44 protein-coding genes (1 of these 44 running past the window's edge) are annotated in these 57,092 nt (G+C 71.7%); 26 read left to right on the top strand and 18 right to left on the bottom strand.

The features are described 5' to 3' along the window. Together DOO78_RS15960 and DOO78_RS15950 are read right to left on the bottom strand one after the other, a co-directional pair. Positions 1-128, bottom strand: the beginning of a protein-coding gene (locus DOO78_RS15960; RefSeq protein WP_207802931.1) for an ABC transporter substrate-binding protein. Its footprint begins 1,138 nt before the window's first position; the window shows 128 of its 1,266 coding nt (coding positions 1-128); the start codon lies at positions 126-128; the stop codon falls past the left edge of the window. 756 nt (positions 129-884) lie between these two features. Further along, positions 885-1,790, bottom strand: coding sequence for a LysR substrate-binding domain-containing protein (locus DOO78_RS15950; protein ID WP_111470860.1), 906 nt, complete (start codon positions 1,788-1,790; stop codon positions 885-887). Positions 1,791-2,048: 258 nt separating this feature from the next. Between DOO78_RS15950 and katG the strand changes: the two genes are divergently transcribed. Together katG and DOO78_RS15940 are read left to right on the top strand one after the other, a co-directional pair. Then, positions 2,049-4,262: a catalase/peroxidase HPI gene (katG, locus tag DOO78_RS15945; protein ID WP_111470859.1), complete on the top strand. Its 2,214-nt coding sequence runs from the start codon at positions 2,049-2,051 to the stop codon at positions 4,260-4,262. Between the two features lie 107 nt (positions 4,263-4,369). Next, a complete protein-coding gene (locus DOO78_RS15940; protein ID WP_111470858.1) occupies positions 4,370-4,795 on the top strand; it encodes a Fur family transcriptional regulator in 426 nt (141 codons plus the stop codon). Between the two features lie 54 nt (positions 4,796-4,849). On the opposite strand, the gene DOO78_RS15935 is transcribed toward DOO78_RS15940, so the two are convergent. Both DOO78_RS15935 and DOO78_RS15930 read right to left on the bottom strand, forming a co-directional pair. Next, positions 4,850-5,995 carry a mandelate racemase/muconate lactonizing enzyme family protein gene (locus tag DOO78_RS15935; protein ID WP_111470857.1) on the bottom strand — a complete coding sequence of 382 codons (1,146 nt, stop codon included), beginning with the start codon at positions 5,993-5,995 and terminating at the stop codon, positions 4,850-4,852. 338 nt (positions 5,996-6,333) lie between these two features. Further along, positions 6,334-7,539, bottom strand: coding sequence for an MFS transporter (locus DOO78_RS15930; protein WP_111470856.1), 1,206 nt, complete (start codon positions 7,537-7,539; stop codon positions 6,334-6,336). A 144-nt stretch (positions 7,540-7,683) separates the two neighbouring features. On the opposite strand from DOO78_RS15930, the gene DOO78_RS15925 reads away from it, so the two are divergent. Then, the gene (locus tag DOO78_RS15925; protein WP_207802930.1) at positions 7,684-9,471 is read left to right on the top strand and encodes a flavin-containing monooxygenase; all 1,788 of its coding nucleotides are present in this window, start codon (positions 7,684-7,686) and stop codon (positions 9,469-9,471) included. An 88-nt stretch (positions 9,472-9,559) separates the two neighbouring features. Beyond that, complete coding sequence (locus DOO78_RS15920) at positions 9,560-10,351, top strand: CDP-diacylglycerol diphosphatase (protein WP_111470855.1); 792 nt, start codon at positions 9,560-9,562, stop codon at positions 10,349-10,351. A 35-nt stretch (positions 10,352-10,386) separates the two neighbouring features. Here DOO78_RS15920 and DOO78_RS15915 read toward each other — a convergent pair whose 3' ends face one another. Beyond that, complete coding sequence (locus DOO78_RS15915; RefSeq protein ID WP_111470854.1) at positions 10,387-11,175, bottom strand: glutathione S-transferase family protein; 789 nt, start codon at positions 11,173-11,175, stop codon at positions 10,387-10,389. 199 nt (positions 11,176-11,374) lie between these two features. Between DOO78_RS15915 and DOO78_RS15910 the strand changes: the two genes are divergently transcribed. Together DOO78_RS15910 and DOO78_RS15905 are read left to right on the top strand one after the other, a co-directional pair. Further along, positions 11,375-11,839, top strand: a complete 465-nt coding sequence (locus DOO78_RS15910; protein WP_111470853.1) for a cupin domain-containing protein — start codon at positions 11,375-11,377, stop codon at positions 11,837-11,839. Positions 11,840-12,107: 268 nt separating this feature from the next. After that, positions 12,108-12,611, top strand: coding sequence for a hypothetical protein (locus DOO78_RS15905; protein ID WP_128080070.1), 504 nt, complete (start codon positions 12,108-12,110; stop codon positions 12,609-12,611). Between the two features lie 154 nt (positions 12,612-12,765). Here DOO78_RS15905 and DOO78_RS15900 read toward each other — a convergent pair whose 3' ends face one another. The 3 genes from DOO78_RS15900 to DOO78_RS15890 all read right to left on the bottom strand — a co-directional run bounded on the left by DOO78_RS15900 (position 12,766) and on the right by DOO78_RS15890 (position 18,183). Beyond that, on the bottom strand, positions 12,766-15,063 hold the full coding sequence (locus DOO78_RS15900; RefSeq protein ID WP_128080069.1) for a TonB-dependent receptor: 2,298 nt from the start codon (positions 15,061-15,063) through the stop codon (positions 12,766-12,768). Positions 15,064-15,201: 138 nt separating this feature from the next. Then, positions 15,202-17,532: a glycosyltransferase family 2 protein gene (locus tag DOO78_RS15895; RefSeq protein ID WP_111470850.1), complete on the bottom strand. Its 2,331-nt coding sequence runs from the start codon at positions 17,530-17,532 to the stop codon at positions 15,202-15,204. A 6-nt stretch (positions 17,533-17,538) separates the two neighbouring features. After that, positions 17,539-18,183 carry a DapH/DapD/GlmU-related protein gene (locus DOO78_RS15890; RefSeq protein WP_111470849.1) on the bottom strand — a complete coding sequence of 215 codons (645 nt, stop codon included), beginning with the start codon at positions 18,181-18,183 and terminating at the stop codon, positions 17,539-17,541. A gap of 348 nt (positions 18,184-18,531) precedes the next feature. Here DOO78_RS15890 and DOO78_RS15885 point away from each other — a divergent pair, with 348 nt between their 5' ends. After that, a complete protein-coding gene (locus DOO78_RS15885) occupies positions 18,532-19,884 on the top strand; it encodes a histidine kinase (protein ID WP_111470848.1) in 1,353 nt (450 codons plus the stop codon). Beyond that, positions 19,881-20,498 (top strand): response regulator, encoded by a 618-nt coding sequence (locus tag DOO78_RS15880; protein WP_111470847.1) that lies wholly within the window; start codon positions 19,881-19,883, stop codon positions 20,496-20,498. Before DOO78_RS15885 ends, DOO78_RS15880 begins: the two co-directional genes overlap by 4 nt. A gap of 24 nt (positions 20,499-20,522) precedes the next feature. Here DOO78_RS15880 and DOO78_RS15875 read toward each other — a convergent pair whose 3' ends face one another. Next, positions 20,523-20,774 carry a hypothetical protein gene (locus DOO78_RS15875; RefSeq protein WP_128080068.1) on the bottom strand — a complete coding sequence of 84 codons (252 nt, stop codon included), beginning with the start codon at positions 20,772-20,774 and terminating at the stop codon, positions 20,523-20,525. A 232-nt stretch (positions 20,775-21,006) separates the two neighbouring features. Here DOO78_RS15875 and DOO78_RS15870 point away from each other — a divergent pair, with 232 nt between their 5' ends. The 10 genes from DOO78_RS15870 (at position 21,007) to rsmA (ending at position 33,796) form a co-directional block, all read left to right on the top strand. Continuing rightward, positions 21,007-21,768, top strand: coding sequence for an HpcH/HpaI aldolase family protein (locus DOO78_RS15870; RefSeq protein WP_111470845.1), 762 nt, complete (start codon positions 21,007-21,009; stop codon positions 21,766-21,768). 674 nt (positions 21,769-22,442) lie between these two features. Beyond that, complete coding sequence (locus DOO78_RS15865) at positions 22,443-23,375, top strand: family 14 glycosylhydrolase (protein WP_111470844.1); 933 nt, start codon at positions 22,443-22,445, stop codon at positions 23,373-23,375. 271 nt (positions 23,376-23,646) lie between these two features. Beyond that, the gene (locus DOO78_RS15860) at positions 23,647-24,234 is read left to right on the top strand and encodes a DUF3035 domain-containing protein (protein ID WP_111470843.1); all 588 of its coding nucleotides are present in this window, start codon (positions 23,647-23,649) and stop codon (positions 24,232-24,234) included. Between the two features lie 64 nt (positions 24,235-24,298). Continuing rightward, positions 24,299-25,726 (top strand): M16 family metallopeptidase, encoded by a 1,428-nt coding sequence (locus DOO78_RS15855; protein ID WP_111470842.1) that lies wholly within the window; start codon positions 24,299-24,301, stop codon positions 25,724-25,726. Further along, the gene (locus tag DOO78_RS15850; RefSeq protein ID WP_111470841.1) at positions 25,723-27,075 is read left to right on the top strand and encodes a M16 family metallopeptidase; all 1,353 of its coding nucleotides are present in this window, start codon (positions 25,723-25,725) and stop codon (positions 27,073-27,075) included. Before DOO78_RS15855 ends, DOO78_RS15850 begins: the two co-directional genes overlap by 4 nt. Before the next feature lie 293 nt (positions 27,076-27,368). After that, complete coding sequence (gene pgi / locus DOO78_RS15845) at positions 27,369-29,030, top strand: glucose-6-phosphate isomerase (RefSeq protein ID WP_111470840.1); 1,662 nt, start codon at positions 27,369-27,371, stop codon at positions 29,028-29,030. 179 nt (positions 29,031-29,209) lie between these two features. Beyond that, positions 29,210-31,006, top strand: coding sequence for a DNA mismatch repair endonuclease MutL (mutL, locus tag DOO78_RS15840; RefSeq protein WP_111470839.1), 1,797 nt, complete (start codon positions 29,210-29,212; stop codon positions 31,004-31,006). Further along, complete coding sequence (locus tag DOO78_RS15835; RefSeq protein WP_111470838.1) at positions 31,003-31,623, top strand: biliverdin-producing heme oxygenase; 621 nt, start codon at positions 31,003-31,005, stop codon at positions 31,621-31,623. The genes mutL and DOO78_RS15835 overlap by 4 nt, the downstream gene beginning before the upstream one ends. Positions 31,624-31,634: 11 nt before the next feature. After that, on the top strand, positions 31,635-32,945 hold the full coding sequence (locus DOO78_RS15830; protein ID WP_111470837.1) for a peptidylprolyl isomerase: 1,311 nt from the start codon (positions 31,635-31,637) through the stop codon (positions 32,943-32,945). Positions 32,946-32,947: 2 nt separating this feature from the next. Then, a complete protein-coding gene (rsmA, locus tag DOO78_RS15825) occupies positions 32,948-33,796 on the top strand; it encodes a 16S rRNA (adenine(1518)-N(6)/adenine(1519)-N(6))-dimethyltransferase RsmA (protein WP_207802938.1) in 849 nt (282 codons plus the stop codon). A gap of 116 nt (positions 33,797-33,912) precedes the next feature. Here rsmA and DOO78_RS15820 read toward each other — a convergent pair whose 3' ends face one another. The 4 genes from DOO78_RS15820 to DOO78_RS15805 all read right to left on the bottom strand — a co-directional run bounded on the left by DOO78_RS15820 (position 33,913) and on the right by DOO78_RS15805 (position 41,248). Next, positions 33,913-36,252, bottom strand: a complete 2,340-nt coding sequence (locus DOO78_RS15820) for a xanthine dehydrogenase family protein molybdopterin-binding subunit (RefSeq protein WP_111470835.1) — start codon at positions 36,250-36,252, stop codon at positions 33,913-33,915. A gap of 65 nt (positions 36,253-36,317) precedes the next feature. Beyond that, positions 36,318-36,806: a molybdopterin-dependent oxidoreductase gene (locus DOO78_RS15815; protein WP_111470834.1), complete on the bottom strand. Its 489-nt coding sequence runs from the start codon at positions 36,804-36,806 to the stop codon at positions 36,318-36,320. 2 nt (positions 36,807-36,808) lie between these two features. Beyond that, the gene (locus DOO78_RS15810; RefSeq protein WP_111470833.1) at positions 36,809-40,021 is read right to left on the bottom strand and encodes an efflux RND transporter permease subunit; all 3,213 of its coding nucleotides are present in this window, start codon (positions 40,019-40,021) and stop codon (positions 36,809-36,811) included. 6 nt (positions 40,022-40,027) lie between these two features. After that, positions 40,028-41,248 (bottom strand): efflux RND transporter periplasmic adaptor subunit, encoded by a 1,221-nt coding sequence (locus tag DOO78_RS15805; protein ID WP_243634570.1) that lies wholly within the window; start codon positions 41,246-41,248, stop codon positions 40,028-40,030. 134 nt (positions 41,249-41,382) lie between these two features. Between DOO78_RS15805 and DOO78_RS15800 the strand changes: the two genes are divergently transcribed. Next, positions 41,383-42,324 (top strand): SMP-30/gluconolactonase/LRE family protein, encoded by a 942-nt coding sequence (locus DOO78_RS15800; RefSeq protein WP_341538241.1) that lies wholly within the window; start codon positions 41,383-41,385, stop codon positions 42,322-42,324. Positions 42,325-42,444: 120 nt separating this feature from the next. Here the strand turns inward: DOO78_RS15800 and DOO78_RS15795 are convergent, their stop codons facing one another. Continuing rightward, entirely contained in the window at positions 42,445-44,313 is a 1,869-nt protein-coding gene (locus tag DOO78_RS15795; protein WP_111470831.1) for a TRAP transporter large permease, read from the bottom strand. Between the two features lie 4 nt (positions 44,314-44,317). Continuing rightward, entirely contained in the window at positions 44,318-45,328 is a 1,011-nt protein-coding gene (locus DOO78_RS15790) for a TRAP transporter substrate-binding protein (RefSeq protein ID WP_111470830.1), read from the bottom strand. A gap of 169 nt (positions 45,329-45,497) precedes the next feature. Here DOO78_RS15790 and DOO78_RS15785 point away from each other — a divergent pair, with 169 nt between their 5' ends. After that, complete coding sequence (locus DOO78_RS15785; protein WP_111470829.1) at positions 45,498-46,376, top strand: PCC domain-containing protein; 879 nt, start codon at positions 45,498-45,500, stop codon at positions 46,374-46,376. 99 nt (positions 46,377-46,475) lie between these two features. Further along, positions 46,476-47,747 (top strand): AmpG family muropeptide MFS transporter, encoded by a 1,272-nt coding sequence (locus DOO78_RS15780; RefSeq protein WP_111470828.1) that lies wholly within the window; start codon positions 46,476-46,478, stop codon positions 47,745-47,747. Between the two features lie 105 nt (positions 47,748-47,852). On the opposite strand, the gene DOO78_RS15775 is transcribed toward DOO78_RS15780, so the two are convergent. Next, positions 47,853-48,365: a MarR family winged helix-turn-helix transcriptional regulator gene (locus DOO78_RS15775; protein WP_111470827.1), complete on the bottom strand. Its 513-nt coding sequence runs from the start codon at positions 48,363-48,365 to the stop codon at positions 47,853-47,855. Between the two features lie 165 nt (positions 48,366-48,530). On the opposite strand from DOO78_RS15775, the gene DOO78_RS15770 reads away from it, so the two are divergent. The 4 genes from DOO78_RS15770 to ald all read left to right on the top strand — a co-directional run bounded on the left by DOO78_RS15770 (position 48,531) and on the right by ald (position 52,674). Continuing rightward, positions 48,531-49,685, top strand: coding sequence for an acyl-CoA dehydrogenase family protein (locus DOO78_RS15770; RefSeq protein WP_111470826.1), 1,155 nt, complete (start codon positions 48,531-48,533; stop codon positions 49,683-49,685). 24 nt (positions 49,686-49,709) lie between these two features. Further along, positions 49,710-50,900 carry a thiolase C-terminal domain-containing protein gene (locus DOO78_RS15765; RefSeq protein WP_111470825.1) on the top strand — a complete coding sequence of 397 codons (1,191 nt, stop codon included), beginning with the start codon at positions 49,710-49,712 and terminating at the stop codon, positions 50,898-50,900. After that, positions 50,897-51,346, top strand: a complete 450-nt coding sequence (locus DOO78_RS15760; RefSeq protein ID WP_207802929.1) for a Zn-ribbon domain-containing OB-fold protein — start codon at positions 50,897-50,899, stop codon at positions 51,344-51,346. The genes DOO78_RS15765 and DOO78_RS15760 overlap by 4 nt, the downstream gene beginning before the upstream one ends. A 191-nt stretch (positions 51,347-51,537) precedes the next feature. Next, positions 51,538-52,674, top strand: coding sequence for an alanine dehydrogenase (ald, locus tag DOO78_RS15755; RefSeq protein ID WP_111470824.1), 1,137 nt, complete (start codon positions 51,538-51,540; stop codon positions 52,672-52,674). 19 nt (positions 52,675-52,693) lie between these two features. Here ald and DOO78_RS15750 read toward each other — a convergent pair whose 3' ends face one another. Both DOO78_RS15750 and DOO78_RS15745 read right to left on the bottom strand, forming a co-directional pair. After that, positions 52,694-53,752: an alpha/beta fold hydrolase gene (locus DOO78_RS15750; protein WP_111470823.1), complete on the bottom strand. Its 1,059-nt coding sequence runs from the start codon at positions 53,750-53,752 to the stop codon at positions 52,694-52,696. A 17-nt stretch (positions 53,753-53,769) separates the two neighbouring features. Next, positions 53,770-55,386, bottom strand: a complete 1,617-nt coding sequence (locus tag DOO78_RS15745; RefSeq protein WP_111470822.1) for a flavin-containing monooxygenase — start codon at positions 55,384-55,386, stop codon at positions 53,770-53,772. 293 nt (positions 55,387-55,679) lie between these two features. Here DOO78_RS15745 and DOO78_RS15740 point away from each other — a divergent pair, with 293 nt between their 5' ends. Beyond that, positions 55,680-56,771 carry an alkene reductase gene (locus DOO78_RS15740; RefSeq protein WP_111470821.1) on the top strand — a complete coding sequence of 364 codons (1,092 nt, stop codon included), beginning with the start codon at positions 55,680-55,682 and terminating at the stop codon, positions 56,769-56,771. Positions 56,772-57,092: the final 321 nt, after the last annotated feature.

Genomic DNA, 57,092 nt, shown 5'->3' with positions numbered 1-57,092 from the left:
GGCCCGGCATGCTGCAGCGTGATGTCCTTGATGTTCTGCGCCCAGATGGTCGGGAAGCCGGTGAGGGCACCCGATCCGGCGGCGGCGCCGGCCGCGCCGAGCGCGGCCTTGACCAGGGATCGGCGCATGGCGCCGGGGGGAGACTCATGCGGCATCGACGGGCTGCCTCCATCACGGCGGCGCGGGCGGTGGCCCGGGATCGGGTTCCGCACCGTTTTGCGATGCACAAAAGTGAATACCCTCTAGGCAAATTCGCAAAGTAACGTGATAGTGGTAATTATATTGGGCGAAATGCCTCTAGAGATGCTCAATAAATTGACAATAATTTAAGATATGCGTGGGGTGCGCCAGGGCCCGCCTCGATGGGCGCCGCACCGGGCAGGCGGGGACAGGGCGGCTTCCGCGCATGGCGAGAGACGCCCCCTTCGAACAGGTTCGGCCGCCGCCCAGGCATGGGCCGGGAGCGGACATGATTAGGGCGGATGCCTTGCGACATCCGCCCTGGTCGTCACGCCGCCTCAAGGACGGCGCGTTCTTGTAAGGCACGCCAGCCGTCTGCAGCGCCGTGGCGCTGCCGGAGAACCCTATTTGTCGTGATGCTCCACCGCGGGGCCCGGCGGGGCGGGGCCGGGATCATGCGGCGTCGAGGCCGGCGTCTGCTTGGGCTCATGGACGGCCGGCCCCACCGGAGCCGGGCCGGGCTCCGGCAGGGGGCCATGATCCGGCCGCGTGTTCGGCGGCTGTGCCGCGGGCCCGCCCGCGGCGAGGTTCTTCTGGCCGGATGCCGATGCCATGGGACGATCTCCTCCGTGTCTGGCTCTTCCCTCAACGCAGCAGATGCGACTCCGTCGAGTGACTTCAAGCAGGTTTTGGCGCCGTCGGTGTCAGACCGTGCCGGCGGCAGCGCCCTCGGCAAAACCCCGCAGGCGCGAGGCGATCACCTCGCCCACCGCGTCCAGCGCGGCGCGGCGCGGGAAGCTGGCGCGGCAGGCGATGCGGACCGTCCGGCCCACTCGCGCCGCTAGCGGCCGCAGCACGATGCCGGCATCCTGCGCCGCCCCCGCCGCCAGGGCCGGGATCAGCGTGGTGCCATAGCCCGCCGCCACCATGTTGAGCAGCGTCGAGAGGCTCGCCGCCCGCAGCGTGCTGCCAAGCGCGCCGCCGCGTCCGCATGCCGCCAGGGCCTGGTCGCGCAGGCAATGCCCCTCGGCCAGGATCAGGATGTCGCGCGCCAGGTCCGCCTCCGCCACCACCTCGCGCTGCGCCAGCGGGTGCTCCGGCGGCAGGGCGGCGAGGAAGGGCTCGGCGAAGAGCGGCTGGCTGACGAGATCCGGCCCGTCCACCTCGGTCGCCAGCAGGGCGGCATCCAGCTCATGCGCCCGCAACCGGTCGAGCAGCGCGGTCGTCTGATCCTCCCAGGGCTCGATCTCGAGCGCCGGCAGGGCCTCGCGCAATGGCGCGAAGACCAGCGGCAGCAGATAGGGCGCCAGCGTCGGGATGATGCCGAGGCGGAAGCGGCCGGCCAGCGGGTCGCGCAGGTTGCGGGCCAGGGTGAGCATGGCGTCGGTCTCTGCCACCGCGGCGCGGACATGCCCGAGCAGCCGCTCGCAGGCGGCGGTCGGCACCACGCGCTTGCTCGTCCGCTCGAACAGCGCCACGCCGAACAACTCCTCCAGCTTGCGGACCTGCACGGAGAGCGTGGGCTGGCTGATGCCGCAGGCCTCGGCGGCGCGGCCGAAATGCGCGTGCTCGGCCACGGCGAGGAGGTAGCGCAGGTCGCGCAGGTTCATCGGGTCAGCCCTGCTGTCATGATAGTTTGCATCTATCGCACCCATTCGGGACTGGGACTTTCTTTTATCCTCTGATTGCCGCTAGCGTCCTGCAAGGCCAAGCACATTGCGGCGTGATGGCCGGCGCCCCTGCCGCACCACGCCGTTCGCCGCCGGCTGGCGGCGCACAGACCTCGCGCCTGATCGCTGCCGGAACCCGTCGGGCCCTGCCCGCGGACCGAATTGCGGCGGGCGCCGTTGTTACGAAGGGAGAGGACGATGGACGGAAGTGGTGGTCAGCCCTCTGGCAAGTGCCCGTTCACGCAGGGTGGCCTGCCGAACACGATCCTCGGGGGCCGTTCGAACCGCGATTGGTGGCCGAACCAGCTCAACCTGAGGATCCTTCACCAGCATTCCTCCCTGTCCAATCCCATGGGCGAGGCCTTCAACTATTCCGAGGAGTTCAAGACGCTCGACCTGGAGGCCCTGCGCAAGGACCTCTTCGCGCTCATGACCGACTCGCAGGAGTGGTGGCCGGCCGATTTCGGCCATTATGGCCCGCTCTTCATCCGCATGGCCTGGCACAGCGCCGGCACCTATCGCATCGCCGATGGCCGCGGCGGCGCCTCCACCGGCACGCAGCGCTTCGCGCCGCTCAACAGCTGGCCGGACAACGGCAATCTCGACAAGGCGCGCCGGCTGCTCTGGCCGATCAAGCAGAAATACGGCGACAAGATCTCCTGGGCGGACCTCATGGTCTTTGCCGGCAACTGCGCCCTCGAATCCATGGGCTTCAAGACCTTCGGCTTCGGCGGCGGCCGCGCCGATGTGTGGGAGCCGGAGGAGGACATCTACTGGGGCGCCGAGGATGTCTGGCTGGGCGACAAGCGCTACACCGGCGACCGCCAGCTCGAGAATCCCCTCGGGGCCGTGCAGATGGGCCTCATCTACGTCAACCCGGAAGGGCCGAACGGCACGCCGGATCCTGCGGCGGCGGCGCGCGACATCCGCGAGACCTTCGCGCGCATGGCGATGAATGACGAGGAGACCGTCGCCCTCATCGCCGGCGGCCACACCTTCGGCAAGACCCATGGCGCCGGCGATGCGGCGCTGGTCGGGCGCGAGCCGGAATCCGCGGCCATCGAGGAACAGGGCCTCGGCTGGAAGAATGGCCACGGCACCGGGAAGGGCGCCGACGCCATCACCAGCGGCCTCGAGGTGATCTGGACCACGACGCCGACGCAGTGGAGCAACAACTTCTTCGACAACCTGTTCGGCTTTGAATGGGAGCTGACGAAGAGCCCGGCCGGCGCGCATCAATGGACGCCGAAGGGCGGCGCCGGCGCCGGCACCGTGCCGGATGCCTTCGACCCCAGCAAGCGCCACGCGCCGTCGATGCTGACCACCGACCTCGCGCTGCGCACCGATCCCAGCTACCTCGAGATCTCGAAGCGCTTCCACCAGAACCCCGACCAGTTCGCGGATGCCTTCGCGCGCGCCTGGTTCAAGCTGACGCATCGCGACATGGGGCCGCGCGTGCGCTATCTCGGCCCGGAGGTTCCGGCCGAGGAGCTGATCTGGCAGGACCCGATCCCGCCGGGTACCCATCCGCTGGTCGATGAGGCGGATATCGCGGCGCTGAAGGCGAAGATCCTCGCCTCCGGTCTCACCGTCCCGCAGCTCGTCGGCACCGCCTGGGCCTCGGCCTCGACCTTCCGCGGCTCCGACAAGCGCGGCGGCGCGAATGGCGCGCGCATCCGCCTCGCCCCGCAGAAGGACTGGGAGGTCAACCAGCCGGCGCAGCTCTCGACGGTGCTCTCGACACTCGAGGCCATCCAGAAGGAGTTCAACGCCGCGCAGGGCGGCGGCAAGCAGGTCTCGCTCGCCGACCTCATCGTGCTCGGCGGCTGCGCCGCGGTCGAGCAGGCGGCGAAGGCGGCCGGGCATGCGGTGACGGTGCCCTTCACGCCCGGCCGCACGGATGCCGCGGCCGAGCAGACCGATGCCGAGTCCTTCGCGCCGCTGGAGCCGGCCGCGGACGGGTTCCGCAACTACGAGAAGACCCCGTCCCTGGCGCCGACCGAGGAGCGGCTCGTCGACCGGGCTCAGCTTCTCACCCTGACCGCGCCGGAGATGACCGTGCTGGTCGGCGGCATGCGCGCACTGGACGCGAATACCGGCCAGTCGCAGCACGGCGTCTTCACCCAGCGGCCCGGGACGCTCACCAACGACTTCTTCGTCAACCTGCTCGACATGGGCACCGTCTGGCAGCCGACCTCCGAGGCGGGCCTCGTCTTCGAGGGACGTGACCGCAAGACCGGCGCGGTGAAGTGGACCGGCACGCGCGCCGATCTGGTGTTCGGGTCGAACTCGCAGCTCCGCGCCATCGCCGAGATCTATGGCAGCGCCGGCTCGGAGACGCGGTTCGTGCGCGACTTCGTCGCGGCCTGGACCAAGGTGATGAACCTGGACCGCTTCGACCTCGCCGCCTGACGGCGCTGAATGCCAGCGGGCGCGGCCGGCTCCGGCCGCGCCCGGCTGGCCGCCACCGGGCCCGCGGGATCTGGCGGGCACCGGCGATGCAGGGCGGGAAGTCTCGCATGCCGCAAGCAAGGGACGCCGCGATCCGGGAGGAGTTGCGCCGCGCCGGCCTGCCGGGCCAGGGGCCGCTGGCGCGGCTGCTCGCCTTGCTGCGCGCCGCGCCCGATACCCATCTCGGCCTGGGCGAGGTCATCCGCATGGCGGCCGGCACCGGCCTTGCCGCCTCGCCCCAGGACCTCGTCCGGCAACTCGAGACGCTCGTGGCCTGCGGGCTGCTCGGCCGGCTGCCCAGCACCGCGAGCGAGCCGGTCTTCGACACCGTGCCGGAGCCGCATTCGCATCTGGTCTACGAGGCGACGGCGCAGACCATCGATCTCGACGTCTCGCCCGAGACGCTGCTTGCCATCCTCCGCCAGGTGCTCGCCGAGCGGCCGGGGGATGTCGAGATCCTCATCCGCTTCCGCCGCGGCTCGGCACCGCCCTGACGGACCGGAGCCGCCTCGAGCATCCCGGACCGGCCGGCGAACCGGCCCAGGGCATCAGGCGTCGCGGCGGGTCCGCAGCACCACATAGCGATCGAGCGCCGCCAGATCCGGCACGGTGCCGAGGCCCGGCCCCTCCGGCAGCGCGACCCGGCCCTCGGTCACCCGCAGCACCGGATCGACCACCAGGCTCCGCAGCGGATTGGGATTGGCGTCCATCTCCAGCACCCCGGCGCCACGGATGGCGGCCAGCAGGTGCAGGGAGGCGAGCTGTCCGATGCCGCCGCCGAGGAAATGCGGGCAATAGCGCCGGCCCGAGGCCAGGATCGCCCGGGCCACCGGCAGGATGGCCGAGGCACCACCCCATTTGCAGCAATCCGGCTGCACCACCTCAAGATGGCATTGTGCCAGGGCCTGATGGAATTCCCGCGTGCCGCGGAGGTTCTCGCCCGCGGCCAGCGGTGCCGCGCTGGCGGCGGCGACCTGCGCCCATTCCCAGGCGGGGCGATCGGCAGCCAGCGGCTCCTCGATCCAGGCGAGCGGGAATTCGTCCAGCACCCGCACCATGCGCGCCGCGGTGCGCAGCTCCCAGCCCTGGTTGATGTCCACCATCACCTGCTCGCCGGCGCGGAGGCTGGCGAAGACCGGGCGCAGCGTGGCGAGGTCGCGCTGCTCGCCGAAGCCGATCTTGATCTTGAAGGCGCGGTGCCCGGCGGCCCGGGCCTGCTCGATCTGCGCCAGGGCCTGGGCATCCGGGTTGAGGCCGCTCGCATAGACCGGCACCGGGCCGCCCTCGGTGCCGCCGAACCAGCGCCAGAGCGGCAGACCGGCGCGGCGGGCGCCGAGATCGTGCAGCGCCAGGTCGGCACCGGCGAGCGCCGCCGCGAAGGCGCCCGGCTCACCCGCCTGCAACCCCCAGAGATGCAGCGCCCGGTCGCTCTCCGCCCAGAAGCTGGCGGGATCGGCGATGCTGCGGCCGAGCAGCCGCGGCGCGATGAAGGCATCGAAGAGCCGGGCGCGGTGCTCGGCGCCGAGGGTCGGAAAATTCGACCAGATCTCGCCCCAGCCGCTATGGCCCGCCGCATCCGTCAGGCGCAGGAACACCGCGACCCGCTCCGCCATCGCGCCGAAGGCGTTGACGACCGGCACGGCGATGGGCGCACGGCAAACGAAGGCTTCGGCGCGGATGATGGGGTCCGTCATGGTTCCTGTCTCGGTGAAGGTGATGGCCGAAGGGCGCGGCCCGGCATTCGCGGGCCGCGGCGCGCCGGCGTCAAGGCCGCCGCCCTTCTCGCGGCGCCGGCCCGCAGCGGCCGTGGAAGCCCGACGGCAGGGTTTGTAGGGTGTCTACACAACCGTCGCTGCCCGTTTGTCCTGTCGCGGCTTTGTGGGAAGAGGTCTCATGCCAACGGCATGAATGCGTCATTCATGCCGAGCGCCCGAACGGGCGCCGCGCCCAGTGGCGCGTAGCCAAGGTTTGCGGAGCAAACCGCCCGGCGACTGAGGGGCCGTTGATGGGGCACCAGCAACGGCCGTTCGTATCAGGCCGGCCTGAGCCGCCTGGCGACCATGCCGGGCAATGGCGGGAAGGCGAGGGCGATCGCCACCGCCCCGAGGCCGACGACGAGAGAGCTGAGATGCATCCCCGCATAGCCGCCGAACCGGTCGAAGATCCAGCCGCCGAGGGCCGGCCCCATCGCCATGCCGAGGCAGGAAACCATGGTCGCGGCGCCGAACACCGTGCCCATGATGCGAGGACCGAAATAGTCGCGCGCCAGCGCCGCATAGAGCGGCATCACCCCACCATAGGCGAGGCCGAAGACCGCCGCGACCGCGTAGAACTCGCCGAGGCTCCGCGCCGGGAGGAAGGCGGCGATCGCCAGGGCCTGCAGCAGCAGCCCGCCGATCAGCACCGGCTTGGCGCCATGCCGGTCGGCGAGCAGGCCGAGCAGCAGCCTGCCGCCGAGCCCCGCCAGCCCCTGCAGGCTGTAGACGCTGACGGCCGCCATGGAGGAAAGGCCGCAGACCATAGCGTAGCTCACGACATGGAAGATCGGCCCCGAATGGGCGAGGCAACAGGCGAAGAAGGTGGCCGCCAGCACCATGAATTGCCGGGTGCCGAGGGCCTGCCGTGCCGTGAGGCCCTGGCCGGGCGCCTGGGCGGTCGCGGCGGCCAGGGTCATCGCCGGCGGGCGGCGCAGCAGCAGCGCCGCCGGCAGCAGGATCGCCCAGGCGACGAGCCCGATCACCATCTGCGCGCTGCGCCAGTCCTGGCGCGAGAGCAGCCATTGCGCGAAGGGCGCGACGACGACGGGGGCCATGCCGAGCCCGGCCGAGACGAGGGAGACGGCGAGGGCGCGATGCCGGTCGAACCAGGCGCTGGCCGTCGCCATCATCGGCGCGAAGAAGGCGCCGACGGCCAGGCCGAGGAAGATGCCGTAGGTGAGCTGGAAGCCCAGCAGGCTCGTCGCCCGGCTGGCCAGCACGAGCCCGGCGCCGAGCAGCAGACCGCCGGCGATGCCGACGATGCGCGGGCCATGGCGGTCGCTGACCCAGCCCCAGCCGAAGGCGCCCACCCCCATGGCCAGGAAGGCGATGGTCATCGAGGCGGAGACGCCGACGCGCGACCAGCCGGTCGCGGTGGCGATGGGGTCGAGGAAGACGGCGAGGGAGAACATCGATCCCATGCCGATGCAGCCCATCAACGCCCCGACGGCGACGACGACCCACCCATAGTGTCGTTGCATGCGCGTTTTCCTCCCGCGGCCTCCATCCTCTCAGATCGGGGCCGGGAGGCAAATGGCGCTCCTGCATGGACGTTCGTTGTCCTGCCTGGGTATCATCCTCGCCAAGAACGGCCTCGTGCAGAGGCTTCGGGGTGCGAGGAAGCGATGGACGATTGCGATCAGGTCATGCGCGAGTTCGAACTCGCCATGGTGGCGCGGCGCGCGGCCGTGGCCTGGCTCGACGCCTTCGAGGCGGCTCTGGCAAGCGGCGAGGCCGGGCGGATCGCCCCCTTGTTCCATGCGGATTCCCATTGGCGGGACATCCTCGCCTTCACCTGGCATATGACCGCCGTCGCCGGCCGCGAGGGCATCGCGGCGCGCCTGGCGGCGGAGCAGGCGCGGGTGGCGGCGCGGGGCTTCTATCTGCCGCGGGGGCGGAAGCCGCCACGGCAGGTCAAGCGCCTCGGCATCGAGAGCATCGAGGCGATCTTCGAATTCGGCACGGCCGAGGGGCGCGGGGCCGGCATCATCCGCCTCTCCCCCGGATCCGATGGCGTGATGCGGGCCTGGCTGCTCTCGACCACGCTGGAATCGCTCACCGGCCACGAGGAGAAGATCGGCGACAACCGGCCGACCGGCGCCGCCTATTCACGGAATTTCGGCGGCGACAACTGGGCCGACATGCGTCGCAAGGCCAGCGCCTATGAGGACCGGGACCCGACGGTGCTGGTGATCGGCGCCGCCCAGGCGGGGCTCTCGATCGCCGCGCGGCTCAACCAGCTCGGCGTCGACACGCTCGTCGTCGAAAAATGGCCTCGCATCGGCGACAGTTGGCGCCGGCGCTACCACTCCCTGGCGCTGCATAATTCGATCCACCTGAATCACCTGCCCTACATGGAATTTCCGCCGACCTGGCCGAAATACATCCCGAAGGACATGTTGGGGAACTGGTTCGAGTTCTACGCCGACGCCATGGAGATCAACTGCTGGACGGAGACCGAGTTCGTCCGTGGCGAGTGGGACGCGGCGGCGAAGCGCTGGACCGCCTGGCTGCGGCGGTCCGATGGCAGCGAGCGCAGCCTCCGGCCGCGGCATCTCGTCTTCGCCAATGGCGTCAGCAGCTATCCGATGCTGCCCGATCTGCCCGGCCTTGCGGAGTTCCAGGGCGAGATCATCCATTCCGAGGGCTTCGACAGCGGTGCGGCCTGGCAGGGGAAGCGTGCGCTCATCCTCGGCACCGGCAGCAGCGCCAACGACATCGCGCTCGACCTGCACAGCCATGGCGTGCGGACGACGCTGATCCAGCGCGGCTCGACCACCGTCGTCTCCATCGATCCCAGCGCCCGGCTGAACGAGGCGATCTGGGACGAAGGCGGGCCGCTCGAGGATTGCGACCTGATCGTCGCCTCGGCGACGCCGCCGTTGATCCTCAAGGCCTACAAATCCGTCACGCAGCGCATGCTCGAGCTGGACCGGGAGATGATCGCCGGCCTCAAGCGCATCGGCTTCAAGCACGACGTGGGCGAGGACGAAGCCGGCCACCAGATGAAATACTTCCGGCGCGGCGGCGGCTACAACCTCGATGCCGGCAGCTCGGCGCTCATGATCCGCGGCGAGCTGGGATTGCTGCAATACGACCAGATCGAGCGCTTCACCGCGGAGGGTGCGCTGCTGAAGGACGGGTCGGTGGTGCCCGCCGATCTCATCGTGCTGGCGACCGGCTACTTTCCGCAGCAGGAGCTGGTGCGGCGGGCGCTGGGCGAGGAGATGCTGGCGCGGATCGGGCCGGTCTGGGGCCTCGGCGAGGACGGCGAGCTCAACAACATGTACAAGCGCACGCCGCAGGAGGGGGTGTGGTTCATCGCCGGCGGCCTGTCGCAATGCCGCATCAACTCGAAATACCTGGCCTTGCAGATCAAGGCGACGGAGCTGGGGAAGCTCGGCCCGCTCTGAGGGGCGGGCCGCTCGCCACGGGGGCTCGCCCTCCCGGTGCCGCTTGCGCTATGCCTGCCACATGACGCGCGATGCAGGGGACGGGCGCATGCGAGAGCTTCCTGGCCGCGCCCGCCGGGGGTGGACCCTGCCGGGCGCCTTCGCCGGCGCCCTGCTGGCGCTCGCCGCCAGCGCCCGCACCGCCGACCGCGACGTGCTCTGGACCATCGTCCATGACCGCTGCGTGCCGAACCAGCAACGCCAGCAGGACCCGGCGCCCTGTGACCTGGTCGCGCTCGGCCAGGGCGTCGAGCGGGGCCATGCCGTGCTGAAGGACATCCGCGGCGCGACGCAATTCCTCCTCATCCCGACCCGGCGGATCAGCGGCATCGAGAGCCCGGAGCTCCTCGAGCCGGATGCGCCGAACTACTTCGCCGCCGCCTGGGACGCGCGACGCTTCGTCGAGGCGCGCGCGGGCCGTGCCCTGCCGCGCGAGAGCCTCAGCCTGGCGATCAATTCGAGCCTCGCCCGCAGCCAGGATGAGCTGCACATCCATGTCGATTGCGTGCGGGCCGATATCCGCGACCGCCTGCGCGAGCAGGCCGCGGCCCTGACCGAGCACTGGGCCCCCCTGGCGGTGCCGCTGGCGGGGCAGCATTACCTGGCGATGCGGCTGCGCGGCGAGAGCCTGGCGCCGCGTGATCCCTTCCGGCTCCTGGCGGATGGCGTGCCGGATGCCCGACAGGAGATGGGCCGCTACACGCTCGTCGTCATCGGCACGGGCCGATCCGACGCCGAGGCCGGCTTCGTCCTCCTCGCCGCGCGGGCCGAGCCCGGCACCGGCCATGACGGCTGGGGCGAGGCGCTGCAGGACCATGCCTGCGCGTTGGCCCGGGACTGAGCGACGGCGTCGGCGGCCCTGGCCGGAAGGCGCGGCTACGAAGCCTCCGGCCAGGGAAAGCGGATGTTGCGGTTGCGCAGCCCGGCCAGGACCACGTCGATCCCGCCCGACTTCACCAGCCATTCCAGGCGATGGTCGCGATATTCCCGCTGCCGCAGCCCCTTGGCGTAGAGCTCGGCGGCATCGCCGCGGCGCTCCACGGATGCATCGAACTCGGCGAAGGTCGCAGCGACGGAGGGTCGTTCGCGCAGGCGCACATGCCAACGCGCCAGCGGGCTGTCGGGCCTCGGTCCCAGCCCGTAATGCACTGATCGGTTGACCATCGGGGCGGCCGCCGCATCGGCCCAGCCGAACCGCTCGCCGCCGAACCACGGCGCCTCGCCCAGCCGCGCCTCGAGCCAGGCTTGCAGCAGGCCCGTCTGCCGCGCCGCTTCCGCTTTCAGCCGCTCGGCCAGGGCACCGTCCGCGCGGCGGAACCACAGCACCTCGCCATAGCCCCAGTTCACCGCCTCGTACTGCGTGTCGCAGACATCCTCGGTGATGCGGGCGAAGGCGCGCGCGGCCGGATCCCGCGGCAGCAGGGGCGGATCGGGCCAGCGCTCCTCGATGTATTCGAGGATGATGGTGGAGTCGAAGAGACGCGCTGCGCCGTCGATCAGCACCGGCACTTCGGCGCGTGGATTGGCGGCGACGAAAGGCCCGTCCTTGCGCCCCGAGCCGAGGCCCTCGGGCACCTCCACCTCGAAGGGGAGGCCCTTCTCCCGCAGCGCAATCTTGACCTTCTGCGCATAGGAGGAGACCGGATGCTCATAGAGCTTCAGCATGACCAGCCCTTCGATCGAACCGGCTGTCCGGCCGAGGCCGGCAGCGCATCCGGAGCATGCCCGCCGCTTGTCCAGCCACCCGCATTAAATCGGCTTCAGGCCGGCGCGTCGTCCGGGCAATCCTGTAGATTGCGCCGGCCTTGACGCAATGCGACAGGAACAGGGGGGATAATAAGCCATGCGATGCAGGATGACAGCAATGGGGCTGGCCATCATCGGCGCCACGGTCCTTGCCACGGATGGCCTCGCCGAGGAGCACGGGCAGATGGTCCTGCTGCCCGCGGGCTCGGCCGTCGCCTGGCAGGCCGGACCCGCCGATCTTCCCAAGGGCACGCAGATCGCGGTGCTGGCCGGTGATCCTGGCAAGCCGGGCCCCTTCGTGTTGCGCGTCAAATTCCCGCCCAACACCACCGTCGCGCCGCATCGCCATGCGACGGCGGAAAACCTGACCATCCTCACGGGCGATGTGTATCACGGCATGGGCGAGACGCTCGATCGCCAGCACGGCGAGCGCCTGGCGCCAGGCGGGTTCGTCTTCCTGCCGGGCATGATGCCGCATTCCGTCTGGACGACATCGGCGGAGGCGATCGTGCAGGTCACCGGCACGGGGCCGTTCGGCCTCCTCTACGTCAACCCGGCGGACGATCCCAGCAAGGCCCGCTGAGAGGCCGGCGCCGGCAGCGGGGCGCGGCCGTCTTCCACCCGGAGCGGCCCCCTGGCGGCTGGCCATCCGGGTGGCCGCGCCGGGGACCGTTCCGCTTGAAGCATTCGGAATGATTTTGTGAGGCAGGGCCGGGCGGACAATCTCTTACTTTAAGTAGACCTTCCAAGGGACTGATCGCCAAAGGAGGCAGTCTTGGTTCTGCTTCGAGGAGCCGGCGCCGCCGCCGGCACGCGATGCTTCCGCCACGGTTCGCCCGGGACCGCCCGGCATGCCTGATCCGCTCTGGACATTGGTGAGCCTCGCCGCGGCATCGGCGCCCTTCGCCGCGCATCTGGCTCTGCGCCGCCGCGCCCGCGGCCAGCCACCTCCCGGCCACGCCGCCACGGCGCCGGCGCAGGATTACCACCTGCCGCCGAGCATCGAATCGGCGGAGCGCGAGATGGCGATCCTGCTGCGCCGCATGCGGGCCTTCCTGCAGGATCCCTATGATTTCGCCGCCTCCCGCATCGCCGACGATGCGGCCTTCGAGGACTGCCTCGACCAGGCCGCGACCCTGGGGGCGCGGATTGCCGAGCTGGGCGGCGCCGCGCCGGCGAGCCCGACCGAGCGGGAGCGGATGCGCGGGCTCATCCTCGACAGCGTCATGCGCGGCCATCGCGGCGCGGTGCCCGATCGGCTGTCGGAGGCGCGCCGGAGCAGCGCCGGCCGTCTCCTGGCCCAGCCCCCTGTCGCCTATCCGATGGCCGGCCTCAAGGCCCGGTACTCGCACTGATCCCGATGGCAGGAACCGCATAGCCGGGCCGTGCGCCGGCCGGGGGCGCGCCTGGACCATGATCCGCTGATACAGGCTCGCGGATCATGGTCCAGGCCCTTGTTTGGCCGCGTGATGCAGGCTTTTCGGCGGAGCCGCCGCAAGCCATCACGCGCTAGAAGGTGAAGCGCAGGCCGCCATAGAAGGCGCGCGGCATGCCGGGCACCACGGTGCGCGCATCGGTCAGGTTCATGTTGAGCGCGCTCGCCGCGTCCAGCCCGTAGAGCGTGCCGAAATTCGAGTAGCGCTGGTCGAACAGGTTGCGGACGATGCCATAGAGCTCGATCCCCGGCATCAGCGTCACCGCGGTGCGGAGATTCACCACCGCATAGCCGGCGAGCGGCTTCAGCAGGTTCGCCTCGTCGCCGCGGAGATACTGGTCGGAGTTGAAGATCAGCGTGCCGCCCATCCGCCAGCGATCCGTCGCCCGCCATTCCGCATCGAGCCGCACGCGGTGCTGCGGGATGCCGGGGATGCGGTCGCCGCGCTCGACGGGGATGGCGCCGTCGGCCCCCGCATCCGGGTGGTTCGGGCTCGGGAGGCGCTGCGCCGTGCGGAAGGTGGCGTCGATGAAGGCGTAGTCGAGCCCGAGCGCCCAGCGGGCGTTGCGCCAGGCGAGACCGGCCTCGATCCCCTGCCGCCGCGTGTCGCCGGCATTCTGGAAATAGCCGCGCCCCTGGATCTCGCTCTGCACCAGCAGGATGTCGTCGGAGAGGTCGGTGCGGAAGACGCCGATGTTCCAGGTGGTGCGGCCGCCGATCCATGCGCTGGGCAGCGTGCCGCGCACGCCAGTTTCCCAGGTGCGGCTGACCACCTGCTTCAGGGCCGGGTCGGCGAGGAAGAAGGCGCCGAGCGTGCAGGGGATCAGCGGATCGGCGCAGGAGAGCTCGGCCGGGGTCGGGGCGCGGTTCGCCTCGGCATAGCTGACATAGGCGGTGACGGTGTCGAGGGCGCGCCAGGTCAGGCCGGCGGTCGGGTTGAAGCGCGAATAGGTATGGTCGCCGTTCAGCGCCGTGCCGAGCTGGTCGCGCAGGCGGATATCGGCGTTGTTGAAGCGCCCGCCGATCATGGCCGAGACGCGCGGCGCGAGATCGATGGTGCCGGTGCCGTAGACGCCCCAGTAATTGTTGGTGGAGTTGAGGCGGACATCGGCGATGCCGCCGTCGGGCGAGTTCACGAACACCCCGAGATTGCCGACCGTCCGCGTCGGCGACAGCACGCCGAGCTCGGTGTTGCCGTAGAAGTCGGTATCCGCATGGTCGTAGCTGACGCCGAAGACCACGCGGGAGGGCAGGCCGAAGATCGGCTCGGTTGAGACGATCTGCGCCGATCCGCCGGCGCCGGTCGTGTTGGTACCGGTGCGGTTGACCACGCCCGGCACGCCGCCGCCGAGGATGTCGGCGCTGACGGTGCCGCCGCCGCGCGCGGTGACCGGCGGTCCGTCCTCGAAGCAGAGCAGGCCGGCGAAGTCGTCGTCGTCGCAGCCCTCGAACTCACCGATATCGGCGTTCAGCGTCCGCTGCCGGAAGGTGCGGACATAGGCGTTCGCCTCGATGCTCCAATTCGCCGCCAGCTCGTAGGTGCCACGGAGCTGCAGCATCTGCATCCGGTTGTAGGTGCGGTCCGGATAGGTGAAGACGGCGTTGCGGTCGGTCGAGAGGATCTGCAGCGGCGTCGGGCCGTTGCCGGAGATGGCGGTGCTGCCGGCGCCGATCGAGAGGTTGAGGGTCGATCGCTCGCCGCGGAAGCCGATATCGCCGTAGAGACGCTTCGCGCGGGAGGGCGAGACGTTGCGCCAGCCATCCTCGTTCAGGCTCTCGATCGCCAGATAGGCCGCGAAATCGCCGACCTGCTTGCCGTACTCGGCCGCGACGCCGATGCGGCCGAAGGAGCCGCCGGAGATATCAACCCGGCCGCCCGGGCTGTCGAAGCCGGTCTTCATGCGGAGGTTGAGCGCGCCACCCACCGCATTGAGGCCGAAGAGCGGGCTGCTGCCGACCAGATCGACATTGCGGATGGCGATGGACGGGATCAGGTCCCAGTTCACCGTGTCGCCGAAGGCCTCGTTGATGCGGGTGCCGTTCTGGTACACGGCCAGGCCTTGCGGCGTGCCCATCAGCGGCGAGGCGGTGAAGCCGCGATAGCTCACATCCGGCGCGAGCGGGCTGCCCTGGGTGTCGTTGACGGCGATGCCGGCCGAGAGGCGCACCAGGTTGTCGACCAGGTTGGGCGGCCCGTCGCGCGAGAGGTCGGCGGCGGAGAGGCTGCGGGGGTTGCCGGGCACATGGTCGCGCGGCAGGCCGGTCGCCGTCAGGGGCGTCGTGCCCACCGCCTCGACGGTCGGCAGCTCGGTCACCGGTGTCGCGCTCTGCGCCAGCGCGGCGCCGCCCGGCATGGCCAGCAGTGCTGCCAACGCGGTGGCCCGGCCGGCCGCGATCCATTCGCCTGTCGGACCTCGTCTATGCACGTCGCATCCTCCCCCCGGTGCTTCCTGGCTCGCCCGCGCCGGCGCTGGGCCGGCCGTGGGCAGTGGCTGTGCCGCCGGCCGGCCTCATGGCCGGGCGGTATCGAGGCGACCCGTGCCGGCGGCCGGTGGCGAGACGCCCAGCCGCGGGATGCCCTGCCGCCGCATCGCGCCAAGCACGCGCCGCAAGGCCCGGCGGAGCGGCGGAGGCAGCGCGCGGCCCGCGACGCGCAGCGGCGCCGTCACCCGCCAGCAGGTGCTCTGCCGGATCTGCGACACGGCCTCCTGCGCGGCGGCGAGCGCCACCTCGGTCGCTGCCTGGCGATGCTCCTGCGCCGCGAGCGCCGCCTGCGCCGCCGCCAGGCCCTGGGTCCGTGCGGCGAGCCCCGCCGCCATCGCCCCCAGCTCCCGATCCCGTTCGGCGAGCCTTGCCGTCATCGCCGCCATCTCGGCCTCCCGCTCGTCCAGGCCGCGGCGCAAGGCCTCCGCGGTGCTGCGATAGGCCGCGGCGGCGGCGGCGATCTCGGCCTGCGCCTGCTCCAGCTCGGCGATGCAGCCCTGGGCGTTGCGCAACTCGCCGGCGATGCGGGCCAGATGCGAATCGCGCTCGCCGAGCGCGGCGCTGCCGAAGGCATCCAACTCGCCGGCCAGGACCCGCAGCCGCGCGATCTGCGCCGGGTCCCGCGCATGCTCGAAATAGGTCTCGACCGCGAAATGCTGGTACTCGATGGCCGGGTGCCGCCGCGCCAGCTCGGCGATGCGCAGCGGCACCGGCGCCTCCGGCTCCGCCTGCTCCACCGCCTCGCCGCCGAAGACCTCCTCGAAGACCGCGGGCGGCAGCGTGGTGAAATGCCGCAGGATGCGCGAGGTCTCGAAGCGGGTGCGCAACAGGCTGTCGGCGCGGGGCGCGCTGGCATTCGCCGCCTGGCCGCGGATGCGGAAGGCCGTCACCGCCTCCGCCAGCACATGGATCCGGTGGCCGGCGAGCAGCATCCGGATCCACATGTCGAGATCCTGGAGGTTGGTCAGCCGGACATCATAGGCGCCGGCCGCGTCATAGGCCTCCCGCCGGATCATGGCGGTCGGGGCGCAAAGGCAATTGCCCCGATAGAAGAAGCGCCGCAGCCAGGAGCGGCGCGAGAAGTCCGGCAGGGCGAAGGCGGCGTCGAAGTCGTTATAGGCCGCGGCGGGCCGGCCGGCATCGTCCACCGGCCGGGGCAGGCCGAAGACCAGCGAGACCTCGAGATGCGAGTCGAGGAAATCGACCTGCCGTTGCAGCCGCTCGGGCAGCGCCCAGTCATCCGAGTTCAGGATGGCAAGGTAGCGGCCGCGGGCGCGCGCGATGGTCGCGTTCATCGCCGCCGAGATGCCCTGGTTGGTCGGCAGCCTTGCCAGCCGGATGCGCGGATCGTCGAAACCCCGCACCACCTCGGCGGTGCCGTCGGTCGAGCCGTCATCGGTGACGACGATCTCGAAATCCTGGAAGGATTGCGCCAGCAGGCTCTTGATGGTCTGCCCGACATAGGGCGCGTGGTTGTAGCACTTGACCAGCACCGAGACGGTCGGCGCGGCGGCGGGAGCAGGGGCGGGAGCAGGGGCGGGAGCAGGGGCGAAGCCGGGGGCGCGCCACCACAGCGGCTGCGCCGCCGCCCGCGCCGGATCGAAATCCATCGCGGCCAGGTCGCGGCCCTCGCTCTCCATCACGTCCCAGAACTGCCGCAGCGCCGCCCGCCCCTGGAGATAGTGCTGGCCGTAGCCGCGTTGCCGGTCGAGCGTGCCGAGCCGCACCGCCTGGCTCGCCTCGCGATCCGCATTCCGCTCGAAGCCGAGATGCTTGTAGTGCCAGAGCATCACCTCGTCCCGCTCGGGCAGGCGCAGATGCCCGAGCGGCCTGGCGGCATGTCGCCCTGGGCCGAAGCCGGTTTCCCGGATGGCGTTCGGATCGAAGAGGCTGAGCTTGTTGAAGGCCGGGCGCGGCCGGCCCCGCGTGACCCGCTCGACCAGCAAGCCATGGTCGTCCGGCATGGCGGCGGCATGCATGTCGAAACCGAGCGCCGGGATCAGCGTGGTGCCGCGGCGCCCCTGCTCGGCCAGGTAGTCGGCCATCCCGCGTCCGCGCAGGTGCAGATGCTCGTCGATCGCGGTGATGACCACCCAGTCGGCCTGGCCGCGGCTCTCCTTCCAGGCCTCGTCCTGCATGGCCTGGTGCGAGAGCACGAAGGACTCCGCGACGCGGCGCTCGAAGCGGCGCAGCTCGACCCTGGGATGGGCGCGCAGGATCTCGAGCGAGCCATCGGCCGAGCCGTCGTCGTAGACGACGAAGCAGTCGACCCAGGGATCGTAGTGCCGGAAGAAGAAGCCGAGCATGTCGGCCTCGTCCCAGCAGATGGTGTAGAGATGGACGACGGGCCTGCCCATGCCGCCTCAGCCCGCCTTCAGCCCGTTGTCGTGGCGGATGTGGCGCGCCGGGTTGCCGGCGGCGAGGTGGCCGTCCGGCAGGTCGCGCGTCACCACGGCGCCGGCGGCGACCACTGCATCCTCCCCGATGGTGACGCCGGGCAGGATGGTGGCGCCGGCGCAGACCATGCTGCCCTCGCCGATCGTCACCCCGCCGGCCAGCACCGCGCCCGGCCCGATGGAGACGAAGGCGCCGAGCCTGGCATGGTGCCCGATGCTGGCGCCGCGGTTGACCAGCACGAAGGCACCGAGCGTGCTGTTGCTGCCGAGGCTGATCCCGGCATTCAGGTAGCAGCCGGGCCCGATTTCGAGGCGGCGCGGCGCGGCGATGCTCGGGTCGATGAGCGAGAGCGGGTGACGCAGGCCGAGGCTCGCGGCCTGCCGCGCCGCCAGGCGCCGGTGCCGCGGCGTGAAGAGCGGCACGAGATAGGGCAGGTCGAGCAGCGCGCCGGACAACGCCTCCGGCGCGAGCACCGCGATGCCCTCGGGCAGCCAGTGCCGCCCGCCGCAATTGTGGATGCCGGCCGCCACGCGCAGCCCGGCCCGGTGCAGGCTCTCCTCGACATCGACCACCAGGGGCGAGCCGATGCCGAACAGCAGCGCCGCGGTCATCGCCGCTGCCGACGCGCCGCCGGCGACCGCTGGATGCGGCGCCCCGCGACGCGGCCCGCTGGTGTGACGGTATGGACGATTCCGACGCAGGGCGATGCTGGCCGCCTCTTCATGGCAGTGTCCTTTCCCCCGATGAGGATCATACGGGGTAGCCGGAAGATGCCCCCATGGATCGATTTCCCGATTTCGCGGGGAATTCTTCCCGATCTCCGGCCACCCCGGTCCCGCGGCATCGCCTGGTGCGCGCGGCCGGCCGGTGCCTCGGCGGATTCCAGCCGCGCGCCGCGACGGAGCGCGATGCCAAGGCGGCGCCGATCCGCTTAGGATGGGCGCGGGAGAGTCTCGTCCATGTCGCTGCGCGTCCGCCTGATCACTTCCATCCTCGTCGTGCTGCTGGTCAGCCTCGCCGTGGGCGGGCTCTCGGCGGGCTGGACCGCGACGAAATCCGTGCGCACCGAGATGCAGGCGGCGCTGGCCAATGGCGAGAAGGCCGTGCGCAACGGCGAGGCGGACCGCCGCGCCCCGGCGGCCGCGGCCCCGGGTCCCGACCGGCAGGTGCATCTCTTCGACGGCAACCGGCATCTGCGGGCCCGACTGGTCGACGAGGCGGGGCAGATGCGAGTCGCCTCGGTGCCGCTCGAGCCGCGGCAGCCGGCGCCGGGATGGCTGGTGGCGCTGGTGGCGCCGTCGCTGCCGCCGGTGGAGGTGCCGCTCGAATTCGGCGACAGGTCCGGGCGCATGCTTCTCGAGGCCGATCCGCGGAACGAGGTGGCCGAGGTCTGGGGACAGTTGCGGGACGGGCTGGCGGCGCTCGCCCTGTTCTGCGCGCTCAGCGCCGCGCTGGTCGGCTTCGTCGTCAGCCGCGCCCTGCGGCCGCTCGAGGATCTGTCGGCGGCGCTGGCCGCGGTGGGATCGGAGGGATTCGCGGTCCGCCTCAAGCCGGCCGGCTCGCCGGAGCTGGTCCGGCTGACGGAGGGCTTCAACGCCATGATGGAGCGGCTCGGGCGCGCCGAACGGCATAATCGCCGGTTGCACGAGCAACTCGTCGCCGTGCAGGAGGAGGAGCGCGCCGAGCTCGCCCGCGACCTGCACGACGAGATCGGGCCCTTCCTGTTCTGCGTCGCGGTCGACGCGGCGGCGATCGAGGCGGCGGCGCAGGTCGGGAACCATGCCGAGATCCCGGACAGCGCGGCGGCGATCCGCCGATCGGTCAGCCACATGCAGGGCCATGTCCGGTCGATGCTGGGCCGGCTGCGGCCGGCCAGCCCGGTCGAGATCGGCCTGGCGCCGGCGCTGCGCAACCTGGTCGCCTTCTGGCAGGCGCGGCGGCCGGGCATCACCTTCACCCTCGATGTCGAGGTCGAGGAGGACGGCATGGAGGAGGCGGCAAAGGAGGTGGTGTACCGCGTCGTGCAGGAATCCGTGACCAATGCGGTCCGCCACGGCCAGCCGGGCCAGGTGGAGATATCGATCCGGACCGGACCGGAGGAGCAGGTGATCACCTGCATCTCGGATGACGGCGTCGGGCTGAGCGCGACCGCGGTGCCCGGCTTCGGCCTCGCCGGTCTGCGCGATCGCCTCGCGGCGCGCGGCGGCGGCCTGCAGGTGGTGACCGGCCCGGCTGGCCGCGGCCTGCAGGTCACGGCGCGGCTGCCGCGATCGGAACGGGCGGAGGCGCTGCGGCCTCCGGCCGCGGCATGAAGCTGCTCCTCGTCGATGACCATGCGGTCATCCGGGCCGGGCTGCGCCGCCTGCTGGGCGGCTTCCACGGCATCGAGGTCAGCGAGGCGGGCACCGGCCGGGAGGCGCTCGCCATGCTGCGCTCGGCGCAGCCGGAGATCGTCGTGCTCGATCTCGGCCTGCCGGAGCTCGGCGGCCTCGAATTGCTGCGGCGCCTGCTGCTCGAGCAGCCGAGCCTGAAGATCATCGTCTTCAGCATGCATGCCGAGGCCTTCCACGCGGCGCGCGCGCTGCGGGCCGGCGCGGCGGGCTATCTCAGCAAGCGGGCGGCGCCGGAGGAGGTGATCGAGGCGGTGCGGCGCGTCGGCGAGGGCGGCCGCTACATCGAGCGGGAGATCGCCCAGGAACTCGCCCTGCGGGCGGCGACCACCGATGACCCCGTGGAGCAGCTCACCGGCCGCGATCTCGAGATCCTTCGCCTGCTCGGGGAGGGGCAGTCCCTGGCCGAGATCGCCACCGTGCTGGCCGTCAGCTACAAGACCGTGGCCAACACCTGCACCCAGATCAAGGCGAAGCTCGGCGTCACCCGGACCTCCGACCTCATGCGCATGGCGATCGAGCTGGGGCTGACCTGAGCGCTGCCCGGACGGGCCGCGGGATCATTCCTCTATGGGCACCGCCTCCGCCTCCCATTCGCCGCCAAGCCGCGCCTGGGCATCCTCGAAGGCGGCTTCGCTGGCGGGGAAGGGGCCGGTCACGGCGCCCACCTGCTGGCCGGCGGCGTTGAACCGCATCCAGGCCCAATTGCCGATCGTCGGCTCCCAGCAGACGCCGATGCGCGCGTAGCGGCGCAGCAGCAGCCCGGGCTCGGCCGGGTCGTCGCGCTCGATCACCAGGGTCCGAAGGTGCATCACCGTCTCCCGCAGGCCGGTCCAAGGCTGCCAGAGATGGATCATCGCCGCATGACGGCCGGCTTGCCGGCGGGTGACAGTCGCAGGGCAGGCAGCGCGCCCGGTCCGCCACCGCAGGTTTCGGCTCCGGACGATCTGGTCTAGCCTCCGGCCATCCCGTGCCGGCCGGCGCCCCGATGGGACAGGCGGCGGCCCAGCGGCAGGATGGCGTGGCGCAGAGGAGAGGAACGCGATGGCGAACCAGGTGAAGGAAGCGTGGAAGGCCGGCAAGGCCGTGGTGAACGGATGGCTCGCCATCCCCAACGCCTTCAGCGCGGAGATGTACGCCCAGGCCGGCTGGGACAGCGTGACGGTCGACATGCAGCACGGCGTTCAGGACTACCTCTCCTGCGTCGCCTGCTTCCAGGGGATGGCGCGCGCGCCGGTGACCCCGATGGTCCGCGTGCCCTGGAACGAGCCGGGCATCATCGGCAAGGTGCTCGATGCCGGCGCCTATGGCGTGATCTGCCCGATGGTGAACACGCCGCAGGAGGCGGCCAACCTCGTGCAGTACAGCAAGTACCCGCCGCAGGGAACGCGCAGCAACGGCCCGATCCGCGCCGGCGTCTACGGCGAGGCGGGCGGCTACCAGAAGACCGCCAACGACAACATCCTCGTCATCCCGATGATCGAGACCAAGCAGGCCATCGAGAACATCGAGGCGATCCTCGACGTGCCGGGGATCGACGGCATCTATGTCGGCCCCTCGGACCTCAGCTTCTCCTACGGGCTCGAGCCGAAGCTCGACGTCGAGGATCCCTTCATCCTCAAGATCTACGAGAAGCTGCTGACCGAGACCAGCAAGCGCGGCATCGCTGCCGGCCTGCACAATGGCAGCGCGGCCTATGCCAACCGCATGATCCAGATGGGCTTCAAGCTGGTCACGATCAGCAACGAGGTCGGGCTGATGGTCAATGCCGCGAAGGCGGCGGTGAAGCAGGCGCGCGGCGGCTGATCCGGGCGGGGGCGGCGACGCCCCCGTCCATGGCCTGTTGCCCCTCCTCCGGCCCACGGGCCGGTGGACGGGGCCTGGCCCCGGCCCCGCCCGCGGGCGGGCCACCCGGGCCCCGGCAGGACCGGGGACCCTCGGGGCTTCAAGGCACTCCGCAGCGGCGGTGCAGCCGGCGTCATCCTGAGATGCGGCGATCATCCGGGCGGCATGTTCCCGCGCGCGGCCCCTTTGGCGGCGCCTGATGTTGCGATATAGCAAAATTGTCGGTTCCGTACTTCTGTGCAATGCAAAACGACAAGAATAAATGTCAAAAACATAAACACTGCCGGGTATCGGAATCGGAAGCGTCTGTATCAATAAATACTGCTCTTGAGCAATTTCATGCATTGACATTGAATGTTCGAGCCGGCATCACTGCAAGCGCCAGCGTCAGCCGTCCATCGGCGCCGCAGGCCAGCTGCTTGCCCGTCCGGGCGAGCTGCCTCGTCCAGTCCTCCGTGCGGGCCCGAAGTCGCTGAGCGACAAGGGGCCGCCGGCCAACCGAACCACGCCTGCCGGTCTCCGGCGGGGCCTGGCGGCCTGCACCTGCGGCAATCTGCCCGCGCGTGCGTCGGTCTGCGGCCGATTTGCAACCGCCAGGTATTAGTGGGCATTTCAAGTAACGAGGGGATCAATTCATGGCGGTACCGTCTGGTCAGCTGGGCTTTTCCACGCCGCTCGGCGAGCTGGTGAATCCGGGGACCTCGGCAATGAACGCCGAGATGTCCGATTATCAGAACCTCGGGGCCGATTGGATCCGCACCAACTTCTGGTGGGATACGATCCAGCCGAACCGCAATGGCGGCTATGATTGGTCCGAGCTGGATCGGATGGTGTCGGCGGCCAAGGAACACGGCCTGAAGGTGGTGGCCGAGCTTTCCTTGACGCCGCGCTGGGGCGGCATCGACGCCGACGGCTACGCGAAATTCGCCAAGGCGGCGGCCGAGCATTTCGGTGATTCGGTGAATTACTGGGAGCTCGGCAATGAGCCCAACCTGAAGATGGGCGTCAGCGAGTATATGAGCCTGCAGAAGGCCGCCTATTCGGCCATCAAGAGCGTCAGCTCGGGCGACACGGTCATCTCCGGCGGCCTGTCGCCGGCCCCCGAGACCGGCTGGGGCCATATCGGCGCGGTCGATTTCCTCAAGGGCATGTATGCCCAGGGCGCCGCGGACTCCATGGATGCGGTCGGCTACCACGCCTATACTTGGCCGGAGATGCCGAGCAGCTCCAATTCCTGGAACGGCTGGCAGATCATGGAAGACGGCATCCGCGACACCATGGTCCGGAACGGCGATGCCGACACCCAGGTCTGGATCACCGAGTTCGGCTCGCCGACGCGCGGCTACAACTCGGTCTCCCAGGACCAGCAGGCGCAGGCGCTGCGCGAGGCGGTCGACCTGGCGCACCATGAGTCCTGGGTCGGGCCCATCATGTACTATTCCTACCAGGATCGCGGCGGTAACACCGGTGACAGCGAGAACTGGTTCGGCGTGGTCGGGCCGAATGGCGAGCACAAGGCCGTCTACGACGCCTACAAGGCCCTCGCCACGAACGACGACTGGGCCTGAGATCCGCCGTCCCGCGGCGCCGCGAGGCGGTGCCGCGGGAATCCCGGCTGCCCGCCGGCCCGGCGGTGTCGCCGCGGCCTCCGAGGCGACGCCTCGGAGGCATCAGGCGGGCCCCGCCGCGGCCCCGCCCGGCGCGCCGCCTCGAGGCCGCCCATCCTTCCCTGGCCGGCCCCCCCTGCTGGCCCCTCTGCCGGCGCCGTCCCGGCCCGGCCGGCGAAAGCGCGCGATGCCCGTTCCTGCCCGCGACGTTCTGGTCTACACAGCAGGCGCCATGAGCCCGCGTCGTCCCCGTCTCCTGCCCGTCCTTCCCGCGCTGGTCGCGCTCGGCCTGCTGCCGGGCTGCGGCGGGGATACGGCCCGCACCTTCGGTTTCACCCGCGACGCGCCGGACGAGTTCCAGGTGACGACCCGCGCGCCCCTGTCCATGCCGCCCTCGCTCGGCGAGCTGCCGGTGCCCCGCCCCGGCGCGACGCGGCCGCAGGAGCTCTCGCCCCGCCTCGCCGCGGAGACCGCCCTCGCCCCCGGCGCCGTCCTCGCCCCCAGCACCGGCGCCGCGGCGCCGAGCTCGGGCGAATCGGCGCTGCTCTCCCAGGCCGGCCGGCCGGTCGGGCAGGACATCCGCCGCCGCGTCGATGAGGAAAGCCTGAAGCTCGACCAGCCGGATCGCGGCCTGGTGGACCGGCTGATCTTCTGGAAGGCGCCGGAGCCGCCGGGCACCGCCCTCGATGCCCGCCGCGAATCCCAGCGGCTGCGGGAGAATGCCGCCCTCGGGCGCGAGGCGACGGAGGGCGAGACGCCCATCATCCAGCGCGCCACCAGCGGCAACCCGGTCACCCGGCTGTTCGAGAGCATCTTCTGAGCGCCGGCGGGGTGGGCCGCATGGCGGGTTTGCGCCCGGCGGGGTTCTTCCCACATGCTGGGGCATGTCGCCCGTGACCCGCCGCAGCACCATCGCCTCGGCCGCCGCCCTGCCGGTGGCCCTCAGCCTTCCCGCCGGGGCGGGGCTCGCCGCCCCGCCGGTGCAGCCGGCGCCGGAAGACCGGGCCAAGCTCGCCGGCGACCGGCCGCTCTTCGGGGCGACGACCTGGACCCTGCCGAACGGGCTGCGCGTGGTGCATGCCGAGAGCCGCCGCGTGCCGGTGGTCAGCCACTACCTCTTCTACGCCGCGGGCGCCGGCGAGGACCCGGCCGGGCGCAGCGGCACCGCGCATTTCCTCGAGCACATGATGTTCAAGGGCAGCCGCAACGTGCCGCCCGGCCAGCTCTCCCTGGTGGTGGCGCGGGAGGGCGGGCAGGACAACGCCTTCACCTCGCGCGACGTCACCGCCTATCACCAGACCGTCGAGGCCTCGCGCCTGCCGCTGGTCATGCGCATGGAGGCGGACCGCTTCGCCGGGCCGCTGATCCCGCCCGAGACGGTGGAGCCGGAGCGCGCCGTGGTGCTGGAGGAGCGGCGCCAGCGCACCGACAGCAACCCGCGCGCCCGGTTCTGGGAGGAATTCGAGGCCGCCCTCTGGGGCCGGCAGCACTGGCGGGGCCGGCCGATCATCGGCTGGGAGGACGAGATCCGCGCCATCAGCCGCGACGACCTGCTCGATTTCTACGGCCGCCGCTACGCGCCGGGGAATGCCGTGCTGGTCGTCACCGGCGATGCCCGGCCGGAGCGGGTGCGGGCCCTGGCCGAGGAATACTATGGCGGCGTCCCGAGCCGCGCCGTCACCCCGCGCGACCGCGCCGCGCCGGCCGCCACCGCGGCCGAGCCGCGCCTCATCCGCCATGATCCGGGGGTGCGGGAGGCGAGCTTCCTGCGCGCCGCCATGGCGCCGAGCCTGACCTGGGGCGACCGGGACCAGGCCTGGGCGCTGGAGGTGCTGGCGCATCTGCTCGGCGGCGGCCCGGGCAGCCGGCTGCATCAGGCCCTGGTCGAGACCTCGCTCTGCGTCGGCGCCAGCGCCTCCTATGACAGCGATTCCGTCGGCGTCACCGCCTTCCTGCTCTCCGCCCTGCCGCAGCCGGGCGTGACGCCGGAGAAGGTCGAGGCGGCGATCGACGCGGTGGTGGCGCGGCTGCTGCAGGAGGGGCCGACCGAGGCCGAGCTCACCCGCGCCCAGCGCCAGCTCACCGCCGGGGCCCTGCTCGCCCTCGATGGCATCGGCGCCGCGCCGCGCATGCTGGGCTCGACGCTGGCCTCCGGCCTGCCGCTCGAGGTGGTGGAGTTCTGGCCGCGGCATCTGCGCGCCGTGACCCTGGCGCAGGTGACCGAGGCGGCGCGGGCCGTGCTCGGCCAGGCGCCGGCGACGACGGGCTGGCTGCTGCCCGAGGGCGTGGCCGCGCCGGAGCGGCGGATATGAGGTCGCCCCTCGGGGCCCGCTGGCCGGGGCGCGTGCTCGCGGCCGAGGGCGGCGCCACGGCGCCGGGACGCGACGCCCCGCTGCCGCGGCCGGAGGCGCCGGCTGCCTTCTCGCTGCCGATCCAGACGGTCGAGGCCGAGGGGGTCTCCGCCTGGCTGGTCGAGGACCATGCCGTGCCGGTGGTGGCCCTCTCCTGGTCCTGGCGCGGTGGCGCCGCGCTCGATCCGGAGGGGCAGGAGGGCACGGTCGCCATGGCCGCGGCGCTGCTGACCGAGGGGGCCGGCGCGCTGCGCGCGGTCGAGTTCGGCGACGCCCTGCGCGACGAGGCGATCAGCCTGAATTTCGGGGTGGAGCGGGACAATTTCGAGGGCAGCTTCCGCGCCCTGGCCGATGCCCTGCCGGAGGCGGTTCGCCTCGGCCGCCTGGCCATGGCCGAGCCCCGGCTGGATGCCGATGCGGTGGAGCGGGTGCGGGCCCGCGCCGCCGCCGCCGCCCGCCGCAGCCTGGAGACGCCGCGTGGCCAGGCCGGGCGCGGCTTCTGGGCGCGTGCCTTTCCCGGCCATCCGGCCGGGCGCCCCTCGGGTGGCACCGCCGAGAGCCTGGCCGCGGTGCCGGCGGAGGCGATCCGCGCCGCGCTCTCCCGCCAGTTGCGGCGCGAGGGGCTGCTGGTCTGCGCCGCCGGGGCGATCACGCCGGAGGCGCTGAAGGGCGTCATCGCCCGGCTCTTCGCCGGCCTGCCCGCGGGCGCGCCGCCGGCGGTCGCCCCGCTGCCGCCCTTCCACGCCTTCGGCCAGGCGGTGCTGCCGGTCGTCTCGCCGCAATCCGCCGTGGTCTTCGGCCAGGAGGGGCTGCCAGCCGAGGATCCGGACTGGGAGGCGCTGCAGGTGGTGCTGCGCATCCTGGCCGGCGGCGGCTTCGCCTCCCGCCTCATGCATTCGGTGCGCGAGCAGCGGGGGCTCGCCTATGGCATCGGCGCCGGGCTCGACGTGATGTTCCGCCGCGGCACCATCGTCGGCTCGGTCGCCACCGAGAATGCCCGCGTCGCCGAGACCCTCGCCGTCACCCGCGAGGAATGGGCCCGCATGGCGGCGGAGGGCCCGACCGAGGCCGAGCGCGAGGATGCCGTCGCCTACCTCACCGGCTCCCTGCCGCTGCAGTTCAGCGACAGCCGCCGCGTTGCGGAATCGCTGCTGACCCTGCGGCAGAACGGCCGGCCGCTGGACTGGCTGGCCGGCCGGGCGGAGCGGCTGCGGGCCATCCCGACCCCGCGCCTCGCCCAGGTCGCGGCCCGGGTGCTGCAGCCGCAGGCGCTCTCGGTGGTGGTGGCGGGGCAGCCGGTCGGGCTCTAGGGCGCTTCCCGTAAACACTGGTTCACGGGAAGCGCCCTAGGCTCCTGTTTTCAGAGCATCTTCACCCGATCAGGTGAGTCCACCTGATCGGGATCTGCTCTAGGAACGCCCCCAACTCCGCCGCGGGGCTTTGCGGCGGCTCCACCGCCCCGGGGGCGTCACAGCCAGCCGCGGCGGGACAGGGTCCAGCTCCGATCATCCCCGCACCCGAAGGCCCCGGCGGAACGCAGGCCGGGGCGTGCATGCCCGGCCGCGATCTGCTCTCTATGCGGGTGAGCATGGGGGTTCACGACATGACGGCGAGCGATCGGGTGCAGGCAGATCGGGTGCAGGCAGCCTGGGCGGCGATCGGGGATCTGGCGCGGCGGCCGCGCCCGGATGGCAGCGCGCCGCATGCCATCAGGGCGCTCTTCGCCGCCGATCCGGGCCGCTTCGACCGCTTCTCCCGCCGGGCCGACGGGCTGCTGCTCGACCTCTCCAAGACCTCCCTCACCGAGGAGGTGCTGGCGGCGCTGCTGGCGCTGGCCGAGGCGGTCGGCCTCGCCGCGCGGCGCGACGCCATGGCGGGCGGCGCGGCGATCAACACCACCGAGCGCCGGGCCGTGCTGCACATGGCGCTGCGGGCGCCGCGCAGCGCCGGCTTCCGCGCCGAGGGCGAGGATGTGGCGGCCGAGGTCGAGGCGGTGCTCGGCCGCATGCAGGCCTTCTGCGCCGCGGTGCATGACGGGACGCTGCGGGGCGCCACCGGCGAGCGCTTCACCGATGTGGTCAATATCGGCATCGGCGGCTCCGATCTCGGCCCGGCCATGGTGACCCGTGCCCTCTGGACCCCGGCGGCGCCGCTCCGGGCGCATTACCTCGCCAATGTCGATGCGCATGCCTGGGAGGCGATGCGGCCGCAGCTCGACCCGGCCCGCACCCTCGTCCTCGTCGCCTCCAAGACCTTCACGACGCAGGAGACCATGACCAACGCCGCGCTGGTGCGGGACTGGCTGCGCGGCGCGCTGGGGGAGGCGGGGGCGAACCAGCATTTCGCCGCGCTCTCGACCAACCTGAAGGCGACCGCCGGCTTCGGCATCGCCCCCGACCGGGTCTTCCCCTTCCGCGACTGGGTGGGCGGCCGCTTCTCGCTCTGGTCGGCGATCGGCCTCTCGGTCGCCCTGGCGCTCGGCTGGGAGGGCTTCGCCCGGCTGCTCGCCGGCGCCCGGGCGATGGACGAGCATTTCCTCGCCGCCCCGCTGGCGGAGAACCTGCCGGTGCTGCTGGCGCTCGCCGAGCTCTGGCATGTGGACGGGCTCGGCTACCCGACCCGCGCCGTGCTGCCCTATGACGAGCGGCTGGCGCGGCTGCCGGCGCATCTGCAGCAGCTCGAGATGGAGAGTCTCGGCAAGCGGGTGACGCTGGAGGGGGCGCCGGTCGGGCGGCAGACCGGGGCGGTGGTCTTCGGCGAGCCCGGCACCAATGCCCAGCACAGCTTCATGCAGCTCATCCACCAGGGCACCCTGCCGGTGCCCTGCGACATCATCCTGATCGCCCGGCCCGACCACCCCCATGCCGACAGCCACCGCAAGCTGCTGGCCAATGGCCTGGCCCAGGCCGAGGCGCTGATGCGCGGCAAGTCGGCGGCGCAGGTGGAGCAGGAGATGGCGGCGGCCGGGACGGCGCCGGAGGAGATCGCCCGGCTGCTGCCGCACCGGGTCTTCCCCGGCGACCGGCCGAGCGCGACGCTGGTGCTGCCGCATCTCGACGCCTTCACCCTCGGCCAGCTCATCGCCCTCTACGAGCACAAGGTCTTCTGCCTGGGCGCGCTCTGGCACATCAACGCCTTCGACCAGTGGGGCGTCGAGCTGGGCAAGCAGCTCGCCGGGGTGCTGCTGCCGGAGCTGGAGGCGGGAGCGGCGACGCCCGGGGCGCATGACGGCTCGACCGAGGGGCTGCTGCGGGCGCTTCGATAATTCCCCGCGAAGCCGCTGCGCGGCTTCGCGGGGGCCCCGGGGAGTCGCTTCTGGCCCAAGGCGCGTCACGGCCTGCCGTGGCCAAGCCACGGCAGGGCAACGGGCGGCTGGTGCGAGGGGCGTGGCAGCGCCCGGCGGGAGGCAGGCTGGGCTGGTCGTGCTAGGCTGCGCCGAGTCGCATGTCGCAGGCCATTCGCCTCCTCTCCGAGACCACCGCCAACCGCATCGCCGCCGGCGAGGTGGTGGAGCGGCCGGCCGCGGTGGTGAAGGAGCTGGTGGAGAACGCCCTCGATGCCGGTGCCCGCCGCATCGCCGTCACCCTGGAAGGCGGCGGCATCGAGCGCATCCTGGTCGAGGACGATGGCGCCGGCATGGGACCGGAGGATCTCGCCCTCGCGGTCGAGCGGCATGCCACCTCCAAGCTGCCCGAGGAGGCGATGCTGTTCCGCATCGCCACCCTCGGCTTCCGCGGCGAGGCGCTGCCCTCCATCGGCGCCGTGGCGCGGCTCGCCATCACCAGCCGGCCGGCGGCGGGCGATGCGCATGCGCTCACCGTCGAGGCCGGCCGCAAGGGGCCCGTCCTGCCCGCCGCCGGCGCGCCGGGCACGCGGGTCGAGATGCGCGACCTGTTCCAGGCGGTGCCGGCGCGGCGGAAATTCCTGAAGAGCCCGCGCAGCGAGGCCGAGGCCTGCATCGAGGTGGCGCGGCGCCTGGCCCTGGCCTGGCCGGAGGTGGGCTTCCGCGTCACCAGCGAGGGGCGGGAGGCGCTGGCCCTGCCGCCGCAGGAGCGCGAGGCGCGCCTCCATGCCCTGCTCGGCGAGGATTTCGCCGGCGCCGCCCTGCCGGTCGCGGCCGAGGGCGGCGGCCTGACGCTGGCCGGCCTCGTCGCCCAGCCGGCCTATACCCGCGCCACCGGCACGGAGCAGCATCTGGTGGTGAACCGCCGGCCGGTGCGCGACCCGCTGCTGCGCACCGCGCTCCGCGTCGCCTATCGCGACCTGATCGCCGCCGGCCGGCATCCGGTCGCCGCCCTCTTCCTCGACCTGCCGCCCGAGGCGGTGGATGTGAACGTCCACCCGATGAAGACCGAGCTGCGCTTCCGCGAGGAGGCGGCGGTGCGGGGGATGCTGATCGCGGCGCTGCGGCGGGCGCTCGGCGTCGGGGCGGGGGGTGCGGCGCCGGCGCTCACCCAGTACCGGCCCGCCGCCGGCGGCTGGAATGGCTGGCGGCCGCGCGGCCCGGCGCCGCTGCCCGCCGCGCCAGGCCGCGGCTTCGACGAGGCGCAGCTCGGCCTCGCGCCGCCGCCACCCGCCGCCTCGCCGCCCACCGTCCTGCCGCTCGGCTTCGCCCCGCCGCGCCCGGCCGTTGCCCCGGCCCCGGCCGTCGCGGCGGACCACCCGCTCGGCCGGCCGCTGGCGCAGCTGCTGGAGACCTACATCCTGGCCGAGGCGCCGGATGGCGCGCTGGTGCTGGTCGACCAGCATGCGGCGCATGAGCGGCTGACGCATGAGGCGCTGCGGGCGCAGCTCGTCGAGGGTGGCGTGCGGGCGCAGCCGCTGCTGCTGCCGGCGGTGGTCGACCTGCCGCCGGCGGATGCGGCGCGGCTGCTCGGCTTCGCCGAGGGGCTGGCGCGGCTCGGCCTGGAGGTGGAGGGCTTCGGCCCCGGCGCGGTGCTGGTGCGCGCCCTGCCGGCGCTGCTCGGCGCCGCCGATCCGGCGCCGCTGCTGCGCGACCTGGCCGAGGAGCTGGCCGAGAGCGGCGAGGCGCTGGCTCTGGAGCGGCGGCTGGATGCGGCCATCGCCCGGCTGGCCTGCCATGGCTCGGTGCGCGCCGGGCGGCGCCTCACGCCCGACGAGATGGCGGCGCTGCTGCGGCAGATGGAGGCGACGCCGCGCGCCGCCACCTGCAGCCATGGCCGTCCGACCTTCCTCCGCCTCGGCCCGGCGGAGCTCGAATCGCTGTTCGGGCGGCGATGAGCGAAACCCCGGTGCGGGCGGCCCTGCGCGCCGCGACCGGCGAGATCCATGCGCGGCTGCATGGCCTGCCGGCGCTGGCGGCGCTGGCGGCCGGGCAGCTCGACCGCGCCGCCTATGCCGCGCTGCTGCGGCGCTTCCTCGGCTTCCATCGCGGCGCCGAGGCAGCCCTGGGCGCGGCGCCGGATCTCGCTCCCTGGGGCATCCGGCTGGCCGAGCGGCAGCGGGCCTGGCTGATCGAGGCCGATCTGGCCGCGCTCGGGGTCGATGCGGGCGAGATGGGCCTGGCGGCGCTGCCGCCGCTTGGCAGCGCCGCCCGGGCGCTCGGCTGCCTCTATGTGACCGAGGGCTCGACGCTGGGGGGGCGGCACCTCGCGCGGGCCCTGGACGGATTGCTGCCGCCGGGCGAGGCGGGGCGGCGCTTCCTGCTCGGCCATGGGCCGCGGCATGCCGCGCTGTGGCGCGAATGCTGCGATGCGCTTGAGCGTTGCGGCGCCGATCCGGAGCGCCGCGCGGCGATGCTGGAGGCGGCGGCCGGGACCTTCGCCGCCTTCGCCGCCTGGTTCGGGGCGCCCGGCCCGGTGCCGCAGGGTATGGCCCTGCCGCCCGCCGGCGGGTAGAGAGCGGGGCCATGCCGCGTTTTCCCCTCCTCGCCCTGCCGCTCGCCGTGCTGCTGGCGGGCCCGGCCCTTGCGCAGCACGCTGCAGCGCAGCTGCCGCCGCAATCCCAGGCGGCCGCCCAGGCCAACCGCATCGTCGCGGTGGTGAACGGGGAGGTGATCAGCCGCGCCGACGTCATCGGCCGCGCCCGGCTCTTCGCCCTCAATGCCGGCATCGCGGTCGCGCCCGAGACGCTCGACCGGCTCTCGCCGCAGGTGTCCCGGCTGCTGGTCGATGAGCGGCTGCGGCTGCAGGAGGTGCGGCGCCGCCGCATCCCGGTGACGGATGCCGATGTCGCCGATGCGGTCAGCGAGCTGGAGAAGCGCAACAACCTGCCCCCCGGGACGCTGCGCCAGCAGCTCACCCAGGTCGGCGTGGCGCCGCGCGTGCTGTATGACCAGATCCGCACCCAGATCGGCTGGGCGCGGCTGATCCGCCAGCAGCTCGGCCCGAATGCCGAGCCCGCCCAGTCCGAGGTGGACGAGGCGATGCGCAACGCCAAGGCGCGGGTCGGCCAGCCGGAATACCTGGCCTCGGAGATCTTCGTCCCGGTGGACGATCCGACGAACGAGCCGCAGGTCCGGCGCTTCGTCGAGGATGTCATCGGCCAGCTTCGCCGCGGCACGCCCTTCCCGATCGCCGCGACGCAGTTCAGCCAGGCGCAGACGGCGCTGCAGGGCGGCGACCTGGGCTGGGTGCGCAAGGAGGAGGTGGACCCCGAGGTCGCCTCGGTGCTCGAGCGCATGCCGCCCGGCGCCATCAGCAACCCGATCCGCGTGCCCGGCGGCTTCCAGATCATCTCGCTGCGGCAGAAGCGCGAGACCGGCCGCGACATGGCGACCATGATCAGCATGCGCCAGGCCTTCTTCCCCTTCAGCGGCACGCTCGACCCGAACAACCCGACGCAGCAGCAGCGCGATCAGGTGGAGAAGGCGCAGCGCCTGGCCGCCGGCGCGCGGAGCTGCGACGCGGTGGAGACGGCGGCGCGCAGCAACGGCGCCGGCGACCGGCCGGTCGATCCCGGCCTCATCCGGCTGGAGACGGTGAACCCGCCGCCCTTGAAGGCGCTGCTGGCGGGGCTGACGCCCGGCAAGGCCTCGCAGCCCATCCTGACGCCCGACGGGGTGATCGTGATGATGGTCTGCTCGCGCGACACCCGGAACCTCGCCGAGGTGACGCCGGAGGAGCTGAAGCAGCAGATCCTCCGCGACCGGATCGAGAACCTCTCCCGGCAGCTGCAACGCGACCTGCGGCGTCGGGCGCAGCTCGAGATGCGGCACTGACGCTGCCGGAGGGAGCGGCAGCGGGCGGCGCGCTGCCCTCGCTGCGCGAGACCATCGCCCGGCACGGGCTGGATGCGCGGAAATCCCTCGGCCAGCATTTCCTGCTCGACGAGGCTCTGTGCCGGCGCATCGCGGCGCTGGCCGGTGATCTCGCCGGGCGGCAGGTGCTGGAGGTGGGGCCGGGGCCGGGCGGCCTGACCCGGGCGCTGCTCGCCTCGCCCGCCGCGGCGGTGACGGCGGTGGAGCTGGACCGGCGCGCCGTCGCCGCGCTGGCGGAGCTGGAGGCGGCCCATCCCGGGCGGCTTCGGGTGATCGAGGCCGATGCGCTGGCCATCGACCTAGTGGGCCTGCTGCCGGCGCCCCGGAAGATCATCGCCAACCTGCCCTACAACGTGGCGACGCCGCTGCTCGTCGGCTGGCTGCGCGGCGCCGCGGCGCTGGAGGGCATGGCGCTGATGTTCCAGCAGGAGGTGGCGGAGCGCATCTGCGCCGCCCCGGACACGGAGGCCTATGGGCGGCTCGCGGTGCTGGCGCAGTGGCGCTGCCGCTGCGACCTGCTGCTGCGCCTGCCGCCCGGCGCCTTCAGCCCGCCGCCCAAGGTCTGGTCGGCGGTGGTCGGCTTCGTGCCGCATGCCGAGGATCCCGGCCCGGCGCTGTTCCGCAGCATGGAGCGGCTGACCGCGGCTGCCTTCGGCCAGCGGCGCAAGATGCTGCGCGGCGCGCTGAAGAGCCTCGGCGATGCCGAGGGGCTGCTGGCGGCGGCGGGGATCGAGGGGCAGCGGCGGGCGGAGACGCTCGGCATCGCCGAATTCGACCGCCTGGCGCGGGCGCTGCTGGCGCGGCAGGGATAGGCGGACCAGGCCCGCCCATCTTATCGCTGCCCGTTGCCCTGCCGCGGCTTCGCCGCGGCAGGCTGTGAATCACGGGGCCCCCGCAGAGCCGCGCCAGCGGCTTCCTGGGGGTGAAATCAGGCCGCCAGCTTCGCCCCGGCGATCGCCTTCCACACCGCCTCCGGCGTCGCCGGCATGTCGATATGCTGCACGCCGACCGTGGCGAGCGCATCGACCAGCGCATTCATCAGCGCCGGCGGCGAGCCGACCGCGCCCGCCTCGCCCGCGCCCTTCACGCCGAGCGGGTTGGTCTCGCAGGGCACCTCGATCAGCTCGACCTCGATATCCGGCAGGTCCTCCGCCCGCGGCAGCGCATAGTCCATGAAGGAGGCGGAGAGGAGCTGGCCGCTCTCCCGGTCATAGGCCGTGCGCTCGTGCACCGCCTGGCCGATGCCCTGCGCCACGCCGCCATGCACCTGGCCGCGCACGATCAGCGGGTTGATGGCATGCCCGACATCGTCGACGACGATGTAGCGCTGCACACTGATGAGGCCGGTCTCCGGCTCCACCTCCACCTCGGCGATGTGGCAGCCATTGGGGAAGGTGTGGAACTGGATGTCCGCCACCTCGGCGGCGTCGAGCAGCGTCGCCGGCTCGCCCTTCGCCGCCCGCTCCTTCTGGATGCGGGCGAGGTCGAGGATGCCGACGCCGCGGTCGGTGCCGACCACCGCGAAGCGGCCCTGGCCCGGCGTGAACTCGATATCCGCGACGGCGGCCTCGAGATGCTCGGAGGCAGCCTGCTTGCCCTTCTCGATCACCGTCGCCGTGGTCAGCAGGATCGCCTGGCCCTCGGAGTAGAGGGAGCGGGCGCCGCCGGTGCCGCCGCCGGTCGGGATCTCGTCGGAATCGCCCTGGATGATGCGGATCTTCTCGATCGGGATGCCGAGCTCATGCGAGGTCAGCATGGCATAGGCGGTCTCGTGGCCCTGGCCGGTGGATTGCGTGCCGACCAGCACCTCGGCGAAGCCGTCGGCGGCGAAGCGCACCTCGGCGCGCTCGGTCGGGCCGCCGCCGGTCGCCTCCAGATAGTAGGCGAGGCCGATGCCGCGCCGCTTGCCCTTGGCCTCGGAAGCAGCGCGGCGCCCCTGGAAGCCGGCCCAGTCGATCTTCTCGAGCGCCGCATCCAGCACGCGCGGGAACTCGCCGCTGTCGTAGCGCTGGCCCATGGCGGAGGTGTAGGGCATGGCGCTCTGCGTCACCATGTTGCGCTTGCGGATCTCGACCCGGTCGATGCCGAGCTCGCGCGCCGCAGCGTCGATCAGCCGCTCCACCACGTAGTTGCTCTCCGGCCGGCCGGCGCCGCGATAGGCATCGACCGGGACGGTGTTGGTCAGCACGCCGATGACCCGGGCGTGGATCGCCTGGAAATTATAGACGCTGGCCAGCACCTTGGTGCCTGCCATGGTCGGGATCATGGGCGCGAAGGTGTTGAGATAGGCGCCCATATTGGCGTAGTTCCGCGTCCGCAGCGCGAGGAACCTGCCCTCCTTGTCGAGGGCCAGCTCGCCGAGGGTGATGTTGTCGCGGCCATGCGTGTCGGACTGGAAGGCCTCGGTCCGGTCGGCGGTCCAGCGCACCGGCCGCTGCAGGCGCCGCGCCGCCATGCAGACCAGGGCATACTCGGCATAGAGGTAGAGCTTCATGCCGAAGCCGCCGCCGACATCGGGGGTGACGACGCGGATCTTCTCCTCCGGCACGTGGAAGACATTGGCGGCGAGCAGGCCCTTGACCAGCCAGGAGCCCTGGGTGCCGCAGGTGAGGGTGAATTTCTCGCTCGCCGCGTCGTATTCCGCGGTGGCGGCGCGGCCCTCCATGCTGGCGACGACGACGCGGTTGTTCACCACCGTCAGCCGCGTCACATGCGCGGCCTGCTGCATCAGCGCCTCGGCCTTCGCCTTGTCGCCGGTATCCCAGTCGAAGACGATGTTGTTCGCAACGCCGTCCCAGACCAGCGGCGCGCCCGGCTCATGCGCCGTGGCGAGCTCGGTCGCGGAGGGCAGCAGGTCGTACTCGACCAGCACCGCCTCGGCGCCGTCGCGCGCCGCCTGCGGCGTCTCGGCGACGATGAAGGCGACCGGATCGCCGACATAGCGCACGCGGTCCTCGGCCAGCGCGCCGCGCGGCGTCTCGGCCCGTGGCGTGCCGTCCGAGTTCTTCAGCGGGATGACGCAGGGGATCTCGCCGAGCCCCTCCTCCTTCCACTCCTTCGCGGTGATGACGGCGAGCACGCCCGGGACGGCGAGGGCCGGTGCGGTGTCGATCGAGAGGATCCTCGCCGCCGCATGCGGGCTGCGCAGGACCACGCCATGCGCCGCACCCGACTTCACCGCGATGTCGTCCGTATAGCGGCCGCCGCCCTTGAGCAGGCGCGGATCCTCGATCCGGCGCAGCGGCTGGCTCAACCCGAATTTGGCCATCGTCCCTCTCCCGATCTCAAGCTCGCCCCATCATCTGCCACCGCCGGGGCGGAAGAAAAGGGGTGTCACGGCGTGGCGCGCATGTCCCGCAGCTCGATCCGCTCGATCATCCGGGCCGAGCGGGCGGGCCGCTGCTCGCTCGGGACGACGAGGCGGAAGGGGCCCTCCTCGGGCCCGAGCGGCCCATCGGCCCGACGATCGGCGAGGAACACGCCGCCCGGCCGCAGCGTCGGGTCGGTCTCGGCCAGGGAGAAGCTGACGACATAGCCATCCCGGGCCCGCGCCACGACGACGAGGGCAAGCGCCGGCCCACGCAGGGCCTGGCCCTGCGGCGCCCCCAGCCGGGCGAGCAGCGCGCCGAGCGGCACGCCCTCGAAGGCCGCCGCCGCATGGCCGGGCGCCTCCAGCCGCTGGCGCTCATGCGGCATGGCGGCGATCTCGGCGGCGGTGAGCGTGACCTCCCGGCCATCGGCGCCGCGCAGCACGAGCTGCTGCGCCAGCGCCGGCCAGGGCGCCGCCAGGCCGAGGAGCAGGAGGAGCCGGGCCAGGGGCATGGCTACTTCACCATCTCGGGCGTGCGCTTGCCGCCGCCGGGTTGGGGCCCCTCGCCATGGCCGCTGGTGCCATGGCCGCCGCCGGAGGTGCCGGGCGGCTCGATGCCGAACCAGGATTTCACCTTCTCGCGCGTCCATTGGAAGGTCACGTAGAGCATCGGGATCATGAAGATGCCGACGAGCGAGGCCGCGAGCATGCCGCCGAAGACCGGGGTGCCGACGGCCCGGCGGGAGAGCATCGCCGCGCCGGTCGCCGTCACCAGCGGCAGCAGGCCGAGGCAGAAAGCGATCGAGGTCATCATGACGGCGCGGAAGCGCAGGCGCGACCCCTCGATGGCGGCGTCGCGGATCGACAGCCCGCGCTCGCGCGCCTCCTTGGCGAATTCGATGATCAGGATGCCGTTCTTCGCCGCCAGCGCGATCAGCACCACCAGGCCGATCTGGGCGTAGACGTCGAGGCTGAGCCCGGCGATCACGATCGCCAGGAAGGAGCCGAGGCCGCCGACGACGACGGACATCAGCACCGGGACCGGGATGGTCCAGCTCTCGTAGAGCGCCACCAGGAACAGGTAGGCGAAGAGCACGGCGAGCGCGACCACGTAGATGGTCTGCCCGGCGGCCAGCTTCTCCTGATAGGCGGTGCCGGTCCATTCGAAGCTGTAGCCGGCCGGCAGCACCCGCGCCGAGAGCTCCTCCATGGCCGCCAGGGCGTCGCCCGAGGAGACGCCGGCGCGCGGCGAGCCGTTGATCAGCACGGCGCGGTAGTTGTTGTATCGGCTGATGGTCTGCGGCCCGACCACGATGCGGACATCCGCGAGGGCGCGCAGCGGCACCATGTCGCCGCTGTTGCTGCGCACGCGGATGCGCCAGATGTCGGAGACCTCGTCGCGGTCCTTCGCCTCGGCCTGGATGTTCACCTGCCAGGTGCGGCCGAACAGGTTGAGGTCGTTGACGTAGTAGCCGCCGAGCGAGGCCTGCAGCGCCTGGAAGATGGAGCTGATCGGCACGCCGAGCGCCTGCGCCTTGTCCCGGTCCACGTCGAGGTAGAGCGAGGGCGTGGTGGCGGAGAAGGTGGAGAAGACCTGCTGCAGCCGCGGGTCCTGGTTGGCGGCGACGATCAGGCCCAGCATGGCGCTGCCCAGCTCGGCCGGATCGCGGCCCTGCAGGTCCTGCAGCTGGTACTCGAAGCCGCCGCCGGTGCCGAGGCCGATGATGGGCGGCAGGTTGAAGGCGACGACATTGGCCGTGCGCACCGCGGCGCCGGCGCCGAAGACCCGGCCGATGGAGGCGAAGACCGAATCGCCCGGGCTGGTCCGTTGGTCGAAGGGCTTCAGCCGCGCCACCATGAAGGCGGAGTTGGACTGCGCGCCCTGGTCGATCAGGCTGAAGCCGACGATCGAGAGGACGTTCTCCACCGCCGGGATCTGCTTGAGGATGCCCTCCACCTGCTCGACCGCCTCGCGCGTGCGGGAGAGGGAGGCGGCCTGCGGCAGCTGGACCTGCACGAAGAAGGTGCCCTGGTCCTCCTGCGGCAGGAAGCCCTGCGGCGTCTTCGAGCCGATGGCGAAGATGCTGAAGGCGATGGCGGCCGTGATGGCGAGGGAGACGACCGAGATGCGCACGATCCGCCGCACCACCGCCGCATAGCCGTCCCGCACCTTGTCGATGCCCCGCAGCACGTACTTGATCGGGCCGCGCTTCGGCCCGGTGTGGCGGAGGAACAGCACGCAGAGCGCCGGCGAGAGGGTCAGCGCGTTGATGGCCGAGATCACCATCGCCGCCGAGATGGTCACCGCGAACTGCCGGAACAGCACGCCGGAGAGGCCGGGGATGAAGGCGATGGGGACGAAGACCGAGAGCAGCACCAGGGTGATGGCGATGATCGGCGCGGTGATCTCGTTCATCGCCTGCTTGACGGCCTGGTTCGGCGTCCAGTCCGGGTGCTCCTCCAGCACCCGCTCGACATTCTCCACCACCACGATGGCGTCGTCGACGACGATGCCGATCGCCAGCACCATGCCGAGCAGCGAGATGGTGTTGGCGCTGTAGCCGATGGCCAGCAGGATGGCGAAGGAGCCGATCAGGCTGACCGGCACCGCGATGGTCGGGATCAGCGTCGCCCGCAGCGAGCCGAGGAAGAGGTAGACGACGATGACGACGAGGATGAAGGCCTCGAGCAGCGTCTTGATCACCTCGTAGATCGTGTCGACCACGAAGGTGGTGCTGTCGTAGAGCACCTGGGCCTTCAGCCCTTCCGGGAAACGCGTGCCCAGCTGGGCGAGCGTCTTGTTCATCGCGTTGGCGACCGTCACCGCGTTGGCGCCCGGCGAGAGGTAGACGCCCATGGTCACGGCCGGCCGGCCATTGAGGCGCGAGACGGTATCCATGCTCTGCGCGCCGAGCTCGACCCGCGCGACGTCGCGGATGCGTAGCACCGAGCCGTCCGAATTGGCCCGGAGGATGATGTTGCCGAACTGCTCGGGCGTAATCAGGCGCCCGAGAGTCTGGATGTTCATCTGGATCTGCTGGGTGTCGGGCATCGGCTGGGCGCCGATGCGGCCGACCGCGGCCTGGATGTTCTGGCTCTGGATCGCGGTGATCAGGTCCTGCGGCGTCAGGTTCAGGTTGGTCAGCCGGTCGATCTCGAACCAGATGCGCATGGAGTAGTCGAGCTTGCCGAACAGGTTCACCTGGCCGACGCCCGGGACCCGCGCCATGGTGTCGATCATGTTGATCGTGGCATAGTTCGACAGGTAGATCGGGTTGTGGTCCGGGTTGCTCGAGGTCAGCGCGACGAATTGCAGCACCGAGGAGGACTGCTTGCGCACGATGAGCCCGGAGCGCTGCACCTCCTGCGGCAGGCGCGCCAGGTTGGCCTGGATGCGGTTGTTGACGTTGACGGTGTTGATGTCGGCATTCGTGCCGAGGGCGAAGCTGACGCTCAACTGGTAGGTGCCGTCATTGGCGCTGTTCGACCGCATGTAGATCATGTTCTCGACGCCGTTGACGGCGCTTTCGATGATCTGCCCGACCGTCGCCTCCACCACCGCGGCCGAGGCGCCGGGATAGGTGGCCTGCACCGAGACCTGCGGCGGCACGATGTCCGGGAACTGCGCGACCGGGATGCGCAGCAGAGCGAGGGCGCCGGCAAGGGTCGTGACGATCGCGATGACGATCGCCAGCCGCGGCCGGTCGACGAAGACGCCGGAGATCATCGCGGCTCAGCCCCGCCGGGCCGCAGGTGCGCCGCCGGGTGCTCCCCCGGGTGCGCCCCCTGGTGCTCCCCCTGGCGCTCCACCGCCGCCCGGCGCCTGGCCGGCGGGGGCCGGGTTCACCTCCTGGCCCGGCCGGACGCGCTGCAGCCCCTCGGCGATAACCGTCTCGCCGCCCTGCAGCCCGTCCTCGATCACCACCTGGGCGCCGATCTCCTGGCCCAGCCGCACCGGGCGGCGCTGCGCCTTCTTCTCGGCATCGACGATCATGACGTAGTTGCCGCCCTGGTCCTGCAGCACCGCGGCGCGCGGCAGGACGATGGCGGGCACCGGCTCGGCGCCCTCGACATAGACATTGACGAACTGACCGTCGATCAGCTCGCGGTCGCCGGCGCCGCCGGCCGCCACCTCCTGGCGCCGCGGGTTCGGGATCAGGGCACGGATCAGCAGGCTGTCGGTCGTCCGGTCGATCTGGGTGTCGATGAACTCGACCCGCCCCTTCTCCGGATAGAGGCGCCCATCGGTGGTGCGGACCCGGACCACCACGGCGCTCACGCCGCCGCGCGGCTCGTAGCGGTTGCGCAGCTCGACCGCGGCCCGGGCGCTGACGGTGAAGACGACGCGCATCGGATCCTGGCTGACGATGACCGCGAGCGGGTCGGTGAGCTGCGGCGAGACGACATTGCCCGGCGTGAAGGTGGCGCGGCCGATCTTGCCGTCGATCGGCGAGATGATGTCCGTATATCCCAGGTTGATTTCTGCGCTCCGCAATTGGGCCTGGGCGGCGAGGACCTGGGCGTTCGCCGTGCGCTCCTGGGCCTGCGCGTTGTCGAGGGTCACCTGCGGCCCATACCCCGTCTGCCGCAGGTCCTTGGCCCGGACCAGCGCGATGCGGGCATTCTCGAGCTGCGCCTGGGCCGAGGCGACATTCGCCTGCGCCTGCTGCACCGCCGCCTCGAAGGGCGGCTTCTCGATGCGGAAGAGCACGTCGCCGGCCTTGACCTCCTGCCCCTCGGTGAAGGCGCGTTCCTGGAGGAAGCCGGTGACGCGGGCACGGACCTCGACCCGGTTCACGGCCTCGATGCGGCCGGTGAAGCCCGAGCTTTCGGTGACCGGCTTCTTCTCCGCCGTCATCACCCCGACCGCAGGTGGCCCCTGCGGGCCGAACTGCGCGAGGGCCGGCGCCTCGGCGAGCAGGAGAAGCAGCAGGGTGAGCGGAACGAGACGCATGCGGTGGGGCATCCGGCGATGGGGCGGCGCATACTGCACCAGCTAAGTCGGCTTTGGCAGGTGGGCCATCCGGGCCGGTAGCGCAAGCCAGGGCCGCTGCCATGCCATGCCACCCGGCCCCGCTCAACCCCGGCTTGTCCGGCCCCGCCTCCGGCGGCAGGCTGGGCGGCATGTGGTTCAACCCGCCCCGACCGCTGCCGGTCCGCCCCTTCGCCCGCCTGCCCGAGGCGCATCGCCGCCCACGCCGCACCGCCTGGTCGGATGCGAACCGAGGCGGCGCGGCGATCGACAGCTTCCTCGAAGGCCCCTGCTTCGACGCCGCCGGTCATTTCCTCGTCACCGACATCCCGAATGGCCGCATCTTCCGCGTCGGCCCGCGGGACTGGGATCTGGTTGCCGAATACGAGGGCTGGCCGAACGGCATGGCGCCGGGGCCCGCGCAGGGCGCGCATGCCGGCGCGCTGCTGATCACCGACTACCGGCACGGGCTGCTCAGCCTCGATCCGGCGACGGGCGCCATTGCGCCGGTGCTGGAGACGGTGCTGTCCGAGGGCTTCAAGGGGCTCAACGACCTGGTGGTGGACGCGGCCGGCGCCATCCTCTTCACCGACCAGGGGCAGACCGGGTTGCAGGATCCGAGCGGGCGGGTCTTCCGCCTCTGGCCGGATGGCAGGCTGGACCGCCTGATCGGCAATGGCCCGAGCCCCAACGGCATCGCCCTCAACCACGCCGGCACGCATTGCTACGTGGCGATGACGCGGAGCTGCGAGGTCTGGCGCTTCGCCCTGCGGCCCGATGCGCAGGTGGGGAAGGCGAATTGCTTCGCCCGCCTGCCCGCCGGCACCAGCGGGCCGGATGGCCTGGCTGTCGATGCCGCGGACCGGCTCTTCGTCGCCAATCCCGGCCATGGCCAGGTCTGGGGGTTCGACGCCCATGGCCAAGCGCTGTTCCGGCTGGATTGCACCGAGCACGGCCGGATGCCGACCAATTGCTGCTTCGCCCCGGACGGCACGACTCTGCTCATCACCGAGAGCCAGTCCGGCCAGGTGCTGGCCGCCGAGATCCCCCCCGCCTGAGCGCTTGCCTCGCCGCGCCCAGCGGAACCGTCACTGCCCGTTGCCCTGCCGCGGCTTTACCGCGGCAGGCAGGGGCTCCATAGGCCCCCCCAAGGCCGCGCGGCGGTTCTGTGGGGAATTCTAGAGGAAGCCGATCGAGATCCAGGGCACGGCGGCAATGACGACGGTGCCGATCAGCAGCGCCAGCATGTAGCCCCAGATCGGCCGCATGCCCTCGTCCGGGCTGATGCGGCTGATGGCGCAGGCGGCGTAGTAGCCGACGCCGAAGGGCGGGGCGAAGAGGCCGATGCCCATGGCGAGGATGACCACCATGGCGTAGTGCACCTCGTGCACCCCCATGGTCCGGGCGATGGGGAAGAGCAGCGGCCCGAACAGCACGATGGCGGGAATGCCCTCGAGCACGCTGCCGAGCACGACGAAGGCGAGGATGGAGACGGCGAGGAAGCCGGCGCGGCCGCCCGGCAGCGCCGCCATGGCGGCGGCCAGGTCGCGCGAGAAGCCCGATTGCGTCAGCGCCCAGGCCATGCCCGTCGCGGCGCCGATGATGAGCAGGATGGCGCCCGAGAGGGAGGCGGTCTCGACCAGGATCGGCCCCAGCCGGCGCCAGTCGAACTGCCGGTAGATCAGCAGCCCCGCCAGCGCGCCATAGGCGATGCCGATGGTCGAGACCTCGGTCGCCGTCGCCACCCCCTCGATGACGGCGGCGCGGATCAGGAAGGGCAGGGCCAGCGCCGGCACCGCGATGACGAAGCTGCGCAGGATCTCCCGCGCTGGCGGCATCGCGGCGCGCGCCACGCCCGCGCCGCGATGCCGCCAGCGCACCACCAGGCAGAGCACGAGGGCGAGCACCGCGCCCGGCAACAGCCCGCCGGTGAAGAGGGCGCCGATCGAGACGCCCGTCACCGAACCGATGGTGATCAGCACCAGGGAGGGGGGGATTGTCTCGGTCTGCGCGCCGGTCGCCGCCAGCAGCGCCACCAGGTCCCCCGGCTTGGCGCCGCGCTCGCGCATCTCGGGGAAGAGGACCGGCGCGACGGCCGCCATGTCCGCCGCCTTGGCGCCGGAGATGCCGGAGACGAGGTACATCGCGCCCACCAGCACGTAGGAAAGCCCGCCCCGCACATGGCCGAGCAGGTTGGCCAGGAAGCGGATCATCGCCCGCGCCATGCCCGTCATCTCGATCAGGCTGCCGAGGAAGACGAAGAGCGGCACGGCGAGCAGGATGAGGTGCGACATCCCCTCATCCATCCGCCCGACCACCACCATGATCGGCACCCGGGTGGTCAGCGCCAGATAGCCGAAGGTGGCGAGGCCGAAGCAGAAGGCGATCGGCACCCCGGCCAGCACCGTCACCGCCACCAGCCCGACGAAGAAGATCAGCAGGTTGAGGTTGCCGAGCGGCGCCAGCATCGGCCCGGCGAGCCAGAACCCGCCGGCGACGGCCACGACCAGCGCCAGGGCGCCGAGGGTACGGCCGGCGCCGCCGAGCCGCAGCAGGCGCGAGACCGCCATCAGCAGCATCAGGCCGAGCCCGGTGGGCAGGGCGGCGGCGCGCCAACTGCCCGGGATCTCGAGCGCCGGGGTGACGATGAAGCTCTCCTCGACGGCGTAGTCGATCGCCGGATGCAGCAGGAGGAGCAGGAAGAGGATCGGCGCCGCGACGGCCAGCGCCTCCAGCAGCCCGCGCAGGGCCGGCGGCGCGCGCGTCGCCAGCGCCGTCATGCGCATGTGCTCGCCGCGCCGGAAGGCGACCACGGCCCCGAGCATGGCGAGCCAGAGGAAGAGGATGGAGGCGAGCTCGTCCGACCAGACCAGCGAATCGTGGAAGACGTAGCGGGCCAGGACGCCGGCGAACAGCACCACCGTCTCGACCGCGACCAGCAGGCCGGCGACGGCCTCGACCGCCAGGCCGAGGGCCGCCTCGGCCCGCCCCAGCTGGCGCCGGATGCCGGAGGGCGCCCCCGGCATCGTCTCCTCCGCCGCCTGCATGGCCTCAGGTCAGCGCGCCGGCGGATTGCTCGAGGATCTTCCAGGCCTCGTCGCCGTAGCGCTGCTTCCACTGGGCATAGAAGCCCACCTTCTTCAGCGCCTCGCGGAAGGGCGCGGTCTCGGGCTGGTTGAAGGCGAGGCCCTGCTTCTCCAGCTCCGTCCGCAGCCCGGCATTCAGCTTCGCCACATCTGCCCGCTCGGCCTCGGCGGCGGCGTTCCAGTTCTTCGCCACCGCCTCCTGCGCCTCCTTGGGCAGGGCCGCCCAGGCGCGACGGTTGCCGAGCATCCAGAAGCCATCCCACATATGGTTGGTGAGGGAGCAGAATTTCTGCACCTCATACAGCTTGACGGTCGAGATGACGGCCAGCGGGTTCTCCTGCCCATCGACGATCCTGGTCTGCAGGGAGGAATAGACCTCGGAGATGTTGATGCTGGTCGGCGCCGCGCCGAAGGCCTGGAAGAGCGAGGTCCAGAGCGGGCTGACCGGCACGCGGATCTTGAAGCCGCGCAGGTCCTCGGGCGCGGTGATCGGCTTCGAGGAGGTGGTGATCTGGCGGAAGCCGTTGTCCCAGATCTTGTCCATGACGACGAGGCCGGACTTGCCGATCTGGGCGCGGATGAAGCCGCCGAGCGGCCCGTCCATCGCCCGCCAGACCGCGTCGTAATCCGGGAAGGAGAAGCCGACGCCGTTGATCGAGGCCGCCGGCACCAGGGTCGAGAGGATCAGGCCGGAGAGGGTGAAGAACTCGATCGCCCCCGAGCGCACCTGGCTCAGCATGTCGGTGTCCGAGCCGAGCTGGTTGTTCGGGAAGATCTGGATCTCGACCTTGCCGCCGGTCTCCTCCCGGATCCGCGCCACCGCCTCCTTGGCGCGGAGGTTCATCGGGTGGCTGTCGGGCAGGTTGTTGGCGTATTTGTAGGTGAACTCGGCCGCATGGGCCGGGCGGGTGAGCAGTCCGGGCGCCGCCAGCACCGCCGGGACGGCAAGCAGGCGGCGGCGATCGAGACGGAGCATCTGGTGTTTCCCCCAATTGCGGTCGGCGGGGGATGCCTTCCATCCGCCGGCGAAGGCGGACCTGCTCCCCCGGCCCTGGCATGGACGTGCCGGTTCGGCGGGTCTTAGACCATGTCGTGCAAGGCGGCGAGGCGATATTTTCGGCCGCCGGCCGGGGAGGAAACGCAGCATGACCCAGCCATCTCCCGGGCTCCGCCCGCCGTCGCTGCCGCAGCCCGGGCCGGTGCTGCAACCCCGGCTGCTCTGCCTGCCCGCGCGGCTCCGGGCGCTCGACCTGGTCCTGCCGCCGGGGGCGAGCCTCCTGCAGGCGATCGCGGCGCCGCTGCGCCAAGCCGGCTTCGCCAGCGCCGTGCTGGAGTTGCAGGGCGGGGGCTGCGATCCCTTCGCCTATGTGCTGCCGGCCGCGGCGCCCGATCCACGCCATGCCGCCTGGTACAGCGCCCCGCATGCGCCGCCGGGCGGCGCCGCGCTGGAGCGGGCCTGCGTGACCTTCGGCCAGCGCGGCGGCGCGCCATGGGTGCATTGCCACGCGATCTGGACGGAGGCGGCGGGACGCCGCGCCGGGCATGTGCTGCCGGAGGAGACCATCCTGCGGGCCCCTATCACTGCCCGGGCCTGGGGGCTGGCCGGGGCCGGCTTCGCCGTGGCCGAGGATGCCGAGACGAATTTCAGCCTGTTCCAGCCGGCCACCATGCCCGGGCCGGCGGCCGATGCGGGGGCGGACCGCCGCGCCCTGGTGCTGCGGCTGCGGCCGAACATCGACATGGTGGCGGCGCTGGAGGAGGCCTGCATGGCGCATGGCTTCGCCGGCGCCGTGCTGCGCGGCGGGGTCGGCAGCCTGGTCGCGCCGCGCTTCCGCGAGGGGGGCGGCACGCCGGATATCGCCACCGAATTGCTGGTGACCGGCGGCGGCGTCATGGACGGACGCGGCACGCTGGAGGTGGCGCTCGCCGACATGCGCGGGCAGGTGCATGCCGGGCGCGTGCCGCGGGGCGGCAACGCGGTCTGCATCACCGCCGAGCTGGTGCTGGAGGCGCTGCCCGGCTGAGGCGCCGCCGCTGCGCCGCGGCCACGCTGCGCTGGCCATGGCGGGGGCGGCGCAATCGGTTGTAGGCGGATGGGGGGTGTGTCTGCTAGCGGGGCGCGCATGGCCGATGGCGTTCCTGCCCGCGTCGAGTCCGCTGCGCTGTGGCGGGACCGGCGATTTCCCCTGCTCTTCGCCCTTGGCTTCGCCGCCGGCGTCCCCCTGCCGCTGGTGGCCGGCCAGGTGCTGCGGCAATGGTTCGCCGAGAGCGATCTCTCCCTCTCGGCCATCGGCCTGACGGCGCTGATCGGGCTGGCCTATGCGAACAAATTCCTCTGGTCCCCGGCGCTGGATGCGGTGCCGCCGCCGGTGCTCGGACAGCGCCGCGGCTGGCTGCTGACCCTGCAGCTCGGCCTCGTCCTCGCCATCGCCGCCACCGGGCTCAGCGACCCGAAGATCGATCCGGTCCGGACCTCGCTGATCGCCGCCCTGGTCGCCTTTCTCTCCGCCAGCCAAGACATCGTCATCGACGCCTACCGCATCGAGGTGCTGGGGGATGACGACCGGCGCCAGGCCTTCGGCCTCGCCGCCTATGTCTGGGGCTACCGCCTCGCGCTGCTGGCCAGCGGCGCCGGCACGCTGATGCTGGTCGAGCCCTTCGGCTGGAGCGGCGCCTTCCTCTATGGCGCGGCGCTGATGCTGGTGGGTCTCGTCGCGACGCTGCTGGGGCCGGAGCCGCCGCCGCGGCCGGTCGCGGTCATCGGCTGGCGGGCGCGGCTGCGCCGTTCGGTGGTCGATCCCTTCCTCGACTTCACCCGCCGGCCGCTCTGGCTCGCCATCCTGCTCTTCATCGCCCTGTTCAAGCTGGGCGAGGCGCTGGCCGGCGTCATGACCACGCCCTTCTACCGCTCCCTCGGCTTCAGCCGGGAGGATGTGGCGACCGTCGCCACCGTCTTCGGCATGGTCGCCACGCTCGGCGGCGCGCTGGTGGGCGGCTGGCTGGTCGGGCTGATCGGCGTGCGGAAGGCGCTGGTGGTGACGGGGCTGGGGCAGATGCTGTCCAACCTGATGTATGTCGCCCTCGCCGCGGCCGGGCACGACATGCCGATGCTCTGGGCGCAGGTGGGCATCGAGAGCTTCACCGACGGGCTGGCCGATGCCGCCTTCCTCACCTGGCTCTCCCTGCTGACGAGCCGCGCCTTCACCGCGACGCAATATGCGCTGCTCTCCTCCCTCACGGCACTGCCGCTGCGCACGCTCGGCGCCACCTCCGGCTGGCTGGCCGAGACGCTCGGCTGGCCGGGCTTCTTCCTGCTGACCACGGCCGCGGCGCTGCCGGCCATGGGCATCATGCTCTACCTGCTCCGGCGCTTGCCGCCGGAGCAGCGGCGCTGACCGCCCGCCCCGCGCGGCGCGGCGGCGCGGCCAGCCCGCGACGGGGCCCGGACCCGGCCCGGCCTCGCGCTGCCGCGCCGGGTGGGATGATCCGGTGAAGGCGGCTCAGCCGATCCCGAGCTCGCTGCCCGCATCCTCGGGCCTGTCGGCGAAGGCCGATCCCTCCTGCAACGCCTGGCGGATGTTGCGCCGCATACGCGCCAGCACGTGGTTGGCGGTGGCGACCTCCTCGGCGGAGAGGCCGGCGAGGACCTGGCCGTGCAACCGGCGCCCGACCTCCACCATGCGGCCGAGGATCCTGCGCCCCTGGGCGGTGACGAAGACGCGGTTGATCCGGCGGTCATGGGCATCGTGCCGCCGGACCACGAGGCCGGCGCTCTCGAGCCGATCGAGCATGGAGCCGACCGCGACCTTGCCGAGGCCGAGCAGCCTTGCCAGCTCCGCCTGCGTCATCCCGCCATTCTCCTTGCGGGAAAGCTGCGCCAGCACGGACCATTGGGCGCGGGTGACGCCATGCGGCCGCATCTCCTGGTCGAACAGGATCTGCCGCAGCCTGGAGACGTCATGGACCAGGAAGCCGATGCGGAACTCGCCATTGGTCCGCGTCGCATCGCTCATCTGTCGTGACACTCTTTGGAGGGGCAAAGGGGCAAGGATGGCCCGCTTCCACGAGCATGGCCAGCGTGCAGGGATGCCAGGGCGGTCATGGCACCGGGCGCTTGCCATCGGATCGTACGCCTGCTTACGATGCGCCCGACAAGCAATATTCGGGGAGGAAGGGCGATGCTGGACCGCCCGCGGGTGGTGTTTGGCGAAGGCCATGCGATCTTCCGGACCGCCGTGCGCCGCTTCGTCGAGGCGGAGCTGGTGCCGCAGAACGACGCCTGGGAAGCCGCCGGCATCGTGCCGCGGGAGGCTTGGCGCAAGGCCGGCGAGGCCGGCCTGCTCTGCTGCGACATCCCGGCCGACTGGGGCGGGCCAGGGGGCGATTTCGGCCATTGCGCGGTGGTGACGGAGGAGCTGGCGCGCGCCAACCTCTCCGGCCCCGGCTTCATCGTGCATTCCGACATGGTGGCGACCTACATCGCCCGCTTCGGCACCGAGGCGCAGAAGCGCCGCTGGCTGCCCGGCATGTGCGACGGCAGCCTGATCGGCGCCATCGCCATGACCGAGCCGGATGCCGGCAGCGACGTGAAGGCGATCCGCACCCGCGCCGAGCGCGACGGCGAGCACTACGTCATCCGCGGCCAGAAGGCCTACATCTCGAACGGCCAGAATGCCGACCTGATCATCACCGCGACCAAGACCGACCCCGCGGCGGGCGCGCATGGCATGAGCCTGATCGTGGTCGAGGCCGGCATGCCGGGCTTCCGGCGCGGCCGCAACCTGGCCAAGATCGGCATGCATGCCGCCGATACTTCCGAGCTCTTCTTCGACGAGGTGCGGGTGCCGCTCGGCAACCGCCTCGGCGAGGAGGGCCAGGGCTTCGCCATGCTGATGACCAACCTGGCGCGCGAGCGGCTGGTGCAGGCGGTGCGCGGCACCGCGGTGGCGGAGGCGGCGATCGGCTGGACCGTCGCCCATACGCGGGAGCGAAAGGCCTTCGGCCGCACCATCGCCGATTTCCAGAACACCCGCTTCGTCCTCGCCGAGCTCGCCGCCAAGACCGCGGCGGCGCGGGCGATGACCGATGGGCTGATCGCCCGCCAGCTCGAGGGCACGCTCGATCCGGTGGAGGCGGGCATGGCCAAGCTCTTCTGCACCGACCTGCAATGCGAGGTGCTGGACCGCTGCCTGCAGCTCTTCGGCGGCGCCGGCTACATGGCGGAGAGCCCGATCGGCCGCGCCTGGGCGGATGCGCGCGTCAGCCGCATCGCCGGCGGCGCGGCCGAGGTGATGAAGGAGATCATCGGCCGGCGGCTCTTCGCCTCGGCCTGACCGGATGGGGAGGATGCGAAGCGCATGAGCGAGCGCACGTTGCGCGGCAAGGTGGCGATCGCCGGGATCGGCGAGACCACCTACTACAAGCACGGCCAGTCGCCGGATGCCGAGTTCAAGCTGGCGCTGCAGGCGATCCTCGCCGCCTGCAAGGATGCCGGCATCCATCCGCGCGAGGTGGACGGCTTCGCCTCCTACGGCAACGACCGCTCGGACGGGCCGCGTCTGGCGGCGGCGCTCGGGGTGGACGAGCTGCGCTTCTCCAACATGCATTGGGGCGGCGGCGGCGGCGGCGTGGCCGCGGCGGTCGGCAATGCCGGGGCGGCGGTGCAGTCGGGCATGGCGAATTGCGTCATCGCCTTCCGCTCCCTCGCCCAGGGGCAGTTCGCCCGCTACGGCCGTGGCGCCCAGGCGGCGGCGGCAGGCGGCGACGACGCCTTCCTCGCCCCCTACGGGCTGATGTCGCCGGCGCAGCGCTTCGCCATGAAGATCACCCGCTTCATGACCGAGCACGGCATCCGGCACGAGGCGCTGCGGGCCATCGCCATGGCCTCCTACCACCACGCCCAGGCCAACCCGAATGCGGTGATGCGCGGCCGGCCGCTGAGCGAGGAGAAATACGACGCCTCGCGCTGGATCATCGAGCCTTTCCACCGCCTCTTCGATTGCTGCCAGGAGAATGACGGCGCGGCGGCGGTGCTAGTGGTGCCAGCCGAGCGGGCGAAGGACCTGCCGCAGACGCCGGTCTACCTGCTCGGCGCCGCCCAGGGCGGGCATCACCGCAGCGCCGCGCCGGTGCACAACGCGCCCGATTATGCCTCGGCGCATTTCAAGACGGTGGCGCGCAACCTGTGGGAGATGGCGAAGCTCGGCCCGAAGGAGTGCGACGTGGTGCAGGCCTATGAGAACTTCACCGGCGGCGTGCTGCTGAGCCTGATCGAGCACGGCTTCGTCGATCCGCGGACGGCGAATGAGGAGCTGGTGCTGGACCGGCTGCTGGCGCCTGGCGGCAAGGGAAAGATGCCGATGAACACCTCGGGCGGCAACCTCGCCGAGTGCTACATGCACGGGCTTGAGATGGTGAACGAGGCGGTGCGGCAGCTGCGCGGCACCGCGATCAACCAGGTGCCCGGCGCCAATGTGGTCGCCGTGCTCGGCGGGCCGATGGTCACGCCGGTCAGCAGCCTGGTCGTCGGGACGGAGGCCAGCCTGTGAGCGCGGCGATCCGGAAGCGTGCCCTGCCGGACGGGCTGCCGGCCCCGGCGCAGGAGCCGATCGCGAAGCCATACTGGGAGGGCACGCGCGCCGGTAAGCTGGTGATCCAGAAATGCCAGGGCTGCGGCAAGCACCAATGGGGCCCGGAATGGGTCTGCCATCGCTGCCATTCCTTCGACCTCGGCTGGGAGGAGGTGGCGCCGCGCGGCCGCATCTGGTCCTGGCAGCGGCCGCATCACCCGGTGCATCCGGCGCTGAACGGCTTCGGCCCCTATACCATCGTGCTGGTCGAGCTGCCGGAGGCGGATGGCGTGCGCATGGTCGGCAACCTGCTCGTGCCGCCCGATGCCAAGGTGGAGATCGGCACGCCGGTCGAGGCCGTGTTCGAACCGCATGACGAGGCCGACCCGCCCTATACGCTGGTCCAGTGGCGGGTGGCCGGGTGATGTGAGGCGGAGAGGGGGGCGAGGCCGGTCTCCGCTCCCCGCATCGACGCCGCTGCCGCTGTGGCCCAGGGCTGTCCCGCCATTGCGCGGCGGGAAAAGCGGCGGCACCGGCGCCCGGCGACGAAACCGGCCCTGCCTCCTGCGCTTCCCTCATGGGCGGTTGCGGCCCGGCGGGCCGCGAGGGAGAGGCGATGCAGGTCGGCGTCCCGAAGGAAGTGAAGGTCCATGAATACCGGGTCGGACTGACCCCGGCCTCGGTGCGCGAATTGGTGGCGCAGGGACATCCGGTGCTGGTCGAGACCGGCGCCGGCACCGGCATCGGCTTTCCCGACGAAGCCTATCTCGCCGCCGGCGCGGCCATCGCGCCCGATGCCGCGGCGATCTTCGCCCGCGCCGCGCTGGTGGTGAAGGTGAAGGAGCCGCAGCCCGAGGAATGGCGGCTGCTCCGGCCCGGCCAGATCCTCTTCACCTATCTGCACCTCGCCCCCGATGCGGCGCAGGCGGAGGGGCTGATGCGGAGCGGCTGCACCGCCATCGCCTATGAGACGGTGACGGACGGCCAGGGCGGGCTGCCGCTGCTGGCGCCGATGAGCGAGGTGGCCGGCCGCATGGCGGTGCAGGTCGGCGCCCGCTGTCTCGAGAAGGAGGCTGGCGGGGCCGGCATCCTGCTCTCCGGCGTGCCCGGCGTGCCGCCGGCGCAGGTGACGGTGCTGGGCGGCGGCGTGGTCGGCTCCAACGCCGCCCGGATCGCCGCCGGGATGCGGGCGCGGGTGACGGTGCTCGATCGCAACCCGCGGGTGCTGGATGCGCTCGACCGCGAATTCGGCGGCACGGTCGCCACGCTTTTCGCCACCACGGACTCGGTGGGGCAGGCGGTGACCGAGGCGGATCTGGTGATCGGCGCCGTCCTCGTCCCCGGCGCCGCCGCGCCGAGGCTGGTGAGCCGGGCCATGGTGGGGCGGATGCGGCCGGGCAGCGTGCTGGTGGATGTGGCAATCGACCAGGGCGGCTGCTTCGAGACCTCCCGGCCCACCACCCATGCCGACCCGACCTATCTGGTGGATGGCGTGGTGCATTACTGCGTCACCAACATGCCGGGCGCCGTCGCCCGCACCAGCGCCCTGGCGCTGAACAACGCGACGCTGCCCTTCACCCTGCAACTGGCGAATCGCGGCTTCCCGCGGGCCTTGCTTGACAATCCGGGCCTGGCGCAGGGGCTGAACGTGCAGGCGGGGCGAATCGTGCATCCGGCCGTGGCGCAGGCGCTGGGGCAGGAGGCGCTGCCGCTGGAGCAGGCCCTGGCCCTTCCTGGCGTGGCGCCGGCCTGAGCGGCCGGGCCGGCGCCTGTCAGCCCCCCGGCGGCGCGGCGAGCAGCGCCTTCAGGTGGCGGTCGATCTGCGCGATCGCGGCCTGGTCGGCGCCGAACAGCGCGAGATGCCCATCGACCGTCTCGATCGGATGGAACGCGGCATCCGGGATCAGGCGCCATTCCGCCTGGCAGTCGCTGGGCGGGAAGAACATGTCGCTCGTCATCGGCATGACGCAGGTGCGGGCCCGGATGCGCCCGAGCGCCGCCCGCAGGTCGCCGCCCGCGAGCCGGCCGACATCGCCGCGCTGCCATTTCCACGCCATGCAGAGCAGGTTGTTGGGGTCCATCACCCGAAAATAAGCGAACATGAAGTTGAGGATGAAGTCGTCGAGCGAGGAGAAGCCGAGCGTCCTGTGCCGCTCCCGCTGGTAGAACTCGGTGCTCCAGCCCATCACCGCCCAGATCCGGGCGTGCCGCAGCAGCCCCTCCCGTACATCTTCCGGCGATGCGTAGAAGCCCTTAGCGAAGCCGGGGTCGGAGGTGATGGCCTCGACCAGCGTCTCGGTGAAGAGGAAGTCGTGCGGGGTGTTGCGCGCGGTGCCGGCGATGGGAGCGGCGCGCTGCACCATCTCCGGATAGCGCACCGCCCATTCATAGGTCTGCTGCGCCCCCATCGAGCCGCCGACCACCAGCGCCAGGCGCTCCAGGCCGAATTTGCCGGTCACCAGCCGGTGCTGCGCCACGACGTCGTCGCCGATGCGGACCTTGGGGAAATAGGCGCCGCCGGCCGGGGCCGGCGTGTTCGACGGCGAGGTGGAAAGGCCGCTGCCGATCTGGTTGACGACGAGGATGAAGTAGCGCTCCGGGTCGAGCGCCCGGCCCGGCCCGATCAGCACCTGCTCGATGATCTTGTGGGTGCCGGAATACCAGGTCGGCACCAGGATGGCGTTGTCGCGCGCGGCATTGAGCCGGCCATAGGTGGCGTAGGCCAGGCGGCAGCCGCGCAGCGTGCCGCCTTCCTCGAGCACGAGGTCGCCGATCTCCTCCGTCTCGTAGGGGCCGTGCAGCGCCTGCGAGTAGTAGCCGCTCTCCGACATGCGCATGCCCTCCCCGGTCAGCCCAGCGCGAAGCCGGAATAGCCCTCGGCCGCCACCGTATCGCAATGGCGCCGGTAGCCGCCGACGCCTTCCGAGCCGAGATAGGGCAGGAAGGCACGCGGCTTGCCGGGGATGTTGGCGCCCATGTACCAGGAGTTGGCGGTCGGGAAGAGCGTCTGGCTGATCACCTCGTTCACATGCTGGCCCCAGGCCGCCTGCGCCTCGGGCAGCGCCTCGATCCGCGTCCGGCCCTCGCGGCGCAGGGTGTCGATGCAGTCGCTGATCCATTCGACATGCTGCTCGATGGCGACGGGCATGTTGGTCAGGACCGAGGGGCTCTGCGGCCCGGTGATGGTGAAGAGGTTGGGGAAGCCGGCGACGGCGATGCCGAGATAGGTGTGCGGCCCGTCCGCCCAGGCCTCCTGCAGCGGCTGGCCGCCGCGGCCGCGCAGGTTCAGCGCCGTCAACGGGCCGGTCATGGCGTCGAAGCCGGTGGCGAAGACGATGATGTCGAAGCCGTACTCGCGGCCGCCGGCCCGGATGCCCCGTTCGGTGATCTCCTCGATGGCGCCATCGGTCTTGGCATCCACCAGCAGCACGTTCTCCTTGTTGAAGGTCTCGTAGTAGTTGGTGTCCAGCGGCTGGCGCTTGGTGCCGTAGTAATAGCCCTTCGGGATCAGGCGCTCGGCGACGGCGGGGTCCTTCACCGTGCGGCGGATGCGCCGGCGCAGATAGTCGGCGCAGATCTCGTTGGCTTCCGGGTTGGTCAGCATGTCCTGGTAATTGCCGATCCAGAAGGCGAAGCCGCCCTGGTCCCACATGCGGTCGAACTCGCGCTCCCGCTCCTCCGGCGTCGTCTCCAGCACCGATTTCGGGATGGCGTAGTGCTCCTGCCCGAAGGGCGATTCCCGGATGCGCCGGACGATGGCGTCGTACTCCGCCTTCCGCGCCCGGACCACCTCCGGGTCCACCTTGCCGTTGCGCGCCGGCACGCAGTAGTTGGCGGTCCGCTGGAAGACGGTGAGCTGCTTGGCCTGCTGCGCGATCATCGGGATCGCCTGCACCGCCGTGGCGCCGGTGCCCACCACGGCCACGCGCTTGCCGGTGAAGTCGACGCCGCCCTTCGGGAAGTTGCTGGTGTGGTACCACTTGCCCTGGAAGCGCTCGAGGCCCTTGATCTCGGGGATGTTGCGCGCCGAGAGCGTGCCGACCGCGGTGATCAGCCAACGCGCCGTCGCCGTCTCGCCGGCATCGGTCTGCACCGTCCAGAGATCCGTTGCCTCGTCGAAGTGGCCGGCGGTGACACGGGTGTTGAAGCGGATGTCGCGCTTCAGGTCGTGCCGCTGCGCCACGTGTTCGAGGTAGCGCAGGATCTCCGGCTGCTCCGGATAGCGCTCGGACCATTCCCAGTCCTGCAGAAGCTGCCGGTCCCAGGTGAAGCAGTAGATGTAGCTGTCGGAATCGCAGCGCGCGCCGGGATAGCGGTTCCAGTACCAGGTGCCGCCCACCGTCTCGCCCGCCTCGTAGACGCGGGTGTTGAGGCCGAGCCGGTCGCGGAGCGATTTCAGCATGTGCATGCCGGAGAAGCCGGCACCGATGACGATGGCGTCGAATTGCGCCTTGGCGTCGCCCATGATGTCCTCCCCTTCGCATCCCGTTGAACGGCGCGCCGGATCATGCCGGGGCGCCGGGCCGATTTCTGGCCGCTGGAGCGTCTTTCCTGGACCCGCGGAGTGTCGATCCGGCAAGCGGAGGATTGCAAGCCTGACCTTCGGAGGGTGGGCGAAGGACAGGCGACCGTCCCGGGACGGGGGATCATTCACTGCCTGAATGGCGGCCATGCGGCGGGCTGGATTGGCCAGCCGCGCCTGCCGTCCCAGCTTGCAGGCAATGCCCGTGTGGCAGCGCAGCACAGGATGATCGCCTGATGACCGCCGACCTCTTCCAGCCTTTCCAGCTCGGGCCGCTCGCCCTGCCGAACCGCGTCGTCATGGCGCCGCTCACCCGCAGCCGCGCCGGCAGCAAGGGCATCCCGGGCCCGATGAACGCCGAATACTACGCCCAGCGCGCCTCGGCCGGCCTGATCGTCGCGGAGGCGACGCAGATCTCGCCCCAGGGCCAGGGCTATGCCTTCACGCCCGGCATCCACGACGCGGCGCAGGTGCAGGGCTGGCGCCAGGTGACCGAGGCGGTGCATGCCGCGGGCGGCCGCATCGTGCTGCAGCTTTGGCATGTCGGCCGGATCTCGCATCCGAGCCTGCAACCGGGCGGCGCCCTGCCGGTCGCGCCCTCCGCCATCCGGCCGGAGGGCCAGGCCTTCACCGAGAGCGGCTTCCAGCCGCATCCAGAGCCGCGGGCGCTGGAGACCGACGAGATTCCCGGCATCGTCGCCGATTACCGCCGCGCGGCGCAGAACGCGCGTGAGGCCGGCTTCGACGGCGTCGAGATCCACGGCGCCAATGGCTACCTGATCGACCAGTTCCTGCGCGACAAGACCAATCGCCGGACCGACCGCTATGGCGGCAGCATCGAGAACCGGACCCGCTTCCTGCTGGAGGTGACGGCGGCGGTGACGGAGGTCTGGGGCGGCGAGCGCACCGGCCTGCGCATCTCCCCCGTCTCCCCGGCCAACGACATCGCCGACAGCGATCCGCAGGCGCTTTTCACCCATGTGGCGGAGCAGGTGAACCGCTTCGGCCTCGCCTACCTGCATGTGGTGGAGGGCGCGACCGGCGGCGCGCGCGACAGCCTCGCCTTCGATTACGCGGCGCTGCGCCGGGCCTTCCGCGGCGCCTACATGGCGAACAACGGCTACGACCTGGCGCTGGCGGAGGCCGCCCTGCGCGAGGGACGCGCCGACCTGATCGCCTTCGGCCGGCCCTTCATCGCCAATCCCGACCTGGTGGCGCGGCTGCGCAGCGGCGCGCCGCTGAATGCGCTGGATGCCAAGACGCTCTATGGCGGCGACGCCAAGGGCTACACCGACTATCCGGCGCTGCCGCGGCAGGCGGCGGAATAGGCCGCGCTGCGGGCGGACCGGGCCGGTCAGGCAGGGCCGGCCCGGTCCTCTGTCGCGCGGCTGCCGAGGCCCGCATCATCCGGCTTCGCCCCAGGCAGGCCATGCCCAGGGGCATCCGCAGGGGCGCCGCCGCTGCCTCACGGCCTGGCACAGTGTCTCGTTTTGCGGGACGCGGCGGCGGCGCAGGGCCCCTGCACCGCCCGCAACCAGCCCAGGGCCCCCACCCACGCCCAACCACGCACTCGAAAATCCCATAAGTCTCGCATATTGAGACTTGCGCTATGGTTGATAAACGGGGATACGTTGCCTAATCGAAACGCG

Origin of the sequence: Roseicella frigidaeris (assembly GCF_003258945.1) — a bacterium.
Taxonomy (GTDB): domain Bacteria; phylum Pseudomonadota; class Alphaproteobacteria; order Acetobacterales; family Acetobacteraceae; genus Paracraurococcus; species Paracraurococcus frigidaeris.
The sequence above is the reverse complement of the archived record's forward strand: the minus strand, read 5'-3'. Positions and strand labels throughout refer to the sequence as shown.

What these genes read in the sequence shown, in the direction of transcription:
- DOO78_RS15950 (WP_111470860.1), bottom strand. Translation starts at nt 1,790, where the DNA reads ATGAACCTGCGCGACCTGCGCTACCTCCTCGCCGTGGCCGAGCACGCG.
- katG (WP_111470859.1), top strand. Translation starts at nt 2,049, where the DNA reads ATGGACGGAAGTGGTGGTCAGCCCTCTGGCAAGTGCCCGTTCACGCAG.
- DOO78_RS15940 (WP_111470858.1), top strand. Translation starts at nt 4,370, where the DNA reads ATGCCGCAAGCAAGGGACGCCGCGATCCGGGAGGAGTTGCGCCGCGCC.
- DOO78_RS15935 (WP_111470857.1), bottom strand. Translation starts at nt 5,995, where the DNA reads ATGACGGACCCCATCATCCGCGCCGAAGCCTTCGTTTGCCGTGCGCCC.
- DOO78_RS15930 (WP_111470856.1), bottom strand. Translation starts at nt 7,539, where the DNA reads ATGCAACGACACTATGGGTGGGTCGTCGTCGCCGTCGGGGCGTTGATG.
- DOO78_RS15925 (WP_207802930.1), top strand. Translation starts at nt 7,684, where the DNA reads ATGGACGATTGCGATCAGGTCATGCGCGAGTTCGAACTCGCCATGGTG.
- DOO78_RS15920 (WP_111470855.1), top strand. Translation starts at nt 9,560, where the DNA reads ATGCGAGAGCTTCCTGGCCGCGCCCGCCGGGGGTGGACCCTGCCGGGC.
- DOO78_RS15915 (WP_111470854.1), bottom strand. Translation starts at nt 11,175, where the DNA reads ATGCTGAAGCTCTATGAGCATCCGGTCTCCTCCTATGCGCAGAAGGTC.
- DOO78_RS15910 (WP_111470853.1), top strand. Translation starts at nt 11,375, where the DNA reads ATGGGGCTGGCCATCATCGGCGCCACGGTCCTTGCCACGGATGGCCTC.
- DOO78_RS15905 (WP_128080070.1), top strand. Translation starts at nt 12,108, where the DNA reads ATGCCTGATCCGCTCTGGACATTGGTGAGCCTCGCCGCGGCATCGGCG.
- DOO78_RS15895 (WP_111470850.1), bottom strand. Translation starts at nt 17,532, where the DNA reads ATGGGCAGGCCCGTCGTCCATCTCTACACCATCTGCTGGGACGAGGCC.
- DOO78_RS15890 (WP_111470849.1), bottom strand. Translation starts at nt 18,183, where the DNA reads ATGACCGCGGCGCTGCTGTTCGGCATCGGCTCGCCCCTGGTGGTCGAT.
- DOO78_RS15885 (WP_111470848.1), top strand. Translation starts at nt 18,532, where the DNA reads ATGTCGCTGCGCGTCCGCCTGATCACTTCCATCCTCGTCGTGCTGCTG.
- DOO78_RS15880 (WP_111470847.1), top strand. Translation starts at nt 19,881, where the DNA reads ATGAAGCTGCTCCTCGTCGATGACCATGCGGTCATCCGGGCCGGGCTG.
- DOO78_RS15875 (WP_128080068.1), bottom strand. Translation starts at nt 20,774, where the DNA reads ATGCACCTTCGGACCCTGGTGATCGAGCGCGACGACCCGGCCGAGCCC.
- DOO78_RS15870 (WP_111470845.1), top strand. Translation starts at nt 21,007, where the DNA reads ATGGCGAACCAGGTGAAGGAAGCGTGGAAGGCCGGCAAGGCCGTGGTG.
- DOO78_RS15865 (WP_111470844.1), top strand. Translation starts at nt 22,443, where the DNA reads ATGGCGGTACCGTCTGGTCAGCTGGGCTTTTCCACGCCGCTCGGCGAG.
- DOO78_RS15860 (WP_111470843.1), top strand. Translation starts at nt 23,647, where the DNA reads ATGAGCCCGCGTCGTCCCCGTCTCCTGCCCGTCCTTCCCGCGCTGGTC.
- DOO78_RS15855 (WP_111470842.1), top strand. Translation starts at nt 24,299, where the DNA reads ATGTCGCCCGTGACCCGCCGCAGCACCATCGCCTCGGCCGCCGCCCTG.
- DOO78_RS15850 (WP_111470841.1), top strand. Translation starts at nt 25,723, where the DNA reads ATGAGGTCGCCCCTCGGGGCCCGCTGGCCGGGGCGCGTGCTCGCGGCC.
- pgi (WP_111470840.1), top strand. Translation starts at nt 27,369, where the DNA reads ATGACGGCGAGCGATCGGGTGCAGGCAGATCGGGTGCAGGCAGCCTGG.
- mutL (WP_111470839.1), top strand. Translation starts at nt 29,210, where the DNA reads ATGTCGCAGGCCATTCGCCTCCTCTCCGAGACCACCGCCAACCGCATC.
- DOO78_RS15835 (WP_111470838.1), top strand. Translation starts at nt 31,003, where the DNA reads ATGAGCGAAACCCCGGTGCGGGCGGCCCTGCGCGCCGCGACCGGCGAG.
- DOO78_RS15830 (WP_111470837.1), top strand. Translation starts at nt 31,635, where the DNA reads ATGCCGCGTTTTCCCCTCCTCGCCCTGCCGCTCGCCGTGCTGCTGGCG.
- DOO78_RS15820 (WP_111470835.1), bottom strand. Translation starts at nt 36,252, where the DNA reads ATGGCCAAATTCGGGTTGAGCCAGCCGCTGCGCCGGATCGAGGATCCG.
- DOO78_RS15815 (WP_111470834.1), bottom strand. Translation starts at nt 36,806, where the DNA reads ATGCCCCTGGCCCGGCTCCTCCTGCTCCTCGGCCTGGCGGCGCCCTGG.
- DOO78_RS15810 (WP_111470833.1), bottom strand. Translation starts at nt 40,021, where the DNA reads ATGATCTCCGGCGTCTTCGTCGACCGGCCGCGGCTGGCGATCGTCATC.
- DOO78_RS15805 (WP_243634570.1), bottom strand. Translation starts at nt 41,248, where the DNA reads ATGCGTCTCGTTCCGCTCACCCTGCTGCTTCTCCTGCTCGCCGAGGCG.
- DOO78_RS15795 (WP_111470831.1), bottom strand. Translation starts at nt 44,313, where the DNA reads ATGCAGGCGGCGGAGGAGACGATGCCGGGGGCGCCCTCCGGCATCCGG.
- DOO78_RS15790 (WP_111470830.1), bottom strand. Translation starts at nt 45,328, where the DNA reads ATGCTCCGTCTCGATCGCCGCCGCCTGCTTGCCGTCCCGGCGGTGCTG.
- DOO78_RS15785 (WP_111470829.1), top strand. Translation starts at nt 45,498, where the DNA reads ATGACCCAGCCATCTCCCGGGCTCCGCCCGCCGTCGCTGCCGCAGCCC.
- DOO78_RS15780 (WP_111470828.1), top strand. Translation starts at nt 46,476, where the DNA reads ATGGCCGATGGCGTTCCTGCCCGCGTCGAGTCCGCTGCGCTGTGGCGG.
- DOO78_RS15775 (WP_111470827.1), bottom strand. Translation starts at nt 48,365, where the DNA reads ATGAGCGATGCGACGCGGACCAATGGCGAGTTCCGCATCGGCTTCCTG.
- DOO78_RS15770 (WP_111470826.1), top strand. Translation starts at nt 48,531, where the DNA reads ATGCTGGACCGCCCGCGGGTGGTGTTTGGCGAAGGCCATGCGATCTTC.
- DOO78_RS15765 (WP_111470825.1), top strand. Translation starts at nt 49,710, where the DNA reads ATGAGCGAGCGCACGTTGCGCGGCAAGGTGGCGATCGCCGGGATCGGC.
- ald (WP_111470824.1), top strand. Translation starts at nt 51,538, where the DNA reads ATGCAGGTCGGCGTCCCGAAGGAAGTGAAGGTCCATGAATACCGGGTC.
- DOO78_RS15750 (WP_111470823.1), bottom strand. Translation starts at nt 53,752, where the DNA reads ATGTCGGAGAGCGGCTACTACTCGCAGGCGCTGCACGGCCCCTACGAG.
- DOO78_RS15745 (WP_111470822.1), bottom strand. Translation starts at nt 55,386, where the DNA reads ATGGGCGACGCCAAGGCGCAATTCGACGCCATCGTCATCGGTGCCGGC.
- DOO78_RS15740 (WP_111470821.1), top strand. Translation starts at nt 55,680, where the DNA reads ATGACCGCCGACCTCTTCCAGCCTTTCCAGCTCGGGCCGCTCGCCCTG.